Genomic DNA, 53,176 nt, shown 5'->3' on the forward strand with positions numbered 1-53,176 from the left:
CCGTTGGGCGCGGTGATCACCCGGCGCGAGATCGCCGAGGCGCTGGAGAACGAAGGCTATTTCTTCTCGTCCGCCGGAGGCAGCCCGGTGAGCTGTCAGATCGGCATGGCGGTGCTGGACGTCCTCGAAGAAGAGGGACTGTGGGAAAACGCCCAGGTGGTCGGCGGGCATTTCAAGGCCCGTCTGCAAGCGCTGGTCGAGAAATACCCGCTGGCAGGCGCGGTGCACGGTTCCGGCTTCTACCTGGGGCTGGAACTGGTGCGCGACCGCGAGACCCTGGAGCCGGCCACCGAGGAAACCATGCGCCTGTGCGACCGGCTGCGGGAGCTGGGGATCTTCATGCAGCCCACCGGCGACGACCTGAACATCCTCAAGATCAAGCCGCCGATGGTCACCTCGCGCCAGAGCGTGGACTTCTTCGTCGACATGCTGGCGAAGGTGTTCGACGAGGGATTGTGAGTTCCCGTGCCCTGTAGGAGCGAGCCTGCTCGCGATAGCGGACGATCATTCAAGCGCGATGTTGATCGATCCGCCGCCATCGCGAGCAGGCTCGCTCCTACAGGGTTTCAATCCGATTAATATCGATGAAATTTCATAGCCTTAAGTTTCACAGCATTCATTTGGCTTTTAATGCCGATTTTTATCGGTTATAAAGTCGCCAATGCTCCGGCGTAGGTCCGGTGCCCGTGTTTTCTCCCGAAGGTTTCCCGGAGTCCAGACCACCATGACCACACTGAAAAGCACACCCCGCGCCGACGGTTTCCACATGCCGGCCGAATGGGCGCCGCAAACCCAGACCTGGATGATCTGGCCGGAGCGTCCGGACAACTGGCGCCTGGGCGGCAAGCCCGCGCAGGCCGCGCACGCGGCGGTGGCCAAGGCCATCGCCCGTTTCGAGCCGGTGACCGTGGCGGTGTCCGCCGGCCAGTACGAGAACGCCCGCGCCCGCCTCGACGTGCCGAACATCCGCCTGGTCGAGATGTCCAGCGATGACGCCTGGGTGCGCGACAGCGGCCCGACCTTCGTCATCAACGGCAGCGGCGAAGTGCGCGGCGTGAACTGGGACTTCAACGCCTGGGGCGGCTTCGACGGCGGCCTGTACTCGCCGTGGAACCGTGATTCCCAGGTCGGCGGCAAGATCCTCGAGATCGAGCGCAGCCCGCGCTACCGCACCGAAGGCTTCGTCCTGGAGGGCGGTTCGATCCACGTCGACGGCGAAGGCACCGTGATCACCACCGAAGAGTGCCTGCTCAACCGCAACCGCAACCCCCACCTGGGCCGCGAAGAGATCGAAGCGGTGCTCAGCGCCCACCTGTCGGTGGACAAAGTCATCTGGTTGCCGGACGGCCTGTACAACGACGAGACCGACGGCCATGTGGACAACTTCTGCTGCTACGTGCGCCCGGGCGAAGTGCTGCTGGCCTGGACCGACGATCCGCAGGACCCTAACTACCCGCGCTGCCAGGCGGCGATGAAAGTGCTGCAGAGCAGCACCGACGCCAAGGGCCGCCCGTTCACGGTGCACAAGATGCCGATTCCGGGGCCGCTGTACGCGACCGAAGAGGAATGCGCCGGCGTCGATCCGGTGGACGGCACCCAGGAGCGCAACCCGAGCGTACGCCTGGCCGGTTCCTACGTGAACTTCCTGATCGTCAACGGCGGCATCATCGCGCCGAGCTTCGACGACCCGATGGACGGGCCGGCCAAAGAGATCCTGCAGAACCTGTTCCCGCAGCACGAAGTGGTGATGGTGCCGGGCCGCGAACTGTTACTGGGAGGCGGTAACATTCACTGCCTTACCCAGCAGCAGCCTGCCCCGCACAAAGAGTGAGTGCGGATGTAACAGCTTGAGTTGATTGGAGAATCGCTCAAGCCCGAATCCGGCCTCGTCGCCCAAAGAGAAACCCGCAGCCCGTCAGGACCGCGGGTTTCTTTATGGCCGCCGGTCGGCGATTCTCCGAATTTGGCATAGCTCTTGTATCGCTCATGGCGCACTAGGGAGGGGGGAGAACTTCAACGGTTCTGTCATAAACCTTGGATAACTTAGCCGCTCACGAACGGGGAGAGAGCGCTGAAATGAACGCCGAAGTGAACGTAATCAGCGAGCGGACGTTGCATCCCATGGCTGTAAACACTGAGTCGCTCCAGATTGTCGCGCACTGGTTGAAGTCCAATGGAACGCGTCAGATCAGGGAACCTGATCCGCGCCGGATGATGATCGAGCGTTACCCCGCTGGCCTGTTCAGCGAGGCGGAACTGGAAGCGTTGTGGGATGTGATGGAAGGATAAAGAAGAACGACTAAGGACAGGTGAAAGCGCTGCCGGGAGGGCGGCGCTTTTTTTTGCCTGCGGGAAGGGCGGGGTTCCCCGGGGTGTCTGTGCCGACGCCATCGCCAGCAGGCTGGCTCCCACATTGTTCAGCGGTGACCATGGATTTTGCGGTCACCCCGCAACCCTGTGGGAGCCAGCCTGCTGGCGATGGCGGCGGGTCAGCCGGAAATGCCCCGAAGGGCACACCGGCGACCCGATGCTCAGAAGCTGTACGTGCCGGTGACCACCAGGCTGCGCGGCGCGCCCGGCTGGATCTGGAACGCACTGGTGGCCGACGAGTAGTACTCGCGGTCGGTGATGTTGTTCAGCGCGGCGCGCACGTCCCAGTCCTTGTGGCGGTAGCCGGCCAGGGCGTCCCAGCGGCCGTAGCCCGGCAGCACCGTGGTGTTGGCGTTGTCGGCGTAGCGCTGGCCGACCAGGGTCAGGCCGGTTTCGGCGTACCAGCCCAGCTCCGGTTTCCAGGTCAGGAACAGGCTGCCGTTGCGCTTGGCCACGTTGTTCACGCGGTTGCCTTCCAGGCCGTTGTTGTCCTTCTCGATGGTCGCGTCCTGCACGCCGACGCCGCCGCGCACGTACCAGTTGCCGGTGATCTTGCCGGTGCCGGTCAGCTCGATCCCGCGCGAGCGCTGCAGGCCGCTGAGCACGGTCAGGGTCGGGTCGTTCGGGTCGGTGGTGCGGCGGTTGTAGAGCTCAAGCTCGTAGACCGCCAGGGTGGTGCTCAGGCGGTCGTCGAGCCAGTCGCTCTTGACCCCGATTTCCTTCTGCTTGGTCAGCTCCGGGCTCAGGTCGTTGCCGTTGCCCGACGCGCCCGGCGTGATGCCGATCAGGCCGCCGCCGACCGGCGAGAAGGTCTTGGTCCACGAGGCGTAGAACGAGTGGTTCTGCAAAGGCGTCCAGACCACGCCGAAACGCGGGCTGGTGCTGTGGCTGTCGCGGTCTTCGGAAATGTTGCGCAGCTTGTTGGTGGACTCGATGTCGAAGGTGTCGTAGCGCAGGCCGGCCAGCAGTTGCCATTGATCGTTCAGGCGCAACTGATCCTGCACGTACACGGCGCGGCTTTCGACTTCGGTGTGGCTGCTGCTCGAGACCTGCATGCGCCCGGTGTGGCGCAGGTCGCGGTCAGGGTTGTACAGGTCCAGGCCCGGCACCGGCGAACTGCCGCGTCCGGAAGTGGCGGCGTTGTACAGCGTCGGGTCGCGGCGCTGGCTGCCGGTCTCGAGCCCGGTGAGCAGGCGGTGCTCGAGGCCGAAGGTTTCGAAGCCGCCCTCCAGCTCAAGGTTGTTGTAGATGTTGCGGGTGGTCAGGTCCTGCTGCCAGTGCTGGCGAGTGACCTTGTTGGTCTTCTTGTCGAAGCCGGTGAGGTAGGTGTTGTCGAAGTCGCTGTCGAGCTTGAACACGCCGAGGGTGTGGCGCAGTTGCCAGTCGTCGCTCAGTTCGTAGCTCAGGCGTGAGCGCAAGGATTGCGTCTTGTCGTCGATGAAGTCGTGGTCGTTGCCGTAGGTGGTGTCCCGGCCGACGTCCGCCGGGCGCCCGTTGATGCCCGGGATGCCGCGGTCGGGGGTGCGGTTGTAGCGGCTGTATTCGTACTGCACCAGCCAGTTCAGATCCGGCGTGAGTTGCCAGCTCATCGACGGGGCGAACAGCTGGCGGTTGCCGCTGACGCCGTCGCGGAAGCTGTTTTCGTCCATGTTGCCCATGTTCAGGCGCAGGCTGATGTTTTCGCTCGGGTCGGTGCTGAGGTCGGCGTACAGGCTGCGCAGATCCTCGCTGCCGCCCTGGGCCTCGATGGCCGAGCGGCGGCCGGCTTCCGGCGCCTTGCTCACCCGGTTGACGATCCCGCCCTGGCTGCCGCGGCCGTAGAGCACGGCGGCCGGGCCCTTGAGCACTTCGACGCGTTCGATGTTGTGCAGGTCGCGCTTGTACTGGCTGTCGTCGCGGATGCCGTCCAGGTAGAAGTCGTTGCTGGCGTCGAAGCCGCGGATGCGCAGGCTGTCGAACCGGGTGTCGCCGCCGTTGCTGACGTTGGGGATGCCGCTCAGGGCGTCGCCCAGGTCGTTGGTGCCGTAGTCGGCGACGTTGGCGGTCTTGACCGAGTCGATCGCCTGGGGCACGTAGCGCACGGGCGTGGCGGTGCGGGTGGCGGTGCTGCTGACTTTCACGCGCGGGTCGTCGACTTGCGATTCGGCGCTGATCGACGTGGCGGGCAATTCGGTCGCGCAGTAGGCGAAACCGGAGGACAGGACGGCGGAAAGCCCGAGGGTGACGGGCGTGAGACGGAACGGGGCAGGCATTGAAAAGCGCATCCGAAAGGGTGGAGGAATCTGAGTGCGTGAATGGTAATGCTTTGCATTTGCCTCCGTTAATGATTCGTTAATAAGTTCCTTTGATTGATTGTTTCAATTTATTTCGGGATTGATACAAACCCGTTCCGCCCGCCATTCGACCGATTCAGGCAACAGACTGAACGCGATTCCGGCGTTTTTCGACAACCGCTGGAGTACTAATCTGCCGCCATCGATTTTTCCCACCTTTGACGCCGGAGTTTCCGATGATCCTTCACTACATTTACGACCCGCTCTGTGGCTGGTGCTACGGCGCCGAACCCCTGGTCCAGGCCGCGCAGCAGGTGCTGCCGGTGGTGGCCCACGGCGGCGGCATGATGACCGGCGCCAATCGCCAGAATGTTTCGCCGCAGCTGCGCAATTACGTCATGCCCCACGACCGGCGCATCGCCGAGTACACCGGCCAGCCGTTCGGCGAGGCGTATTTCGAGGGGCTGCTACGCGATCACACGGCGGTCTTCGACTCCGCCCCGCCGATCGCCGCGGTGATGGCTGCCGAACAATTGGACGGACGCGGCCTGACGTTGCTCGGCCGCCTGCAGACCGCCCATTACGTGGAAGGCCGGCGGATCGCCGATGACGCCGTGCTGATGGAGCTGGCGGCTGAGCTGGGTTACGACCCGGCCGCTTTCCGGGCGGCTTTCGCGTCCGCCGATACCGCGCGCCATATAAAGGAAAGCCGCGCACTGCTGGCGACGCTGCACGGCAACGGCTTCCCGACCTTCGCACTGGAGCAGGACGGGCAGTTCACCCTGTTCGATATCGGCCCGTGGGTGGGCAAGCCGCAGGCCTTCGCCCAATGGCTGGGCGAGTGCCTGCCGAGTGCTGCACCTGCGCAGGCCTTGCCGGTCTGCGGGCTCGACGGCTGCGCTTGAGCGCATCAGGGAATCCCTGATCGCTGTCATTTCCGTGCACGCCGCTATCACAAAAATTACGTTTTTTAGACGATTTTTGCCTATTTACAGACGATTCTTGAAATTGACACATTGTTCAGGGCGCGGCTACGATTCGGCCCAACGCCTGTGGCCAACCGCCATGACTCAAGAACAATAAGAAGGCCCGCTACGGCTTTGCCGTGGGCGGGCCTTTTTGTTCCGGGATGAAAAAAGAGTGCGATAGCGCCGTTTCAGCCGTTCGACACAGCGCGTTTCAACCCGTAATAAGGAAAACAAAATGTTGAACAAGCGGATCAGTCTGATCGCATTGGGGATGTTGAGCGCCACTTCGGCCATGGCTAACGACCAGGCCGAGTCCAAGGGTTTTGTTGAAGACAGCAGCCTCAAAGTGCTGCTGCGCAATGCCTACATCAACCGTGACTACAAAGACGGCAACAAAGACAAGGCCGAATGGGGCCAAGCGGCCATCGGCACGTTCTCGTCCGGCTTCACCCAAGGCACCATCGGTGTGGGTGTGGACGCCTTCGGTCTGTACGCGCTGCGTCTGGACGGCGGCAAGGGCCGCAGCGGCGCCGGCGGCATCGACTTCTTCAAGCAAGGCGACAGCGGCAACGCGGCCGACGACCTGTCCAAGGGCGGCGCGGCGGTGAAATTCCGTCTGTCCAACACCGTGCTGACCTACGGTGACCAGATGCCGGCCCTGCCGGTGCTGAACTACGACAACTCGCGCCTGCTGCCGGAAAGCTATACCGGCACCCTGATCACCTCCAAGGAGATCAAAGGCCTGGAACTGAACGCCGGCCGTTTCACCGCCGAATCGCGCAAGAGCGCCGAAGGCCGTGACAGCGGCGGCCTGAAGTCGATCAACGTGTTGGGCGGCAGCTACCAGTTCACCGAGCGCTTCAAGGGTGCGCTGTACGCTTCCGACGTCGAAGACGTGCTGAAGAAGCAGTACATCAACGCCAACTACGTGCTGCCGATCGACAAGGATCAGTCCCTGACCTTCGACTTCAACGGCTACCGCACCAAGCTGGACGACTCCTACGTCCGCGAAAGCGGCGCGACCGGCGACGACAACAAGATCTGGAGCCTGGCGGCGACCTTTGCCACCGGCCCGCACTCGTTCACCGTGGCGCACCAGCGCTCCACCGGCGACAGCAACCTGGGCTACGCCTACGGCGGCTACCAGAAAGGCCAAGGCCGCGTCGGCGACGGCGGCAACACCATCTACCTGGCCAACTCCTACTGGTCGGACTTCAACGCTGAAGACGAACGCAGCTGGCAGCTGGGCTACGGCCTGGACTTCGGCGCCTTCGGCGTGCCGGGCCTGAGCTACAACTTCGCGTACGTGCGTGGCGACAACATCACCACCTCCACCAGCGAAGGCGGCACCGAGCGCGAAATCTTCAACCAGTTCAAGTACGTGGTGCAGAGCGGTCCGGCCAAGGACCTCAGCGTGAAACTGCGCAGCTCGATCCTGCGCGTGTCGCAGAAGTCCAGCGAGTACAACGTCAGCGGCAACGAAGTGCGTGTGTTCGTGGATTACCCGATCAACATCTTCTGATGATCGCTTAAGCTGCAGACATGGAAAAAACCCCGATCGGTTCGGGGTTTTTTTTCGGCCCGTTTTTGATGAAAAAGGCGAAAAAGACGCTTTTCGACCCCTTCAAACTGCATTTGAAGGTGCTTCAAAAGCCGTTTCAAACAGGGCTTCAAATGCCTGAAATTCTTTCTCATGGACGCAAATTCTCCACCCTCTAGATTAGGGCGTTCAATGCAACGGAGAATTTGGTAATGATCGTTTTGAACAGAGAAGTGGGCGAATCGCTACGGCGCGACAAGTATGTCAACGTCCAGGGTGGTGACTTCAATCTCTACGGTCATTTCGCCGACTTCGTCAGACTGACCAAAAGTTGGGAAAACATGGAACCTGACAGTTATTACGGTCAGGCCGACGCCGGCATGCGCTACCGTCGCTACAGCGACTTCGAATACAACCCCAAGACCCGTGAACTGCGTCAGCTGGAACACCGCGCGTATGTGCAGTCCAAGGCCAACAACAGTTACGTGGGCGGCGTGGTGCGGCACTTCCAGGACTTCTCCGATGAAGTCATCACTTCGCCTGTGATGCGCAGCCTGATCGACACCGATTTCGAGGTGTACAAGAACGTGCTGCCGGAAGAGCTGCACGAGGAAATCTGGCAGTGCCAGATCCACCAGATCCGCATCGAGATCAAGCCCGGCAAGCAACTGGAGATCACGCCGGAAGGCATCCACTGCGACGGCTACCCGTTCAGCGGCGTGCACTTCTGGGGCCGCAACAACGTCGATGGCGCCGAAAGCCGTCTGTACGACATCCATGAGCATCAACTGGCGTCGACCACCTACCAGGAAATCCTCGACACCACGTACTTCCTCGACCGCGACATGCGCCACTACGTGACACCGGCGCGCAACACCCATTCGAGCGCCATGGCTTACCGGCAGATTCTGGCGATTTCCTTCTCGCGGCCCGGGACCGCTTTCGACATTGTTCGCTAATCAGATCACCCCAATCGACGGCGTCGAATGCTCGACGCCGGTGGTGCTGCGACGCGCCACCGCCAAGGATGCGCAGCGCATGGAGCGCTTCTTCCGCCAGTTCGACGAAGTGTCCTTCTGCGAGTGGCAGGACGCCAAGTGCCTGCGCGGCGTGCTGATCCAGAAGACCACCACGGCGTACCTGGCCTTCGACGTCGAAGGCGAGATCGTCGGCGCGGTGCTCGGCGGCATGCTCGGCAGCCGCGGCACCATCAACCACCTGGCGGTCAGCCTGCGCTACCGCAGCCAAGGCGTCGGCCAGCGGCTGGTGGAGGCGGCGTCGTCCGACATGAAGCGTGTCGGCGTGCTGCGGATGTTTCTGTTCGTCGACGATGCTAACCTCGCGGGCAAGCGTTTTTGGACGGCCCAGGGTTTTTGCGAACCTCACGGCGAACGGACTTACGAGAGGGATCTATGAATGAAACGTCCGGCAGTGCGCCGCTGATGGCCGACCGTCAGCCGTCGCGCACGTTCGCCGAAGCCAGCCCGGTGGTGGCCGGCTACTTCACGGTGTCGTTCGTGTTCGGGCTGATGGCGGTCAACGCCGGGCTGCCGCTGTGGCTGCCGGTAGCGATGTGCCTGTTCGTGTATGCCGGTGCTTCGCAATTCGCGGCGCTGGCGCTGATCAGCAGCGGGGCGTCGCTGACCACCATCGTGCTGACCACTTTCCTGATCAACGCGCGGCACATGCTGATGTCGGTGTACATGGCCAAGGCCCTGCGCGCGCTGGGCCTGAGCCGCATGGAGCGCTGGTGCTACGCCGGCGGGCTGACCGACGAATCGTTCGCCTTCCACAGCGTGAAGCTGGGCAACGGCGCACCGGTGAACGTGCGTTACCTGATCGGCTTCAACCTGTTCTGCCACACCTCGTGGGTGCTCGGCGGATTGCTCGGGGCGGTCTGCGCTCAGTACGCGGCGCACCTGATCAAGTACCAGCTCGACTACGCCCTGACCGCGATGATGCTCTACGTGCTGGTCTCGCTGTGCAACACCCGGAAAAAACTCGTCGCCGCCCTGGCCGCGGTGCTGTGCATGGGCGCACTGAGCCTGGTGGGCACTTCGCCGTTCAACGTTTTCATCGCCACGTTTGTGGGTTGCGGGGTGGGTGTATGCCTGACCAAACGTTCCTGATGCTGGTGGTGGCGCTGATGATGGCCGTGACCTTCCTGCCGCGGGCGCTGCCGCTGCAGGTCAACACCGAGCACTGGCCGCCCTTCGTGGCGCGTGCGCTGGAGTACCTGCCGGTGGCGATCGTCGCTGCGATCAGCCTGACTCCCTTGTTGATCAAGGATCAGCGCATACAGCTCGACCGCCCGGAATTCTATGCCGCGATTCCGACGTTGTTATGTGCGTATTTCAGCAAAAACCTCTTTCTCAGTGTGGCGGTTGGGACGGCTGCGTACATTGCGCTCGGCTCGTTCATGTAGCGGCAGATCGACCACCTCGTTCAGCGCCTGGCCGGACAGGTTCGGGTTGTTCACCGCCAGGCGCACTTCGAGGAAATCCTCGAACCCGGGGAAAATCGTCAGGCCGTTCTTCTGCGCGGCCTCGCGCGAGACCATGCCGACGCCGTCCATCTGGGTGATCAGCGACAGGGTCAGGGTTTCGCTGCATGAATAGACCATGCGCTGGCCGTTCTCGTGATTGCCCAGCCCCGCGTCGAGAAAACGCAAGAAGCTGTGGGAATACGGACAATCTTCTGCGGGACGCACCTGAAACTTGTTGCCCAACAACGTCAGCGGATCGTTCTCCTGCCCGCAATGGGCGCCGACCACCTGCACCTGCACGTCCGGCAGGACAAGGCTCGGCAGGCCCGGCCGCTGCGGGCCGATCAGCACCGCCAGGTCGAAGTCCTCGTTCTTCAGCTTGCTGAGGTTTTCCATTGACTCGGCGTAGCTGAATTCCATCTGGTAATCGGGAAACACCTCGATCAGGCGTCCGATCATCCGCCGGTTGAAGTCCGGCGCCAGCGTGTTGTTCAACGCCACCTTCAGGGTGCGCTGGCCCGGCGCCTTCAGCGTTTCAACCTTCTCTTCCATCTGGCGCGTGGCGATCAGCACCCGGTCCATGTAAGGCGTGAGCTCGGTGCCCTGGGGCGTCAGCGTCAGCCCTTTGTTGGATCGGCGAAACAAGCGGAAACCGAACTGTTCTTCGACCTTGTTCAACTGCGCGGCCAACGCCTGCACGGTCAGGCACGAATGCTCGGCTGCGGCCGACAACGAGCCGGTCTGCACGATGCGCATGAGGTTGCGTAAGGTTCTGCTATCCATGGGTAATGCCCTCTGATGTGGGCTGGGTATTGTTGTGTACGTTTCCGCCGGTCCGGCGCCATCTGCCGGCTATATTCCTGTACCTGAGCATAGTTGTCGCGCAATTAGTAGCGAATTGATGCCCCCGCCGATGGCTGGAGGCTGACAGAGGATCGGGGTTTTTGATGACGTGGGGGTGATTGGGGTCAAAAAAGTACCCGAATCAGTCATGGGAGAGTGGTTATTCTGAGAGAAGGGGATGAGAGGAGAGATTCTCCTTTACTTGCGATCATTACGGAAAATTCCTATGGAAAGCTGCAATTGCGCTGATGGCGTCGGTCTCTGTCAGCACCTCTAATAGGTTCCGTTCGTATCAGTAAATAGCAGATACAGGTGATTGCCTTGGATGTTCAGTTGAGATTCGCCGATTCGCGAAGCGGTATCGATAAGGATTTGGAGGCAGAAGCCAGCAAGGTTTTGGACGCTCACGGGCTTACCCTCGCAGATGCAGTTCGTTTGTTTCTCATTAAAGTCGTTACGACTCAGAACCTACCGTTCGAAACGCGAAAACCTTCCCCGAAAGCCGCCCGGGCCATACGGGAAGCTAGAGAGATAGGTCGACGTTTCGACTCCATGGATGAAGGGCAAAGAAAGCAGGGCCGACGAAAACGCACCAAGTAGCGGCATGAAGAAGGCTTGGCGGTTTGCGCCGAATTGATTACACCACCTCACAAATGAAGTACCCCATCCCTACTTTTTCCCCTCCCGCCGCACGCCTAAATTGAGCTCCAACACCTGACCCCATCCCGAGGCCAGGTCACTGGGAGAGTCGTCATGCCATTCGTCAGCGTCCGCATCACCCGCGACGGCGTCACCGCCGAACAGAAGGCCCAGGTGATCGCCGAAATCACGGAAACCCTGGAACGCGTCCTCAATAAACGCCCGGATCTGACCCACATCGTGATCGAGGAAGTCGACACCGATAACTGGGGCTACGCCGGCATCACCACCACCGAGTACCGCCGACAGCTGGCGGAGCGGGGCCAGTCATGACCCCGACCGTGACCATCGATTTCGTCTCCGACGTGGTGTGCCCCTGGTGCGCCCTCGGGGCGACGGCGCTGGAGCAGGCCATCGCCAACCTGGCCGGCGAAGTCTCGGTGGAGCTGACCTACAAGCCCTTCGAACTGAACCCGGACATGCCCGCCGAAGGCGAACCGGCAGAGCAGCACCTGATGCGCAAGTACGGGCGCAGCGCCGCCGACATCGTCGCCGGCAAACGGATGCAGATCGAACGCGGTCAGGCCATCGGCTTCGAGTTCGACCTGGAGAAGCGCACGCACTTCTACAACACCTTCGATGCCCATCGCCTGCTGCTGTGGGCAGCGCAGGAAGGGCGGCAGATCGCGCTGAAGAAGATCCTGCTGCGCGCCTACTTCCGCGACGGCGCCAACCCGAGCGACCGGCCGACCCTGGTGCAACTGGCCGCCGAAGCGGGACTGGATGCGGCCCGGGCCCGCAAGGTGCTGGCCAACGACGAGTTCGCCAGCGAAGTGCGCCAGCTCGAAACGTTCTACCGGCAACACGGCATCAACTCGGTGCCGGCGCTGATTCTGAACGGCACGCACTTGGTGTCCGGTTCGCAATCGGTCGAGTACTACGAACAGATGCTTAAACAACTGGCCAAGGCCTGATTGAACACCGTCTTTATCATTGAGGAATCCATCATGAGCAGCTCGAAAAAAACCGTCGTCATCACCGGTGCATCCCAAGGTCTGGGCGAAGGCATGGTCAAGGCCTTCCGCGAACTGGGCTACAACATCGTCGCCACCTCGCGCTCGATCAAACCGTCGAACGACCCGCAGATCCTGACCATCGCCGGCGACATCGGCGACCCCGCCACCGCCCAGCGCGTGATCAGCGAAGGCGTGGCCCGCTTCGGCCGCATCGACACCTTGGTCAATAACGCCGGCATCTTCGTCGCCAAACCGTTCACCGCCTACACCCCGGAAGACTACGCGGCGGTGCTGTCGGTCAACCTCAACGGCTTCTTCTACATCACCCAACTGGCCATCGCCGAAATGGAAAAACAGGGCAAGGGCCACGTGGTCAACATCACCACCAGCCTCGTCGACCACGCCATCGACGGCGTCCCTTCGGTTCTCGCCTCACTGACCAAGGGTGGCCTCAACGCCGCGACCAAATCCCTGGCCATCGAATACGCCAAACGCGGGATCCGCGTAAACGCCGTCTCCCCAGGCATCATCAAGACCCCGATGCACGGCGAAGAAACCCACGCGGCGCTGGGCAACCTGCACCCGGTCGGGCACATGGGCGAAATCGAGGACATCGCGCAGGCGGTGGTCTACCTCGACAACGCAGGCTTCGTGACCGGCGAGATTCTGCATGTGGATGGCGGGCAGAGCGCCGGGCACTGAGTGCGGTTGAAACACAAAGCCCTCGCAGAGATGCGAGGGCTTTTTTATGGACGCGGTTCAGGGTTTTGGCTTGGGCGAATCCAGGACTTTCACCGCGTCATCGATCAACGCCTTGCTCAATTCCTGCAAATACTGCGAAGCGCAGGTGCGCAGGTCAGGATCACGCGCGGCGGAGGTGTCGGCGATCAGCAATCGGGATATGTGGAGAAGCTGCGAGGCGTGGGAGAGGGCGGTAGTGACCGGGACGCCGGCGTTGGTGCGGAACAGCGCGTGGTTCGAGTGGAAGGAAAAGTGGGTGAGGCCGAGGGTTTTCAGGTCTTGAGAGTGGGTCATTGGGCTTCACCTACCGTTCGCTGGGCGGTGGAGAGCGATGACCGGTGTGTGGAGCTTGGACGGATTGATGGCATTCATTTGTGAAACTCCCTGTATCAAATGAGGGCTGCCTATTTCGTTCTCAGGCGAAAAGGGTGGCAGCTATGCGCAGGCTGAGAAACCGGAGATACAGGAACCCGGCAGACCCCGAAGGTCTCCCACGCACAGCCGCCATTGCACGGAAATACGGGCACAAAAAAGCGCCGGCAAACGTGGGTTGGGGGCGCTGGTGCGCCTGTATCTTACGCGGGTTCTCAGGCCCGGTCGCTGGATGGGTGGCGACGGGGTTGACGGTAGCTTGGGGGAGGGGGGAGTGCAATCGTGGCTAAATGGTGGTGGGGTGATGGCTTGGGGGATAGACCTGTAAGGTTGGGGCGCGGAGTAATTGAAGGAGGGGGCCGGGAATGACGGGTGAATTGGAGCGGTTTCAGCAAGACCTGTTGGATTCTGTGCGTGAGATGAAGGCGGCGAGGGATGCACGTATTGCCGAAGTGCCACTCCACTATGGCCGCCGAAGAACAGGCGAGGGTGGGCGTATCGCAGAGTACGTTTGCCAAAACGATCGGGTTGAGTTTGCGGACATTACAAGATGAGGAGCAAGATCGCAGGCAACCGACAGGTGCCGCACTGGCCTTTCTGCATGTAAGCGTTATGGAATCAGCAGCCAACCTAAGCTAAAGAAGGCCAGAATTTTTTCGAGTGGTTTTTGGCAGGGTGAAAAGTTACTTTGCTTTTGGGTTTTATAGATTATATAGAAAGTACTTATATTTAATCTCTATTGTGGTTATGGATGGTTTCCTAAAGTGACCGCGGGCGGAACCGACTTTTCGATCGATGTTCGTCTAGAGCCAAGTAGTTGTAAGGAAGCAGAGTTTTTTCCTGGACGTAACTGGCTGGGCTTCAGTCGAGCGAAGCCTCAGCCAAAATGCTAATGTCTTTATAGCGCCTTATTTTTCTCTATTCGCAAAACACTTCGGTAACTAGGGTGGATCTCCCAGTCAAGATTGTCATCAAGATTAGCTTTGGTGGTTAGTAAAGTAGGTCGATCTTCAAATCGAATAAATCCTAAACCCGTCACGTCCTGATCATCGCGTGCGGTGATGAATCCTATTCTGTACAAAAAGTTTGCGACGCCAATGACACCGCCCTCAGCATGGACACCATCGATATTAGGAAAGCCACGAGGAGTTATTACTTTATCGGCTAGATGGTCAAGCAGCTCTTTTGTGCTGTACCGTTTTCTACCACCACTGAAACATTCAATTAGGTCTTCAAGCTTGGAACACTGATGTCGATGCTCTTTGTAAAGGTCGGCAACCCTCAATTGCCCATATGGTCTCAACACTGAGTGTATATGTCCGATTGATATTTTGTCGGCGTTTTTGTTGAAGGCATCATTTCCAGCAAGCTTACAAAGCTGTGCAGCCCAGCGAGGTCGTCCAGCGGAAAGAATATGTATCGGTCGAAATGCTTCTAAGTGGCGACCAGACCATGTAAACGGTTCGTTGAAAACTAGTTTTCTTATTTTGCTTCCTTCGCTTTTGGAATCTAACGAGCTAAATCTTTGATCGTCCCCGTAATAGCGCATGAAAAAGCTAAGAATTTTATTTTCAAGTATCCTGCCGGTGTCAGTAGTACTCCACTTTAGATCGAGCATGTACTGTTCACATTTATCAAGTGCTTCATCATGCTGAGCAAGGATGGACCATACATCGGTTCTTACAGATGCTCTTATACATAGACCTTTAACGTTATTTATGATGTTTCTGCAAGCGCTAAAAAATGTACTCACCTTGAGTCTTTCGTGCTCGGTGTTTACGAATGTGGCATCAATATCATCAATAGATAACCAAACAGTCACATCTTTGTTTTCAAGAACTCTAGTTAAAACTTGTTCCGAGTTTCCAATTGGAGGCCTGGTTCGATCAATCTCTAAGCCAGCTCCTTTAACTTTAAGTCTGTCAAACAGTGCTGATATAAGATTTCTGTTTCTGAATCCGGCAATTTCTGAACTTTCAATCAGAAGCATTGCGTCATCGGTAAAGCCTACGCGAAGCGTAGCACCAAGCTCTAGGTTTACCCGAGTACAAATTCGCTGTTGCCAGCCATATATCATTTCAGAGGAAGAGGCCCCAGGAGTGTCTTGGAGAGCGAATAGATCTGATGCTTTTACGCTAATCACTAACTCTTCAGGATTGTTTTTTTGTCGCCTATAAAGGGTCTGCTTCAACAGAGTGGATTTACCCATTCCCTTTCTTGAACGCACAAAAGCTAGTCGCTTTTGAGGTGCATAGAATTTCTCAAACTCTTGTTTATCTAAAAAGTAGCTATCAAGAATTTCTTCATCTTCATCCTCGCCCGCTTCATTCCCAAAAAGCTCTGGATCTGCAAGGTCTCTGCGCATTTCCTATCCTTAGTTCGCTGTAGGCACTATGGCATCAATAGCACATCGCCACGATCTGCGGCTACTGAAATTGAACGCAGGGAAGGTGATAGAGCAGTTCTCTATTCGATAGGTTTTAAGCGGGCTTGAGCGGGTTGGGGCTCAGAGAGTCAACACAACAACCATCCACAACAGAAAAATTTTCCAACCCCCAAAAACAACAAAGCCCCTGCATCTCTGCAGGGGCTTCACTGTGTATGGTGCCGGCACCAGGAATCGAACCCGGGACCTACTGATTACAAGTCAGTTGCTCTACCAACTGAGCTATACCGGCGTGTGGGCGACGATTATAGCGGTTGGGCGGGTTCTGTAAACCCCTGAATTCTGACTATTTTTGCGCGGGCGGCGGATCAGGCTCGGCGCAGGAGGTTGCGCAGTTTTTGTACAGTGCGCCAGGTGCGGCTGCTCTGCAGGGCGTGCAGTTGGGCTTCGGCGTGTTCGGCGCGTTGCAGGGCGGTTTCCAGGTCGGTGTTGAGCGGGTGGGCCAGTTTGTGGCCCTTGCAGAGGCGGAAGCCGTCGAGGTTGCAGGGCGGGAGGTCGAAGGCGGGTTTGAGGTTCAGGTGTTCGTTGGCCAGGAAGTAGCAGTTGAGGCCGTCGAACAGCACGTTCTGGTAGCCCGCGCCGGTCACCAGGTGTTCCCAAGTGTGGTCGCGTTCCCATGGGGTTTCGATGAGGATGATCATCGGGCGGAAGCGGGTGAAGTCCATGCCGCGCAGGACGGTTTCTTCGTGGCCTTCGACGTCGATTTTCAGGAAGTGGATCGGCCGGTCGGCGGCGTGTTCTTCGCAGATCGACGTCAGGGTGCGGGCGTTGACGGTGAGTGTCCGCACGTTCATGCCGAGGTCTTTGCGCGCCTGGGCGACGGCGGGGTCGGCGGTGGAGAGGCCGGTGTCGGGGATGCTGTAGAAGGTCAGTTCGCCCGGCTGGTCGGTGGCCACGCATTGCAGGTTGATGTCTCGCGGGCGGTGTTGGCGCAGGGCGTCGTAGAAGTCCTGCACCGGCTCGATGTTGATGCCTTGCCAGCCGTGGTCGTAGAAGGATTTGGTGACGGAATTCTGGATCGGGTCATTGGCGCCGACGTCGATGTAGAAGCCGGTTTCGCAATGCTTGAGGGCCCGCCACAGGCGAACGTCTTCGAAATTCTCGGCGTAGGAAATGAACGTCAAAGTCGATTCCTTTCTGTCAGGTTTTTCTTATTGGTCTGTGCGCCACCGGAACGGAGTGACCTTGTATAGCAAGGGTGCCCGGCCGGTGCAATTGCCTGTTCCGGGCGTCCGGGATTCGGCGTTTATGTCCTTTTGATTGGGGGCTTATGCACAACGCGGCAGAGAGGGCGTGCGTTCAGGCGGGTTTTGTGGACGGGTTCTCATTTGGGTCGCAAATCCCTGTTTTACAGGTTTTTTATTCATGTGAACAAAAAATGACCAGTGCTGTTTCGCCCCTGAAACAGGCGTGGATATTGGATCCACGGCCAATTCATCAACAGAGTTATCCACAGGCTGTGTAGCTTCAGGAGCGTTCGGCCAGCAGCAGGAAGTTGCGGGGCGTGAGCGGGGTGTCGCAGAAGGTGCCGAGGCGCACGGCGTAACCCTGCTCGCTGAGGAAAAGTGCTCGGTCCAGGTTCAGCCAAAGCTCCAGCGGCCGTCGGAACAGTCCGCGCAGCAGTTCCAGGTTGCGAACTTCGGCCAACCGCTGCCATCCCGCCGCTTCCAGGGCCGGCCAGTCCGGCTCGCCGCTTGTGGATAACTCTTTGAGCGCTGCGAGGTCGCGGCAGTAGTCGGCGAAGGGTTTGTCCAGCCAGGCGCTGGGCAGGGACGGGGTGGGCAGGTATTCATCGACGCCACGCAGCTGCCGTTGCCACAGGTCGAACCCCAGGCGACGGGCCATGGAGGTGTCGCGCTGACGGCGGACGCGTGCGCCGGCGGTGACGGTTTCGCTCATGGGCAGCGCCAGGTCTTCCAGCGACAGTTGCAGGATGGATCGCAGACCCGGCGAGGACAACGCCTGATACTCGGTCAGACGGATCCGGTTGTAGCAGCACGGCGCAATGGCTATGTGTTTGCAGCCGGCGGCGCTGGCCAGTTGCATCAGCCGCACATGCAGATCGCCGCAGGCGTGCAGGGCCACCGGGGTGTGGCGGGCGTCGAGGACGGTTGCGGCGTCGGCGGCCAGAACGTCCTGTTCGACGTGCAAGGCGTGCAGATGATGACGCTGGCTCAGTGCCTGACCGCTGGCGACCAACAACGGATCAAATTCCACGCAGGTGAGTTGCTGCTCGGCCCCCAGCAAGCGCCGCCCCAAATGCCCTTTGCCGGAACACCAGTCCAGCCAATGCACGGGCCTGGAGGCGAACGACAAGCGACTGGCGAACGCCTCGATCTGCTGCCACTTGCGCCCCGGCACATCGACGTTGAGCCGATGGCCCGCCGCCTCCAGCGCATGCCCCGGCAATTCGCCCACCGCGCTCAACTCATGCGACAGCGCGGCCAGGGAGGCGAACGGCTCCGGCGCATTCAGCAGATCGGCAGGGTGGTTGTGGGCGTTTTCCGCATCTTCCAGCGACCGGCCGCGTAGCCAGGTGGCCAGTTCCGGGTGGGAGGTTTCCCAAGGAAGGTGCAGATGGGTGAACGGGCGGGGTTTCCACAGCGCCTGATGGGCGGTGAGAAAGGCATCCAGTGCCGTGAACCGGGCGAGGAGGGCCTCGCCCGTCAGCACGTGGGCAGCGTCAGCGCCCTTGGCAGGCATCGACGCGCAGCCAGCGTTCCAGCAGCTTGAAGCCGCGGACCAGCACGTAGGCCATGACCAGGTAGAACACGCCGGCGGCGAAGAAGATCTCCACCGGCAGGTAGGTGCGGGCGATGATCGTGCGGGCCATGCCGGTCAGTTCCAGCAGGGTCACGGTGCTGGCCAGGGCGCTGGCCTTGAGCATCAGGATCACTTCGTTGCTGTAGGCCGGCAGGCCGATGCGCGCGGCGCGCGGCAGGATGATGTAGAACAGCGCCTTGGGCTTGGACATGCCCAGGGCCCGCGCCGCTTCGATCTCGCCCGGCGGGATCGCCTGGATCGCGCCGCGCAGGATCTCCGCGATGTACGCGGCGGTGTGCAGGGTCATGGTGGCGGTGGCGCACCAGAACGGATCGCGCAGGTACGGCCACATCGAGCTGTTGCGGATCACGTCGAACTGCGCCAGGCCGTAGTAGACCAGGAACAGCTGAACCAGAAGCGGCGTGCCGCGGAAAAAGAAGATGTAGGCGTAGGGCAAAGCGCGCACGTACCACAGCTTCGACGAGCGGGCGATGCCCAGCGGAATCGCCAGCAGCAGCCCGGCGATCACGGCGATGGCCACCAGCTCCAGGGTCAGGGTCGCGCCCTGGGCCAGTTTCGGCAGCCACTTGATGATGACGTCCCAGTTCATTGAGCGCTCCTCGCGAAGCCGCGTGCGGCGCGTTTTTCCAGGAAATGCATGCCGATCATCGCCAGCACCGTCAGGCCCAGGTACATGAACGCGGCCACCATGTAGAAGGTGAACGGCTGTTTGGAGACGGTCACGCCGATCTGCGCGTGACGCATGATTTCTTCCAGGCCGATCACCGACACCAGCGCGGTGTCCTTCATCAGGATCATGAACAGGTTGCCCAGGCCCGGCAGGGCGATGCGCCACATCTGCGGCATGATCAGCTTGGTGAAGATCCGCCATTTCGACAGGCCCAGGGCCACGCCGGCCTCACGGTGGCCCTTGGGGATGGCGAGGATCGCGCCGCGGAACACTTCCGTGGCGTAGGCGCCGAAGCACAGGCCCAGGGCGATGACGCCGGCGGCGAAGGCGCTGAGTTCAAGCTCCGGATTGCCGAAGTATTCGCCCAGGGCGCGCATGGCGTTGACGGTGCCGAAGTAGATCAGCAGCACCCAGAGCAGTTCCGGGACGCCGCGCACCAGGGTCGAGTAGGTGCTGCCCAGCCATTGCAGGGGCTTGTACGGGGACGTCTTGGCCAAGGCGCCGAGCAGGCCGAGCACCAGCCCCAGGCACAGGGCCGAGAGCGCCAGTTTGACGGTCATCAGCGCACCAGCGGCAAGCGCCGGGCCGAATCCGTAGAGGTCGATAATCATGGAATTCTTTTCAAATCGCGGCAGGCAAGGCCGGGGACCGGCGCCGCTCGCAGGCGGCGCCGATCCGGCCGGTCAGGATCAGTAGATGCTGAACGGGAAGTACTTGTCGTTGATCTTCTTGTAGGTGCCGTCAGCGACGATTTCCTTCAGCGCGGCGTTCAGCTTCTCGCGGATCGGATCGTTCTTGCGCACGGCGATGCCGATCTTGTCGCTTTCTTCCACTGGGTCGCCCTTGAATTCATAGGCCTTGCCGGCGTCGCTCTTGAGCCACTCGTAGTTGACGTACTTGTCGGCGAGGATGCCGTCCAGGCGACCGGAGGTCAGGTCCAGGTAGGCGTTTTCCTGGGTGTCGTACAGCTTGACCTCGACGCCCGGCATGTTGTCTTCCATGAAGGTGCCGGCCAAGGTCGCGCGCTGGGCGCCGATCACTTTGCCTTTGAGGGAGTCCTTGTCGGTCTTGAACTCTTTGTCCTTCGGCGCGATGAACTGCAGCTTGTTGGAGTAGTACGGATCGGTGAAGTCCACTGCCTGCTTGCGTTCGTCGGTGATCGACATCGACGAGATCAGGAAGTCGAACTTCTTGGCGTTCAGGGCCGGGATGATGCCGTCCCAGTCGGAGGTGACCACGCTGCACTCGACCTTCATCTTGGCGCAGAGGGCGTCGCCGATGTCCTTGTCGAAGCCGACCACGTTACCGCTGGCGTCCTTGTTGTTGAACGGCGGGTAAGCCGCCTCGATGCCCATCTTCAGGGTCTCGGCCATGGCACCGGCGCTGAAGGCCAGGGTGACGGCGGCGGCCAGGAAGACCTTTTTGTAGTTCTGCATGCGGGTAGCTCCGTTAGCGGTTGCTGGACATGAATTGTTTGCAGCGCGCCGAAAGCGGGTTCTCGAACACCTGCTGCGGCGATCCTTGCTCCTCTACCAGGCCCTGGTGGAGGAACACCACTTCGCTGGAGACCTGACGGGCGAAGCCCATCTCATGGGTGACGAGCAGCATGGTGCGGCCTTCCTCGGCCAGTGCGCGGATGACATTAAGTACTTCCTGGACCATTTCCGGGTCAAGGGCGGAGGTGGGCTCGTCGAACAGGATCACCTTGGGCTGCATCGCCAGCGTGCGGGCGATGGCCGCGCGCTGTTGCTGGCCGCCGGACAGCTGCGCAGGGTAGGCGTGGCGCTTGTCGGCGATGCCGACCTTGGCCAGCAGGGCTTCGGCCACTTCGATGGCTTCGGCCTTGCTCTGGCCGAGCACGCGGCGCGGGGCTTCGATGATGTTGTCGAGCACGCTCATGTGCGGCCACAGATTAAAGTTTTGAAACACAAAACCAATCTCGGAGCGCAGGCGGTTGATCTGCTTGCCGTCGGCGGCAACCAGTTCGCCGTTCTTGGCGGGCTTGAGCTTGAGTTCTTCCCCGGCGACCAGGATCTGGCCCTGGTGCGGGTTTTCCAACAGGTTGATGCAGCGCAGGAACGTGGACTTGCCGGAACCGGAAGAACCCAGGATCGAGATCACGTCGCCGTCACGGGCGGTCAGCGAGATGCCTTTGAGCACCTCAAGCTGTCCGTAGCGTTTGTGCAAGTTGCGGATTTCAAGCGCGGGCGTGGCCTCAGCCATGTGCGTTCCTCATATGTGTTGCGCTCCAGCTGTCTGTGGCCTTCCTGGCGAGGCGGCCAAGCTAGCATAGCGTTTCAATGGCAGCCAACAGCGCTTCGGGCGGTAAACGGATGGCGTGTGGCAGGTTGTCGCATCGGCACAGCAGACTGTCGCCCCATCAACAACCGAACGGGTGTTTGAACGCGGATTCCCGTGGGTGTCGCGTAAAAAAAGGCGCGATGTTGCCACCTTTGGCGGGGTGTTGGAAGCGCTAACCGGCCGAACGTTGCGGATTCGCCCTTTTATTGTGCAACACACACTTTTTCAGTGTGTTTCTGGTGCGCCCGATCGTTTGAAAAGTGAGTCGCAGGGTAACGCTCTGGCGAAAGGCCAGTCATCTCAAGGGGTTGCGATGACTGTCCGGTCAGCCTGGAAACCGCAGGCCAGAAGCTTTTGAAACATTTTGGCGCAATATTTGCGTGCAGAATCTGGAACGGCCCGTTGGATTCTTTTTACGAGAAGGAACGCCAGACGGGACGGACTGAATCGCTTTCCTCGCAAAGGTAGTTTCAATGAGCAGTACCCATAGCTCCAATGGCCTCGAACAGGGGCTCAAACCGCGTCATGTGACCATGCTGTCGATCGCCGGTGTGATCGGTGCAGGTCTGTTTGTCGGCTCCGGCCACGCCATCGCCGCCGCCGGTCCCGCCGTGCTGCTGGCCTACGCCGCCGCCGGCCTGCTGGTTGTGCTGGTGATGCGCATGCTCGGCGAAATGGCTGTGGCCTCGCCGGACACCGGTTCGTTCTCGACCTACGCCGACCGCGCCATCGGCCATTGGGCCGGTTTCACCATCGGCTGGCTGTACTGGTGGTTCTGGGTACTGGTGATCCCGCTGGAAGCCAACGCCGCCGCCACCATCTTGCACGCGTGGTTCCCGGGCGTCGGGATCTGGGCGTTCGCGCTGATCATCACCTTCCTGCTGACCGTGACCAACCTGTTCAGCGTGAAGAACTACGGTGAGTTCGAATTCTGGTTCGCCCTGCTCAAAGTGGTGGCGATCATCGGTTTCATCATTGTCGGCATCATGGCCATCTTCGGCTTCCTGCCGAACAGCCAGGTCAGCGGCGTGTCGCACATCTTCGACACCCAGGGCTTCCTGCCCAACGGCATGGGCGCGGTGCTGGGCGCCATCCTGACCACCATGTTCTCCTTCATGGGCACCGAGATCGTGACCATCGCGGCCGCGGAATCGAAGAACCCGGGCAAGCAGATCTCCAAGGCCACCAACTCGGTGATCTGGCGGATCGGCCTGTTCTACCTCGTGTCGATCTTCATCGTCGTGGCCCTGGTGCCGTGGAACGACCCGTCGCTGGCCAACCTGGGCTCCTACCAGACCGTGCTTGAGCGCATGGGCATCCCGAACGCGAAGATGATCGTCGACATCGTGGTGCTGGTCGCCGTGACCAGCTGCCTGAACTCGGCGCTGTACACCTCTTCGCGCATGCTGTTCTCCCTGGGCAAGCGCGGCGACGCCCCGGCCATGGCCACCCGCACCAACAACAGCGGCACGCCTTACTGGGCGGTGATGCTGTCCACCGGCGCGGCGTTCCTGTGCACCTTCGCCAACTACGTGGCCCCGGCTGCGGTGTTCGAGTTCCTGCTGGCCAGCTCCGGCGCCATCGCGCTGCTGGTGTACCTGGTGATCGCGTTCTCGCAACTGCGCATGCGCAAGCAGCGCATGGCGCGCGGCGAGAAGATCTCCTTCAGCATGTGGCTGTTCCCGGGCCTGACCTACGCGGTGATCGCCTTCATCATCGCGGCCCTGACCATCATGCTGTTCCAGGACGCCCACCGCGTGGAAATCCTCGCGACCGGCTTGCTGAGCCTGCTGGTGGTCGCCGCCGGCCTGCTGGTGGCCCGCCGCCGCAAGCTGGAGAAGGGCGGTGCGGCCGTCCTGAGCTGATCCGCAGCGCCTGATGCAAAAACGGCCGCCCGTCAGTGATGACGGGCGGCCGTTTTCGTTGGCGGGCGTTGAGTCAGCGAGGATTGACCCAGTCTTCCACGCGTAACCCCGGAACACGCTCAAACTCCCGGACGTTGTTGGTGATCACGATGTAACCCCGCGAGCGCGCATGCCCTGCAATCATGTGGTCGTAGGGGCCGATCGGCGTGCCTGCCTTGGCCAATTCGGATCGGATCATGCCGGTGTGGGCGGCGGCTTCGTCATCAAAGGGCAAGACCTCAAGGCGGGCGGCAAAGCCTTCGATGACCGCGAGATTCCTTTCTGGCGCTGCGGATTTTTCTGCGCCGTAAATCAGCTCCATCAAGGTGACCGTGCTGATGCACAGTTGGCCGTGGTGACGGGTGAAGGCCTCGCGCACGATCTGTGGTTTGTTTTTGATCGTGAAGATGCAGATGTTTGTATCGAGCATGAACTTGATCATCAGAACGATTCACGCTCCTGGTCGGCGGGTTGTCCGCGGTCGGTCATGAAGTCCGCGGTCACGTCGTCCCCGTCAAACCAACTGTCCCAGCTTTCGCCGGCAGGCGTGATGATGCGTGTCCTGCCGATGGCGACAACGTCCACCCGTTTGACGTCCACAGGCATCGCGACAGCCTTGGGAAGGCGAACGGCCTGGCTTCTGTTGTTCATGAAGATTGTTGTCTGCTCCATGATGTTCTCCTGTTCTTTGCGCATCTGTGGCTTCAAAGGATAGAGGCGGGAAGGGATATGTCAACGGGATATGCTTATGCTCCGACCAAGGGATGCGCCAACGAAAACGGCCGCCCGTCAGTGATGACGGGCGGCCGTTTTCGTTGCGGGCGAGGGATTATTCGCTCTTTTCTTCCTGCGCTTGCTGCGACTGCCCGTAGGCGTCCAGCGCAATGCCGAAGTCGGTGATGAACTGCGGCTCGCTCAGCCAGGCCTGGGCGGCCTCGATGTCCATGCCGTCGGCCCACATGCGGTAGTCGATCAGCATGTCGGCGGCCAGGTGGGTGGCGGCCATGCCTTCGTCGTCGGCGTTTTCCATGTCCAGCAGTTCAGGGTGGTCGACGATGATGAACGCCAGCTCCCTGAGCAGCGTCAGCAGCATGTCGTTGCGGCTGACGGCTTCGGCTTCGCGCATTTTGCTGAACATCGCCAGGGTGTATTCCGGGATCGGCTCGGCCAGGTGGCCGAGGTCGTCGTCCTGGGCCAGCGGTTTGCGGCCGACCATGCGGATCTGCTTGGCTTTGGCCTTGGCGCGTTTGGCGCGTTTCTGTTGCTTGTTCAGGGATGCCATGGGAACTCAGTCTTTCTGTTGGGATTGCGCGGCGATCGCGTCGGACGCCGCCACATAGTCGGCCTGGAAGGCCGGGGATTCGATCCACGCCAGGGCGCCGGCCTCGTCGGTCTCGGTGGCCCACTGGCGGTACTCGAGCAGGGCCGCGAGGATGAAGTCCATCGCACCTTCCTCGCCTTCCTGCTCGTACACGATCTCCAGCAGCGGGTCTTCGAGGAACGCCGTGCACATGGCCTGCTGGCTGATCTTTTCGGCGTCGATCATTTTCTTGAACAGTTCGGTCAGGTCCACCGACTCGAAGTCGATGCGGTCGTCGTTCGGATCCAGCTCGACCGGCGCCTCGGCGCGCTTGGTGCGGTTCTGCTTGGCCTTGGCTTTGGCCCGGGAGGCGCGTTTCTGCTGCTTGTTGGCGGAGGCCATGGGTGTGTTCCGTGATGCGTTAAAGGGGTTGGCTGCGCGGTATCTGCCGCCCCGGCGTGCCGGGGGCCAGTGCGCCGCTCTGCAGCCAGGTCAGGGCGATGGGCCATAGTGTGGCTTGGTATGCGCTGCGAAAAAAGGCGAAATGTCCGACTTCCTGTTCGCCGATGTCCTGCGGCTCGATGCGCAGGTGGGTCTTTTCGGCCTGGCTGAAGTAGCCGAGCAGGCGTTCCGTGGCCGGCACCGTGCCGTAGGGATCGTCGCCGATGCTGATTGCCAGCGCCTTCGCGCGTACGTCGGCGAAGGGCAGCCGGCCGTTTTCCGCCAGCAGCCTGCGGCCGCTCGGGCGCCCTTCGTAGCGGGGCGTGGGCGTGCTCCAGTCGCGCACCACGCCAGCGGGGGTGTCTTCCAGCCAGCCGAGGCGCTTGCCGGGGAAATAGCCGCAGAACAGCGTCAGCAGCGGCATCAGCACGTGCCATTTGCCGAGCATCCTCAAGCGGTGCGCCGGCGCGTAATCGCGCCAGTAGGCGAACTGCGCGCCGACGGTGACCAATCGTCGGATCGCCTGCCCGGAGGCGCCCAAGCCTGCCGCGCAGCCGCCGAAGCTGTGGCCGACCACGTCGATGGGCTGGCCGGGAAACTCCCGTTGCGCCCGCTTGAGCATCGCTTCGAAATCCAGCGCGCCCCAATCCGTCCAGGAGGCTTCCAGGCCCTTCATGACGGACGGCCGCGATTCGCCGATGCCCCGGTAGTCGTAGGTCATCACATCGAAGCCGTTGGCGAACAGGTAGGCGGCGAAGCGCGAGTAGTGACGGCAGCGCACCGAGGTGGCGGCGTTGATGATCACCACCGGACGCCGCGCATCGGGCAGCGCGTGGCGCCAGGTGAAGCCGCCCAAGGGATAGCCGTCGGCGGCGGGCTCATGGAACGGCACGCTTTCCTTGTCGGGCGTTTGGGCACGTGTCGGCGATGCGCTGGGTAGGGTCATGGCGGTCGTGACTGGCGTTGAAGGGGCGAGCATGAACGTTAGCCGGAAGGTTTTGCAATGCGTCCGAACCGGTGGCCGGCAACGTCGTAGTCCGTTTAGTACCCGACCCAACTCCCAAACAATCTAAAACCCGACCCGCCCCGCAAAATCTAAAGAGATGTAACGAAGGGGTTCTGAACGAACCCGGGAGTCGCATCATGAAACGCGTGATTGCATGCATGCTGCCCGTCGCCGCCGTGGTTGCGCTGTTGTTTCCGGTGATGGTGCAGGCCACCAGCCTGGAGCCGATCGACAGCGCCGGCGTGCAAGTCCAGCAACAGCAGCAGAACGGCATCAACTACCTGTCCGGCGGGATCGGCCTGGACGAATCGCGGGCCATTCAGCAGTCCGCCGGCTACAACCTGCACATGACCTTCGCCGTCGGCGTGCAGAACCTGTACACCTCGGATGTCGATGTGGTCATCCAGAAAGCGACCGGGCAACCGGTGCTCAGCCTCAACCAGATCGGGCCGCTGCTCTACGCGCAGTTGCCTCCGGGCAAATACACCGTGGTCGCCACCCGCAATGGCGAAGTGCGGCGCGACATGGCTGACATCGGCAACGGGCCTGCACGCAATCTGGTGTTCCACTGGAACTGGGAGCCGACCCAATAGCGGCGTTCTGCGGGGCGGGAGTTTGCGCACCGATGCGGATAAAATCCCGCCCCTCCTGTTTTTGTGGATGCAAGGATGTCGGTTTTGAAAGGGATGTTGCGTGTGGGTTTGATGGCGGGTCTGGTGGTGTTGCAGACCGCGTGCGGCACCATGATCGGGCGGGTCAGTACAGGCATGTCCGACGTGGATTACTACAAGGGCGTCGACGGGGATCTGCAACTGCTCGGCGTGACCGGCAATGACGGCAAGCCGGCGGCGATCATTTGCTACTTCATGATCGTCTGTCCGCTGGTCACCGTCGTATCGATGCCGGTGGACGCTGCGCTGGACACCGTCCTGCTTCCCGTGGATTACGTGAACACCCTGTAGGGTCATCGCCTGGTGCGCTTGCTCCGCGCACCGCGCGGGCGCGTCTTGCGCCGTATCCAAAGCCCGAACGACACGATGCCCAGCAGCATCAACGTGAAGAAGCCTTGCCACACGATCTCGAACCAGTACCTGCCGGGCTGCGACGCCAAGGTGTAGGTCTGGCGCGGGCCGGTGCGGTTCATCGTGGTGACCGAGCCGCTGATGAGGTTATCGGCGATCAGGTAGAGGGACGCGCCGATGGCGAAGGCCAGCATCACGCCGACGAGTACGGTCAGCCAGAACGAGACCCGGCTTTCGCGGTAGGGCGGCGGATGGGGCAGGGGGATGCGGGTGCGTTTCTGGTTCATCGGGCAGGCAACCCTCTTCCGTAAGGGGCGGCCAAAGTACCGCGATTGATGCGGCTTAAACCAGCCTTCAGCAAATCACGGGCATAAAAAAACCCTGAATCTTTCGATTCAGGGTTTTCGGTATGTGGTGCCCAGAGACGGAATCGAACCGCCGACACGGGGATTTTCAATCCCCTGCTCTACCGACTGAGCTATCTGGGCAACGGGGCGCATTAAACGGGTTTTTCAGGGGGGCGTCAAGCAAGTTTTCAAAAAAATTTTAAATTATTCCGTCGCTTACGTTCCGGCCCCCGTTGCGGCGGGTTATTCGGCAGGCGGAACGTAACCTTCGGCCTGGGCGTATTCCTCGCCGGAGAAGTACTTGTCCATTTCACCCTGGATGAATTTGCGGTCGTCGGCGTTCATCATGTTCAGGCGCTTTTCGTTGATCAGCAGGGTCTGGTGCTTCTGCCAGTCGGCCCAGGCCTTGGCCGAGACGTGCTCGAAGATGTCCTGGCCCTTGGGGCCCGGGTACGGAGGACGCTCCAGGCCTTCGAGCTGTTCTTTGTATTTGCGGCACATTACGGTACGGGTCATGGCGACACTCCTGCATTCAATACGGCGGCCGCGCGTTCGAGCAAGGTCTTGACCGGGGCGGCGAGGCCCAGGCGCGGCGGGGTGGCGAGGTTATACCAGAGCCAGTCGGCCTCGGCCACGTGATGGCCGGTCTCTTGGACCTGCACCAGCCAGGGTTCGATGGACAGCTGAAAGTGGCTGAAGGTGTGGACGAGGCCGGGCAGCGCCTGCTGTTCGCCGAGCGCCAGCGAATGCTGGTCGGCCAGGTGCTGCAGGTCGTCGAGGCCGTCGAGCTCCGGCAGGCTCCACAGGCCGCCCCACAGCCCGGTGGACGGACGGCGGTAAAGCAGAATCGCGCCCTCGCCGTTGCTCAGCATCGGCATCAGCGTGCGCTTCTGCGGGATCGCCTTGCGCGGCTTGGGGATCGGGTAGCGGGTCTCAAGGCCCAGCATGTGCGCTTCGCAGCCTTTCTCCAGCGGACACAGCAGGCAGCTCGGCTTGCTGCGGGTGCACAGGGTGGCGCCCAGGTCCATCATCGCCTGGGTGTAGGCGTTGACCCGATCCTGGGGCGTGAAGCGCTCGGCGGCGGCCCACAGCTGTTTGGCCACCTTCGGCTCGCCCGGATAGCCTTCCTGGGCGGTGAAGCGCGCCAGCACCCGTTTGACGTTGCCGTCGAGGATCGGCGCGCGCAGGCCCATGCTGATGCTGGCGATCGCCCCGGCGGTGGACAGGCCGATGCCCGGCAGCTCCGTGAGCTTCTCCACATCCCGCGGGAATTCGCCGCCGTATTGGCTGACGACGATCTTCGCGGTCTTCTGCAGGTTGCGGGCGCGGGTGTAGTAGCCCAGGCCCGTCCACAGGTGCAGCACTTCGTCCTCCGGCGCCTCGGCCAGCGCCTGCACCGTGGGCAGCGCGGCCATGAAGCGGTCGAAGTAGTTGAGCACGGTGCTGACCTGGGTCTGCTGCAGCATGATTTCCGACACCCATACCCGGTACGGGTTGATGCCCTGCTGCCAAGGCAGGTCGTGGCGGCCGTGGCGGTCGTACCAGTCCAGCACCGCCGTTGAAAACTGCTCCGCTCTCATCGCTTGAACAGCCCCTTCAATGCGTTCTTCAGTTCAGGGCTGACCTTGTCGCCCAGTTTTTCGTCGATCTTCTCGCTGATCCGGTCGCCGGCCAGTTTGCTGGCGACCTGGCCCAGCCGTTCGTTGTCCACCCGGCAAGCCTTGGCGCCCAGCTCCAGCGGCCCGCGGCAACGCAGCGGCCATTCGACGCCGACGAACTTCTCGCCGACCTGGCAGGCCGGATCCGGCATGGCGCTGGTGTCGCCCTCGACGATGATGCCCACGCGGTAGTCCATGCCCAGCACCCGCAGATCCACGTCGCCGTCACCGTTGACGGTCATGCCGGGGATACGCACCTTCAGGTCCGGGTTGCTGGCCAGACCGTTACGGAAGGTCAGGTTGCCCTTGAGCTCCTGGAACGGGGTGTCCTTGCCCCGCGGCTCGCCGCTGAGGGTCTTGCGGTTGAGGGTGGCGATGCCCTTGCACAGTTGCTGTTCCAGGTTGGCGTTGAGCAGCACGCCGTTGTTGATCACGAACCCGGCGTTGCCGTTGAGGGTCTCGACCAGCGCCTGCTGACTGTTGCCGCTGGCGGTGAAATTGCCGGTGAGGTTGACCAGCCCTTTGACCGGCGGGTTCTTGCCCTGGCTTTCGAGGATCTTCTCCACCGGGACGCGGTTGATCCGGGTCTGCAGGTTCAGCACCGGCGCGCTCGGGCGCACGTCGAGGGTGCCCTTGGCTTCGAAGTCGCCGTTGAACAGCTCGCCGCGCAGGTTCTCCAGGGTGAGCAGGCCGCCCTGGCCGGTGGCCTTGAGCGCGGCGTTCTGGATCGGCAGCTTGTCCAGGGTCAGTTGGCCGAAGGTCAGGTCGGCGTCCACGTCGAGCTTGCCCAGGCGCTCAACCGGGAACAGGCGCTCGGTGCTCCAGGCGCTCTTGCTCGGTTTTTCCGGCAGCGGCGTGGAGCCGGCGCCGGCCATGGCGTCGGCCTCGGTGCTGGCGACTTCGGCCTGGCGCACTTGGGCGGCGCTGCTGGCCTGGGCGGACTTGGGCGGCAGGTAGCGGTCGACGTTGAATGTGTCGGCCTTGAGGATCGCCCGCAGCGATTGCTTGGCGAAATCCTCGACGGCGATGCGGCCGCTGAAGCTGCTGTCGTCGAGCTTCAGGTTGATGTTGTCGAACGCCGCGCTGGTCGGCGTGGCCGAGACGCGGCTGACCAGCTCGACCTTGCTCAGGCTGCCTTCGGCCATGGCCGGCAGGGTTTGGCCGATGCTGTCGACGAACTTCGCCAGGTCGAACTGGGCGATGGAGATGCCGCCGCTGATCTGCGGCGTCTTGTCGAGGTCGTTGGCTTTGAGCTCGCCCAAGGCGCGCAACTGGTTCACGGAGATCTTGATGCCGGTCCATTCGGCGACGTTCGCGGCCTTGTCCAGCAGCATCTGGCCTTGGGCGGCGAAGGTGACGGTCTTGCCCTGCAGCGGGTCGCCGGCCAGCTCACCGCTCAGCTTCAGGTCTTCGAACTTGTAGCGTTGCAGCGCGCGCTCGAAGCGCAGTTCGCCGTTGAGTTCGGTGCGCACGCGCAGCACCGGCTGGTTGGTGCCGAGGAACGCGGTGGCCTTCACCGGAATGTTGGTCGAATCGTGCACTGCGCCGGTGCTCAACTGGATGCTTTCGGCGCTGAACTGCTTGCCGGTCTGCTCGTCGTTGTATTCGACGCGGGCGTTGTTGACGGTGAGGCTGTCGATGTCGAGGCGGATCGGCTGCGCCGGCTTTTCCGGCTGGGCCGGCGCTTCGGCGGCGGTCGTGCCTGGCGCAGGCGGCGGGGTGCTGCCGGCGGGCGCCGGCACCTTACCGATGTCTTCCCAGTTGCCGTGGCCGGTCTTGTCGCGGCTCAGGCGCAGGTTCAGGCCTTCGACGCGCACGTCGCTCATCTGCACCTCGCGGCGCAGCAGCGGCAGCACGCGCACGGACAGGCCGAGCATCTGCAGGTCGGCGAACGGTTCGGCAGGCTTGGCCAGGGTCGCGACGCTGGCCTCGTGCAGTTCCAGGCCGAGCCACGGGAACAGGCTCCAGCCGATGTCGCCGTTGAGCGTCAGCTCGATGTGGGCCTTGTCGCGGGCAATCTGGCGGATTTCGTCCTTGTAGTCGTTGGGATCGAAGAAGTGGGTCAGGGCAAAGCCTGCCGCCACGATGATCAGCAACAGACCCAGAAGCACCAGACCCAGGATTTTGCCGAACGCTTTCATGGGCGAGTCCTTGTGTTAGTCGAATTCGTAATTTAGCCGGGGAGTATAGCGCCGCATGCCCTCCGGCTGGTGTGGCTTCACGCGGGCAGCACGTCCAGCGGCAGGTGCAGCTTGGCCGCCAGCGCCTGGGCCTCGAGATGGCCGGCCGGGGCCTGCAGGCGCAATTGGGCCCCCGCTTGCGACGCCATTTTCCGCGCTTCGTTCACCAACCGCTCGGCAACGCCACGACGGCGGGTGACTTTTCTGACGCACAAATGGGACAAGTACCAGACGCTGCCCTGGGGTCGCAGACGTGCCGCGCCCAGCAGGCGGTCATTGAAGCGCCCGGCGATGAGCGTGCCGTCGGCCAGGGCCTCTTCGGTCAATTGCAAAGCCCCGGAAAACGGCGCGAACAGCCACGGCGGCGCATCGCGGTAGATCTTCTCTAAATCCTCCCGATCGCGGGAATCGGCGGCGTTCAGCGCTTGGACAATGATCGGCATGGGGTTTTCCTGAGTGATACGAGATCAGATGACGTGAAAAAGGTGATGTCAGTTTGGTTTTTCTGTCACCTGCAAATGGTAACCTTCGCCCGTTCGTCCGTCCTTCTGCGACTTAACGTCGCGCCATCAAGGAGCTTCACCCCAAAACAACGGTCATGCCTGCGTGCATCAAGGCCGAGGGTGAGCAGTGGCTGGCGAACCATTCTAATAATTGGGGGATACACAATGAGCACGAGCATCACGGCGGACGGCCTTCGCGCCGCCGAGCCCGCGTTCCTGTCCAAGGAACGCATCATCGCCAAGCCCGGCTTCAACCGCTGGCTGGTTCCACCGGCCGCGCTGGCCATCCACCTGTGCATCGGCATGGCCTACGGTTTCTCGGTGTTCTGGCTGCCGCTGTCCAAGGCGCTGGGCATCACCGCGCCGGTGGCCTGCGCACCGGACATGAGCTTCATCGCACAGGTCTTCTCTTCGCAATGCGACTGGCCGATCTCCATGCTCGGCTGGATCTACACCCTGTTCTTCATCTTCCTCGGCTGCTCGGCGGCGATCTGGGGCGGCTGGCTCGAACACGCAGGCCCCCGCAAGGCCGGCGTGGTGTCGGCGCTGTGCTGGTGCGGCGGTCTGCTGATCTCTGCGCTGGGCATCTACACCCACCAGATCTGGCTGATGTGGATCGGTTCGGGCGTGATCGGCGGCATCGGTCTGGGCCTGGGCTACATCTCGCCCGTCTCGACCCTGATCAAGTGGTTCCCGGACAAGCGCGGCATGGCCACCGGCATGGCGATCATGGGCTTCGGCGGCGGCGCGATGGTCGGCGCTCCTCTGGCGACCGCGCTGATGAGCCACTTCGCTTCGCCGCAAGGCGTGGGCGTCTGGCAGAGCTTCGTGGCGATGGCCGCGATCTACTTCGTGTTCATGATCGGCGGTGCCCTGGCCTACCGCGTTCCGCCGACCGGCTGGAAGCCTGAAGGCTGGACCGCGCCGGCGAAGAAAGCGTCGAACGCGATGATCACCCACCGTCACGTGCACGTGAACGTGGCCTGGAAAACCCCGCAGTTCCGCCTGGTGTGGCTGGTGCTGTGCCTGAACGTCTCCGCCGGCATCGGCATCCTCGGCATGGCTTCGCCGCTGCTGCAGGAAGTGTTCGGCGGCAAGCTTTTGGGCAACGACCTGCCGTTCGGCCAGCTCGACGCTTCGCAACTGGCTTCGATCGCCGCGATCGCCGCCGGCTTCACCGGGCTGCTGAGCCTGTTCAACATCGGCGGCCGGTTCTTCTGGGCCTCGTTCTCGGACTACCTGGGCCGCAAGAACACCTATTTCGTGTTCTTCGCCCTGGGCTTTGCCCTGTACGCGCTGATCCCGAACCTCGGCCACCTGGGCAACGTCGCGCTGTTCGTGGCGGCGTTCTGCATCATCCTGTCGATGTACGGCGGCGGCTTCGCCACCGTTCCGGCCTACCTGGCCGACCTGTTCGGCACGCAGATGGTCGGCGCGATCCACGGTCGCCTGTTGACCGCCTGGGCCGCTGCCGGCGTGCTCGGCCCGGTGCTGGTGAACTATCTGCGCGAGTACCAGCTGAGCATCGGCGTCGAGCGCGCCGCCGCCTACGACATTACCCTGTACATCCTCGCAGGCCTGCTGGTGCTGGGTTTCCTGTGCAACCTGCTGGTGCGTCCGGTGGCCGACAAGTACTTCATGACCGACGCCGAACTGGCCGCCGAACAGGCGCTGGGCCACGACAAGGGCGCCGACGCCACCACCGTGCTTGAGTGGAAAGCCGCGCCGGGCAGCAAGCCGCTGGCGATCGCCGCGTGGCTGGCGGTGGGCATTCCGCTGGCGTGGGGCGTGTGGGTGACCCTGCAGAAGACGGCGGTGCTGTTCCACTAAGCGCCGTATCCACCGGGCGGGCGCGGGCTCTTGTGACGAAGAGTCCGCGTCCGCTTCGGCCGCAGACCGTTTGGGGCCGCTGCGCACCCCGGCGGGAGCAAGCTCCCTCGCCACGCCGACCTGTCCCGCATCCGCAATGGCTTGTATGGACATGTCTACCCGCGACAGCCGGGCGTCCTGTCCGTCAGTCATCTCACCTCCTGTGTTTCTGTTTCCCGCCCGCGCCCCTATAATGGCTGCCTTTTTCGCCCAATGATTTTGCGGAGCTGGTGATGGCCGAACGTAAGGCGTCTGTCGAGCGCGACACTCTGGAAACCCAGATCAAAGCCTCGATCAACCTTGATGGCACCGGAAAGGCCCGATTCGATATCGGCGTGCCTTTTCTTGAGCACATGCTGGATCAGATCGCCCGTCACGGGTTGATCGACCTCGACATCGAGTGCAAGGGCGACCTGCATATCGACGACCACCACACCGTCGAAGACGTCGGCATCACCCTCGGCCAGGCGTTCACCCAGGCCATCGGCGACAAGAAAGGCATCCGCCGCTACGGCCACGCCTACGTGCCGCTCGACGAAGCGCTGTCGCGCGTGGTGATCGACTTCTCCGGCCGTCCGGGCCTGCAGATGCACGTGCCGTACACCCGCGCCACCGTCGGCGGCTTCGACGTCGACCTGTTCCAGGAATTCTTCCAGGGCTTCGTCAACCACGCCAACGTCACCCTGCACATCGACAACCTGCGCGGGCACAACACCCACCACCAGATCGAGACCGTGTTCAAGGCCTTCGGCCGCGCGCTGCGCATGGCCGTGGAACTGGACGACCGCATGGCCGGGCAGATGCCATCGACCAAGGGCGTGCTGTAATGCAGACAGTGGCGGTTATCGATTACGGCATGGGCAACCTGCACTCGGTGGCCAAGGCCCTCGAGCACGTCGGCGCCGGCAAGGTGCTGATCACCAGCGACGCGGACGTGATCCGCGAAGCCGACCGGGTGGTGTTTCCCGGCGTCGGCGCGATCCGCGACTGCATGGCGGAGATCCGTCGCCTGGGGTTCGATTCGCTGGTGCGCGAGGTCAGCCAGGACCGTCCGTTCCTCGGCATCTGCGTCGGCATGCAGGCCTTGCTCGACACGAGCGAAGAGAACGACGGCGTCGACTGCATCGGCCTGTTCCCGGGCGCGGTGAAGTTCTTCGGCAAGGACCTGCATGAGGACGGCGAGCACCTGAAGGTGCCGCACATGGGCTGGAACGAAGTGAAGCAGTCGGTGGACCACCCGCTGTGGCACAACATTCCGGACCTGGCGCGGTTCTACTTCGTGCACAGCTACTACATCGCCGCCGGCAACGCGCGGCAGGTGGTGGGCAGCGGCCATTACGGCGTCGATTTCGCGGCGGCGCTGGCCGAAGGCTCGCGCTTCGCCGTGCAGTTCCACCCCGAGAAGAGCCATACCCACGGCCTGCAATTGCTGCAGAACTTCGCGGCGTGGGACGGTCGCTGGTAAATGGCCGTCAAGAAGAAACCGCCGATCCTCACCCTCACGCCCGAACAGGAGAGTGAGGCCAGCCGCAAGATCCAGCGGTTCATGGAGGACCGTTTCGAACTGGACCTGGGTTCGTTCGAGGCGGCGGAGATTCTTGACCTGTTTACCCGTGAAATCGCACCGCACTATTACAACAGGGCGATCTTCGATGTGCAGACCCACCTCAAGGAGCGGTTTGAAAGCATCGAAAGCGACCTGTGGGCGCTCGAGAAAAACTGATTCCCGAGCCAAGCTGAACATTCAAATCTGAAGGTTTGCCAGATGCTGATTATTCCCGCTATCGATCTTAAAGACGGTGCCTGCGTACGTCTGCGCCAGGGCCGCATGGAAGATTCCACGGTGTTCTCCGATGACCCGGTGAGCATGGCTGCCAAGTGGGTGGAGGGCGGCTGCCGCCGTCTGCATCTGGTCGACCTGAACGGCGCCTTCGAAGGCCAGCCGGTCAACGGCGAAGTGGTCACCGCCATCGCCAAACGCTACCCGAACCTGCCGATCCAGATCGGCGGCGGCATCCGCTCCCTGGAAACCATCGAGCACTACGTCAAGGCCGGCGTGAGCTACGTGATCATCGGCACCAAGGCCGTGAAGGAGCCTGAGTTCGTCGCCGAGGCCTGCCGTGCGTTTCCGGGCAAGGTGATCGTCGGCCTCGACGCCAAGGACGGCTTCGTCGCCACCGACGGCTGGGCCGAAGTCAGCAGCGTGCAGGTGATCGACCTGGCCAAGCGTTTCGAAGCCGACGGCGTGTCCGCCATCGTCTACACCGACATCGCCAAAGACGGCATGATGCAGGGCTGCAACGTGCCGTTCACCGCCGCCTTGGCAGCAGCCACGAAGATCCCGGTGATCGCCTCCGGCGGCATCCACAACCTGGGTGACATCAAGTCGCTGCTCGACGCGAAAGCGCCGGGCATCATCGGCGCCATCACCGGCCGGGCGATCTACGAAGGCACCCTCGACGTCGCAGAGGCCCAGGCCTTCTGCGATTCGTACAAAGGCTGAGGACTGACCATGGCGCTGGCCAAACGCATCATCCCTTGCCTGGACGTGGACAACGGCCGGGTGGTCAAGGGCGTGAAGTTCGAAAACATCCGTGACGCCGGCGACCCGGTGGAGATCGCCCGCCGCTACGACGAGCAGGGCGCGGACGAGATCACCTTCCTCGACATCACCGCCAGCGTCGACGGCCGTGACACCACGCTGCACACCGTCGAGCGCATGGCCAGCCAGGTGTTCATCCCGCTGACCGTGGGCGGCGGCGTGCGCACCGTGCAGGACATCCGCAACCTGCTCAACGCCGGCGCCGACAAGGTGTCGATCAACACCGCGGCGGTGTTCAACCCGGAATTCGTCGGCGAAGCGGCCGAGCACTTCGGCTCGCAGTGCATCGTCGTCGCCATCGACGCCAAGAAGGTGTCCGGCCCGGGCGAGGCCCCGCGCTGGGAGATCTTCACCCACGGCGGCCGCAAGCCGACCGGCCTCGACGCGGTCGAGTGGGCGAAGAAGATGGAAGGCCTGGGGGCCGGCGAGATCCTGCTGACCAGCATGGACCAGGACGGCATGAAGAACGGCTTCGACCTGGGCGTGACCCGTGCCATCAGCGATGCCCTGAACATCCCGGTGATCGCCTCCGGCGGCGTCGGCAACCTGCAGCACCTGGCCGACGGCATCCTCGAAGGCCACGCCAGCGCGGTGCTGGCGGCGAGCATCTTCCACTTCGGCGAATACACCGTGCAGGAAGCCAAGGCCTACATGGCCCATCGCGGCATCGTGATGCGCTAAGCCGTACAGGCCAGTGGACAGCATGGCGTGCTCAGGGCACTCTTGAACACGCCATGGATTCCGGTAGCCCGACATGATCAAACGCCTGCTTCTCGTCCTCGCCAGCGCTTCGGTGTTGCTGTTCAACACGGCCCGGGCCGAGGACAGTCCCGACACCGGTCTGGTGCTCCTCACCGAAAACTTCCCGCCGTACAACATGGCGAAGAACGGCAAGAACTTCGCCCAGGACGAGAACATCGACGGCATCGCCACGGACATCGTGCGCGAGATGTTCAAGCGGGCCGGCCTCACCTACAGCCTGACCCTGCGCTTCCCCTGGGAGCGGGTCTACAAGCTGGCGCTGGAGAATCCCGGTTACGGTGCGTTCGTGATGGCGCGGCTGCCTGACCGCGAACGGCTGTTCAAATGGGTCGGCCCCATCGGCCCGGACGACTGGATCATGCTGGCCCGGGCTGACAGCAAGATCACCCTCGAAACCCTGAACGACGCGCGCAAGTACAAGATCGGCGCCTACAAAGGCGATGCGATCGCGGAGACCCTGACCAAGCAAGGCCTGAAGCCGACCGTGGTGCTGCGCGATCAGGACAACGCGAAGAAACTGGTGAACGGCCAGATCGACCTGTGGGCCACCGGCGACCCTGCCGGGCGCTACCTGGCCCGCCAGGACGGCGTGACCGGCCTCAAGACCGTGCTGCGCTTCAACAGCGCCCAGCTGTACCTGGCGCTGAACAAGGAAGTGCCGGACGAAACGGTCGCCCGGCTCCAGGCCGCCCTGGATCAGATGCGCAAGGACGGCGTGGTCGACGAGATCATGGGACGGTATCTGTAACGTCCGTCACGTCCGTAACATCTGCCGGCGAGGGCTGTTCGGTGGCCGGCTTGTCCGCCGGAGCAGGAGCCGGCGCAGGAACCGGCGACGGGATCGGAGGGCAGACGAACACCGTCTCTTGCGGCGAGTGTTCGCAGAGGTGCAAGCGGTTGCCATCGGTGTAGCTGACGGTGTCGGTCACCGGCGTGCCGTCTTCGCGCAGCAGCGTGAAGTTGCTCTGCACCAGGTAGACCGCGATGGATTTCTGCCCGGCGGCGAGCGTGATGACATCAAGGGGACGGTCATTGGGCCACTCGTTCGCTTGCGCGCCGCACTGGACGAAGTCTTCGTCCAGCCTCGCCGAAAACCGCAAAGGTGCCGGCTCCGCCGTCGGCCATTGGCGGCCGAACTCAACCGTCGTCAGTTCCGCGAATGCCCGCAGGTGCTCGGCCCTTTGCGCGCGGGGCGCGGTCCATCTGAACGTCCTGCCTTGGCTTTCCGTGTTGTGGCCATAGCCGATGAGCATGTACTGATCCGTCCTTTCCAGTCGGTAGCTGGGCGAGCGGCGCAGCTGTTCGAGGGGCGACAGCAAGGGATCCTTGACCGTGAACCAGGGCAGCCTGGCCGTGTGGGTGAGCTTGGCCGGCTCCACCGGCGGGGCCGGCGGCTCTCCGGTCAGTTGGGGCGCTGTCGGCTGGGGGCTGACCTGAAGCGGAACCGGCAGGCGCAACGAATAGGCCACGCTGCCCAGCTCCGGCCGGTCGTAGCTGCCGTCGGCGGCAAAGGTGCCGGGCGCCAGGTGGATCTCCCCGGACGGGGCATGGGGCGGCGTGATGCGCCAGGCGCTGAATTTGTGCCTGGAGCCGCTGCCCTTGTCGTTCCAGATCAGCTCGTCGACCCGCGATGCGATCACCAGGTCGGCCCGCACGCAGCGGACGGCGTTGAGCGAAGGCTTTTCGTGATCGTTGGTGCACACCGATCCCAGCGCGACGTAGCCTTGCGCAGGAATCGGGCGCCACAGCGCGCCGTCTATCTTCGATTTCGTGCCCTTGTCGTTCCAGATCAGCTCGTAGTCCACAGGCTGGCTCAGTGCGTTGGCTTGAGCCGGATCCTTGGTGTGCGCATCCGCTTCGCAGACCACGGCCACTACGCGTTTGCCGTTGATGTTGTCGAAGTCAGTGGCGACCACATCGCCCAGCGGAAAATAGCCGGGCAGCAGGTCCGGGGCCGGCGCAGGGCGCCAGAAGGCGGCGGGTTTGGCCCGTGAGCCCCGGGTGTCCCAGACCCGGTAGAACTCGGTCGCGAAGTTGATCAGCAGGTTGTCGAATCGCAGGGGTTGCATTGGCCGGGTCGGCAATGCGGTGTCTTCGTGTGTGTTCATGAAAGGTCCTGATGGTGAAAGGCGACCCAAGGGGGCCGCGGCCTGTTGCAGGCTTCACTATCGGGAATCGCGGGGGACGTCTGGCGGTAGCCGGGTATCGCGCGGGCAAGACGGTTCAGCGGTAGACGCCGTCCTTGCCGTGGGCCGCCGTGGCGCGGTTGCCGCGCACGCTGATCATCTGGCGGATGTCGATCCACTCGATGCCCTGGGCTTTGAGCTTGGGCAGTTCGCGCTCCAGCACGGCCAGGGTCTGGGGATACGGATGGCCGATCATCACCGCCGAGCCCTGTTTGCGCGCCAGGCTGATCGCCGTCTGCAACTGGGTGAAGATGGCGGCCTCGGTGCGTTCGTCATCGAGGAACACATCCCGCGAGACGCTGGCCAGGCCGATCTTCTGCGCCTGCTGCGCCGCCACGGTCTGGGCGCTGGTGCGGCTGTCGACGAAGAACTTGTGGCGGCGCTGCAATTCCTCCATCAGCCACGCCATGGCCGCCGGCTGCGCGGTCATGCGGCTGCCCATGTGGTTGTTGATGCCGGCGGTGTAGGGCACCTGCCGGAAGGCGGCGTCGAGGCGCCGGGCCAGTTCTTCGACAGGCAGTTCGGGGTGCCAGGCGAACGGCCCGGTGGCCGGATCCATGGGCATGTGCAGGATCACGGTCTTGCCGGCGCGGTGGGCTTCGCGGGCGAATTCGGTGGCGTGCGGGGTGTCCGGCATGATCGCCGCCGTCACGGGGCCGGGCAGGGCGAGGACGCGGCGATCCCGGGGCAGGCTCTGCCCCAGGTCGTCGATGATCAGGCTCAGGTAGGCCTTGTGGGGCACCGGTCCGGCAGACTCCGCGTGAGCGGCGCCCGCCAGGCAGCACAACAGGACGAGGATGAAGCGCAGACCCATCCTCAACGGCCGGAGGTGATGCTCAGCCCTTTGAGCAGGCTCAGGGCCTGGGCCAACTGGTAATCGTCATCCTGCGGCATCGCCTTGGCCTTGCCGCCGGAACCGCTCGGACGGTCGGCGCCGCCGTTGCCGTTGCCCAGGTGGCCCTGCAGGTCGGCTTCCTTGAAGTAGTCGCCGTCGGCCTCGTTGGTGATCTTGGCCTTGCGCACTTCGATGTCCGGCACGATGCCCTGGGCCTGGATCGAGCGGCCGTTGGGGGTGAAGTACAGCGCGGTGGTGATCTTCAGCGCCCGGTCGTTGTTCAGCGGCAGCACGGTCTGCACCGAGCCCTTGCCGAAACTGGTGGTGCCCATGACCACGGCGCGCTTCTGGTCCTGCAGGGCGCCGGCGACGATCTCCGAGGCCGAGGCGCTGCCGCCGTTGATCAGCACCACCATCGGCACCGCTTCGCTTTCGTCCTTGCCGGTGGCGGAGAAGCGCAGCTCGGAGTTGGCGATCCGGCCCTTGGTGTAGACGATCAGGCCCTTGGTGATGAAGTGGTCGACCACTTCCACCGCCGCTTGCAGCACGCCGCCCGGGTTGTTGCGCAGGTCGAGGACGATGCCGTTGAGCTTCTTGCCGTTGTCCTTGCGCAGCTTGGCCAGGGCCTTGGAGACTTCCTCGCCGGTCTTGACCTGGAACTGGGTGATGCGGATCAGGCCGTAGCCGGATTCGAGCAGCTGCGCCTTGACGCTCTTGACCTGGATGACCGCGCGGGCCAGGGTCACGTCGAACGGCGTGCCGCCGTCGCGCACCAGGGTCAGGGTGATCTTCTGGCCGATCTTGCCGCGCATCTTGTCCACGGCTTCGGTCATGCTCTGGCCGCGGGTCGGCTGGCCGTTGATCTTGACGATGAAGTCGCCGGCCTGGATGCCGGCCTTGGACGCCGGGGTGTCGTCGATCGGCGACACGACCTTGATGAAGCCGTCTTCGGCGCCGACCTCGATGCCCAGGCCGCCGAATTCGCCGCTGGTGCTTTCCTGCAGTTCGGCGAAGTCTTCAGGCCCCAGGTAGGCGGAGTGCGGGTCGAGGTTGCTGAGCATGCCCTTGATCGCGTTCTCCAGCAGGGTCTTGTCGTCCACCGGCTCGACATAGGCGGCCTTGATCCGGTCCATGACCTCGGCGAAGGTGCGCAGCTCCTCCAGCGGCAGCGGTGCCTTGGCGGTGGCGGCGGTGCCTGCCGGAGCGACGGCCGGGGCCGGCTGGGCGGCGAACGCCAGGGGCGCGCCGATCACCAGGGCGATCGTCAGGGCCAGCGAGGTAAGGCGGGACAGATGCAGCATGTCGAACGGACTCCTGAATTAGGCGGCGCGCTTATCCTTGCGCGCGGCACCATTGCGCCGGATCACTGGGGTGACCCTGCTGACGAATTGCGAAATACAGCGCCGGCGTGTCCTGGCCGCCACTGTTGCCCACAGTGGAGATGGACTCGCCGGCCTTGACCACATCGCCCGCCGACTTGAGCAGCGTCTGGTTGTGGCCGTAAAGGCTCAGAAAACCGTTGCCGTGATCGAGGATCACCAGCAGGCCCGCGCCCCGCAGCCAGTCGGCGAACACCACGCGTCCGCCGTGCACGGCATGCACCTGGCTGCCGGCGGAGGCGCTGATCATCACGCCGTCCCACTTGGTGCGGGCGTCGTCGCCGCGGGTTTCGCCGAAGCGCGCCAACAGTCGACCATCGACCGGCCACGGAAGTTTTCCCCGGGTGGCGGCAAACGGGCCGCCGAAGGTTTCGCCGCTGCTGGAGACCAGCGCGCCGGGCGTCGGCCGGGCCGGCTTGCGCGGGGCATCGCTGTCGTCCGCCGCTGCCTGGGCCTCACGCAACCGCTTTTTTTCGGCTTCCTGCTGGGCGATCAGCGCTTTCTGCCGCGCTTCTTCTGCCTCTCGGGCCTGGCGGGCCAGGGTTTCCTCAATGGTTTTAAGGACTTTAGACAGGTCTGCCTGATCCTGCTCGCGGGCCGCGAGCTTCTGATCCCGGGCCTTCACGTCGTCGTTGAGCTTGGCCAGGACCTGCTGGCGTTCCTTGCGCACCTTGTCGAGCTCGTCGCGCCGGGTGTCCAGGTCGCTCTTCTGCACCAGCAGCTGCGCTTGCTGCAGGCCGATGTCCTTTTCGACGTTGGCCAGCTGGCGCAGGGTTTCGTTGAAATTCTTCAGCTGCTCCAGGCGGGCCTGGCTCAGGTAGTCGTAATAGGTGAGGGTGCGGGCGAACTTCTCGGGGTTCTGCTGGTTGAGCAGCAGCTTGAGGTACTCCTGACGGCCGTTCTGGTAGGCCGCCCGGGCCTGGATGGCGATCAGTCGCTGCTGTTCAGTGCGCGCGCTCTGGAGTTTTTTTTTCTCCGCATCGAGCCGTTGCAGCTCGGATTCGCTTTTCTTCAGCTCTTTCTGCAGGGCGTCGACTTCTTTTTCGAGCTTGCCCATCTCGGTCTCGGTGCCCTTGAGCTCTTTCTGCACGCCGGACTTCTCTTCCTGGAGCTTGCCCAGCATTTTCTTCAGCTCGGCGATGTCCTGACGCGTGGCGTCCAACTGCTGTTGGGTTTGCGCGCGCTCGTCAGCGAAGGCCGGTTGGAGCAGGCAGGTCAGAGCGAGGGCGATCAGGAGGCGAAGCATAGGGGCGGGCGGCACCAGGGAAAGGGACGGCCTAGTATGCCCGCCCGACGCTGCAAAAAAAACGCCCAAATGGGGTTGTGTGATAACTGGAGCGGGCGTCCGGGCCGAATCCATTTCGAAAACTCCATGAACGGCTGTGGGAGCGGGCCGGCCCGCGATGGCGTCCGATCATTCAACATAGCTGTTGGCTGTCAGGTCGCCATTGCGGGCCAGCGCGCTCCCACAGGGTCTTGCGGTGTTCCGTGGCCGGGGTCAGACCAGGATCGAGGTGCCGGTCATTTCCGCCGGCTTCTCCAGGTTCAGCAGCTTGAGCATGGTCGGCGCCACGTCCGCCAGCACGCCGCCTTCGCGCACCTTGAGGTCACGCTTGCCGACATAGATGAACGGCACCGGCTCGGTGGTGTGGGCGGTGTGGGCCTGGCCGGTGGATTCGTCGGCCATCTGCTCGACGTTGCCGTGGTCGGCGGTGATCAGCGCCTCGCCGCCGACCTTCTCCAGGGCGTCGACGATGCGGCCGACGCAGGTGTCCAGGCATTCCACGGCCTTGACCGCCGCCTCGAACACGCCGCTGTGGCCGACCATGTCGCCGTTGGCGTAGTTGACCACGATCACGTCGTAGCGCTGCTGCTCGATGGCCTCGACGATGCGGTCGGTGACCTCCGGCGCGCTCATCTCAGGCTGCAGGTCGTAGGTGGCGACCTTCGGCGACGGGATCAGGATGCGTTCTTCGCCGGGGAACGGCTCTTCGCGGCCGCCGGAGAAGAAGAACGTCACGTGGGCGTACTTCTCGGTTTCGGCGATGCGCAGTTGGGTCTTGCCGTTTTTCGCCAGGTAGTCGCCCAGCACGTTGTCCAGGCTGCCGGGGGCGAAGGCCGACGGCGCAGGGATGCTGGCGGCGTATTGGGTCAACATCACGTAGCCGGCCAGTTTCGGCTGGCGGGCGCGGTCGAATTCCTTGAAGCCGTCTTCGACGAACACCCGGGACAGCTCGCGGGCGCGGTCGGCGCGGAAGTTCATGAACACCACAGCGTCGCCGTCCTCGACCTTCACCGGCTCGCCGATGGTGGTGGCCTTGACGAACTCGTCGCTCTCGCCGCGCTCGTAGGCGGCCTGCAGGCCTTCCTGGGCGGTGGCGGCGTGGAATTCGGCCTGGCCGTCGACGATCAGGTTGTAGGCGGCGGCCACGCGATCCCAGCGGTTGTCGCGGTCCATCGCGTAGTAGCGGCCGACGAGGCTGGCGATGCGGCCCTTGCCGAGGGCCTGGAAGGTCGCGTCGAGCAGTTCGATGGACGACTGGGCGCTCTTGGGCGGGGTGTCGCGGCCGTCGAGGAAGGCGTGCAGGTAGATCTTTTCGGCGCCGCGCTTGAAGGCAAGCTCAGCCATCGCCACCAGGTGGTCCTGATGGCTGTGCACGCCGCCGTCGGACAGCAGGCCCATGAAGTGCACGGCCTTGCCGGCGGCCACGGCCTTGTCCACGGCGGCGCAGATGACCGGGTTCTCGAAGAACTCGCCGTCGCGGATCGCCTTGGTCACACGGGTGAAGTCCTGGTACACCACGCGGCCGGCGCCCAGATTCATATGGCCGACTTCGGAGTTGCCCATCTGGCCGTCCGGCAGGCCGACGTCCATGCCGCTGCCCGAGATCAAGCCGTTCGGCACCGTGGCCCACAGGCGATCCAGCACAGGCTTCCTGGCCGCGTAGACGGCGTTGGACTCGGGGCTGTCGCTGTGACCGAAGCCGTCGAGAATCATCAGGACCAAAGGTTTGGGCGTGGTAGTCATGGAATCCACTCTGGCGAAAGTTAGAGGAAGCGATGAAAAAGGGAGTAGGAGTTTAAAGCCAAGTTCCGCCGGCGTCACCGCCGGACGGGGTTTGGCCCACCATACCGGCTGTGTATACTGGCCGACATTTTAATGCCCTGGAACCTCCTTCGATGGTTGCTCACCTGATTGAATTTGCCACTAACCACTACATTCTTGTCGGTATCTTCGTCGTACTGCTGGCATTGCTGATCGCCCACACGATGCAGGGCGGCGGCAAGAGCCTGAGCACCGGCGAGCTGACCGCGCTGGTCAACAAGGAAGCGGGCGTGGTGGTGGATATCCGTCCGAGCAAGGAATACGCCGCCGGCCACATCGTCGGTGCCGTGAACATCCCCCAGGACAAGCTGGCCGCCCGCGTCGGCGAGCTGGAGAAGCACAAGGCCAAGACCATCATCCTGGTCGATGCCCTGGGCCAGACCGCCGGCACCCACGCCCGCGAACTGATGAAGGCCGGCTTCACCGCCGCCAAGCTGTCCGGCGGCATCTCCAGCTGGAAAGGCGACAACCTGCCGCTGGTGAAGTGACATGAGCGACGTCGTCGTCTATTCCAGCGATTACTGCCCCTACTGCTCGCGGGCCAAGCATTTGCTGGCGAGCAAAGGCGTGGCCTTCGATGAGATCAAGGTGGATGGCAAACCGCAGGTGCGCGCCGAGATGGCCCAGAAGGCGGGGCGCACGTCCGTGCCGCAGATCTGGATCGGCGGCAAGCACGTCGGCGGTTGCGACGATTTGTACGCCCTGGAGCGCGCCGGCAAGCTCGACGCGCTGCTCAAGGCCTGAACTGCTGCACGCTTCGCCGAAACAAGAACCCTAAAAGACCCGAGATCAGAAAGGATCTGAGATGACTGACCAACAGAACACTGCAGCCAGCGAAGAAGAAACCGCACCGCAATTCTCCCTGCAGCGCATCTATGTGCGCGACCTGTCCTTCGAGGCCCCGAAAAGCCCGGCGATCTTCCGCCAGCAGTGGGACCCGAGCGTCGCGCTGGATCTGAACACCCGCCAGAAGGCCCTGGAAGGCGACTTCTACGAAGTCGTGCTGACCCTGTCGGTGACCGTGAAGAACGGTGAGGAAGTGGCGTTCATCGCCGAAGTGCAGCAGGCCGGCATCTTCCTGATCAAGAACCTGGATGCGGGTTCGATGAGCCACACCCTGGGCGCGTTCTGCCCGAACATCCTGTTCCCGTACGCCCGCGAAGCCCTGGACAGCCTGGTGACCCGCGGTTCGTTCCCGGCCCTGATGCTGGCTCCGGTGAACTTCGACGCCCTGTACGCGCAGGAAGTGCAGCGCATGCAGGAAGCCGGCGAGGCTCCGACCGTTCAGTAAGCGGTCACGCAACATCCCTGTGGGAGCGGGCTTGCCTGCGAACGCGGTCTGTCAGAGGACATCGATGTCGCCTGACACGGCGCATTCGCGGGCAAGCCCGCTCCCACAATCGTTTTGAGGTGGACACAGAGGCTGTGTTCAGCCGAGCCCCTGTGGGAGCCAGCCTGCTGGAGATGGCGTCAGTGTCAGTTGAAGCCGTTCTGCCGCCACGCTTCGTAGACGGCCACCGCCACGGTGTTGGACAGGTTCAGGCTGCGGCAGCCTTCGCGCATCGGCAGGCGCAGGCGATGGCCGGCGGGCAGCGCGTCCAGCACTTCCGGCGGCAGGCCCCGGCTTTCCGGGCCGAACAGGAACGCGTCGCCCGGGGCGAACGCCACGTCGTGAAACGGCTGCGATCCCTTGGTGGTGAATGCGAACAGGCGGGGCTGGCCCAGGCTTTCCAGGCAACTGGCCAGGTCGGCATGGCGCTGCAGGGTGGCATACTCGTGGTAGTCGAGACCGGCGCGGCGCAGGCGCTTGTCGTCCATCTCGAAGCCCAGCGGTTCGATCAGATGCAGGTGGCAGCCGCTGTTGGCGCACAGCCTGATAACGTTGCCGGTGTTCGGCGGAATTTCCGGTTGGAAAAGGATGACGTGAAACATGCACGGCTCCGAAGGTAAAGATGACGCGCATTCTACGCCGCAAGCGGATCCGCGTTCGAAACTATTCCCGCGGGTGATGGGGTCGCTGGCGATCTTCGGCGTGATGGTCGGCCTGATGATCGGTCGCCTGACCACGCCTGACCCCAGCGTGCTGCAGCAGGTGGACGTGATCGACGGCGGTCTGGTGGTGTGGTTCAACAACGAGCCGAAACTGCACGGCGAAGTCGTCGATGGTTCGCTGGCGCTGCTGTTCGGCGCCGAGGGCAAACCGCAGAAGGGGCAACTCAAGCTCAACGGCAAGGACGTGAACTGGCGAACGCGCCTGAGCGACGGCGGCCTGCTGCTGACCTTGGTGGCGGCCCGGCCGCTGCAGGGCGACTGGGCCGCCAGCGAGGTCGATGACCGCTGGCGGCTGGAGATCCACTTGCGAGAGCAATAAAAGAGGGAATCCCCGGCCTGCCTGTACCAAGGTTCCCGAAAGGGGCGGGCCGGTCGCAAGGGCGACGGGCCCGGCGTAAAGAAGGAACCCCTGACCTGCCTGTATCAAGGGCCCCAAAGCGGCAGGATCCGACGCATGGGCGGTGCGGATCCGGATTAAAGAGGGGAATCCCCGGCCTGCCTGTACCAAGGTCCCCGAAACCGGGTGGGTGAATCGAATCACCTGAGAGGGTTATTGCAGGGCGCGTGCCAGGTTTTCTTCTCTTGAAACAAAATTATTGCGACAGAAGCTGAAAGCCCCGGAATCCGGGGCTTTTGCGTGTTCGGGGATGGAATTCCGGAGGTTGCCCGGTGCAAAGGCAAGCGGCTGGCCCTGCGCGGTTGCGGGTCGGGGTGCATCGTTGCGGTGCACGCCGGGCTGAAAAGCATCGCGGGCAGTCTCGCTCCACAGGCGCATGCATTTCACCTGTGGGAGCGAGCCTGCCCGCGATTGGATTGATCGTGCAGCGAAGATCGTGAGGCTCGATCAGCCCTCATCCCCCTCGTCTTCATCCCCGCCGTCGACCTTCATCCCCAGCTCCTTGATCTTGCGCGTCAGGGTGTTGCGCCCCCAGCCCAGCAGGACGGCGGCATCGCGGCGGCGGCCGGCGGTGTGCTTGAGCGCGGTCTCGATCATGATCCGCTCGAACGCCGGCACGGCGCTGTCGAGCAGGCTCGACTGGCCCCGGGCCAGGGCCTGGTCCGCCCACTGGCGCAGGGCCTGCTCCCAGTTGGTCACCGGCGCCGAGTCCTGCGGCAGGCTCAGCAGTTCCGGCGGCAAGTCGCTGATGTGCACCTCGCGTCCGGAGGCCATCACGGTGATCCAGCGGCAGGTGTTCTCCAGTTGGCGCACGTTACCCGGCCACGGCAGGTTCTTGAGGTATTCCTCGGTTTCGTTCTTGAGCAGCTTCGGCTCCACCGCCAGTTCCTGCGCGGCGCGGCTGAGGAAGTGCCGGGCCAGGGTCGGGATGTCTTCGCGACGGTCCGACAGGCGCGGAATGTGGATGCGGATCACGTTGAGGCGGTGGAACAGGTCTTCGCGGAACTTGCCGGCGTGCACCAGGGTTTCCAGGTTCTGGTGGGTCGCGGCGATGATCCGCACGTCGACCTTGACCGGCACGTGGCCGCCGACGCGGTAGAACTCGCCGTCGGCCAGCACCCGCAGCAGGCGCGTCTGGGTGTCGGCCGGCATGTCACCGATCTCGTCGAGGAACAGCGTGCCGCCGTCGGCCTGCTCGAAGCGCCCGCGGCGCAGGTTGGCCGCGCCGGTGAACGCGCCTTTCTCGTGGCCGAACAGTTCGGATTCCATCAGGTCCTTGGGGATCGCCGCCATGTTCAGGGCGATGAACGGCGCGGTCGCGCGCGGGCTGTGGCGGTGCAGCGCGTGGGCCACCAGCTCCTTGCCGGTGCCGGATTCGCCGTTGATCAGCACGGTGATGTTGGAGTGGCTCAGGCGGCCGATGGCGCGGAACACCTCCTGCATCGCCGGCGCTTCGCCGATGATCTCCGGGGTGCGGGCCAGCGACGGCGCCGCTTCCAGGCCTTGCTGCTCCTGGGCGTGCTGGTTGGCGCGCTTGACCAGCGACACCGCTTCATCGACGTCGAACGGCTTGGGCAGGTATTCGAACGCGCCGCCCTGATAGGAGGCGACGGCGCTGTCCAGGTCCGAGTGGGCGGTCATGATGATGACCGGCAGGCGCGGGTGCTGCTCGCGGATCCGCGCCAGCAGGTCCAGGCCGCTGGCGCCGGGCATGCGGATGTCGGAAATGATCACGTCCGGCTGCTGGCGGGCCAGGCGGCTCATCACGCCGTCGGCGCTGTCGAAGCTCTGGGTGGTCATGCCTTCCTGTTGCAGGGCTTTTTCGAGGACCCAGCGGATAGAACGGTCGTCATCGACGATCCACACGGTTTCACTACGGCTCATGTCGATGTGGCTCCTTGTTCCAGTGGCAGAAAGATCGAGAACGTGGTGTGGCCGGGGTGGCTGTCGCACTCGATCAGGCCCTGGTGCTGGCTGATGATGTTCTGGGTGATGGCCAGGCCCAGCCCGGTGCCGTCCGGGCGGCCGCTGACCATGGGAAAGAAAAGGGTTTCCTGGAGTTCCGCCGGGATGCCGGGGCCGTTGTCGATGATCTCGATCTTGGTCACCAGGCGGTGGCGCACGTGGCCGATGGTGAACTGGCGCATGGTGCGGGTGCGCAGGGTGATGCGGCCCAGGCGCAGTTCGTTCTGGCTGCCGATGGCCTGCATGGCGTTGCGCACGATGTTCAGCACGGCCTGGATCATCTGTTCGCGGTCGATCAGGACGTCGGGAATGCTCGGGTCGTAGTCGCGCACCAGCGTGATGCAGCCCTGGCTTTCGGCCTCGACCAGCTGGCTGACCCGCTCCAGCACTTCGTGGACGTTGCACAGCGCCAGCGACGGCAGCTTGTTGGAGCCGAGCATGCGGTCCACCAGATTGCGCAGGCGGTCGGCCTCTTCGATGATCACGTTGGTGTAGTCGCGCAGGCTGTCTTCCGGCAGTTCGCGGGCCAGCAACTGGGCGGCGCCGCGGATGCCGCCGAGGGGGTTCTTGATCTCGTGGGCCAGGCCGCGCACCAGCATCTTGCTGGTTTCCTGCTTGGACAGCTGGGCCTCTTCCTTGGTGATCCGCAGCAGGCGGTCGCGAGGATGGACCTCCAGCAACAGCAGGGTCGTGCCGTTGCTCAGGATCGGCGTCACCGCGTAGTCCACCGTCAGGGTCTGGCCGGTGAGGGCGGTGAGCATCGCTTCGCGCTTGGTGAACGGATGCGCCTGCTCCACCGCCTGGCGCAGCGAGTTGAGCGCCTCGGTGGACTCGGTGAACAGCTCGCTGATGAACTGGCCATGGCTGCGCTGGCCGCTGGTGGCCAGCAGCATCTCCGCCGCCGGGTTCATGTACTCGAGGCGCAGTTCGTCGTCGAGCAGCAGCGTGGCGGTGGTCAGGTTGTCGAGCAACAAGCGATGCAGTGCGTCACTGATGGTCATGAGGACCTCTTTTGGAGCATGGCGCGCGCAGGGATAAAGCGCTGATGCGGGGAAAATGCAAAAACCAAACCAAGGCTCCGAAAAGAAGCGTCCGACGCCTGAAACGGGCGTTTGACGCTCGCTTGCGTGGCATTCCCTGCGCGTTGACGGGAAGAATCGAACCAAAATGGGTTGGAATGTGAGTAAGGTGCAGACTGTTGCACCAATATAGTGCGCAATGCGCGAGGGCGTTAGAAGAACCGCAGGAAAGGGTTTTTCGGTTCGGGGGGCTTGTCCTTGAGCGGGCACTCGGGGCGCACGCCGTAGTCGTCCTTCGCGCAGGGTTTGACCTGGCGCTTCTGCGCCAGGGATATCCGCTGCATGTGGAACGGCTGGTTGGCGGTGCGCTCGACGGTGCGTCCCTGGCCGTCGAGGATTTCCACCGACAGGTTGTGGCTGCCGCGGTCGATGTCGCTCAGCGGGAACACCGGACTGGGGCCGGGTTCGCCGGTGGCCTGGCCGTCCAGCAGCAGGCGGTAGCGGTGGCCCGGTTGCAGGCCGGGCTCGCTGGTGACGCTGACGATCAGCTCGCCGGCGCTGCTGCGGATGGTCGCGTCCGGTTCGGGGATCAGCACCCGCAGCATGTCGTAGCGGAACGCCGGCGGCTCCGGCGCCGGGTTTTTCGGACCGCTGGATGGGGTGCCGACGGATGTGGCCGGCATGCGGTTGCTGGTGGTCAATTGAACCCGCTTGGCGTTGCCCCGCGGCTGATCGGTGTAGACGCGGTTGCCCTGGGCATCGGTGTAGGTGAACACCTCGGCCGATGCGCCGAACGCGATCAGCGTCAGGCAGAGGGCGAGCAGCGGGCGGATCATGGCTTGTGCACCCGCTGCACGGTGAAGGTCACCGGCGGGCTCTGCTGGATCACCGACTGGCCGTCGATCACCTGCACCGCGAGGCGGTGCTCGCCCCGATCCACGTTCACCAACTGCAGGGTCGGCAGGTTGCTGGGCTGGCCGTAGGGTTCGTCATCGAGCAGCAGCCGCAACTGGTGCGGCGGCCTCAGGCGCGGCTTGATCAGCACGCCGACGGTGAAGGTGCCGTTGTTGGCGCGCAGGGCCTCTTCGTTGGGCAGGCCGGTCAGCTCCAGGGTTTCATACGCGCTGCGGGCGGGTTCGCGCGTGGCCGCATCCGCGGGCGGTGCGGCGGGCGGTTGGGCTCCGACCTGGTTGAGCGGCGGCAGCTCCACCGGCTGCGACGGCACGTCCTGCGGGGAATGGTCGCTGTAGACCGTGTGGCCGTTGGTGTCGGTGTACTTGTAGATCTGCGCGGCGGCGGGCAGGGCGATCAGCAGCAGGAGACAAAGGAAGGTACGACCCATGGCATCGACCGGATTCGAAAGCGATGGGGTGCAGCATAGGCCAGTCGCGGCGGTTGGCCCAATCCGGGACATGTCCTGGCGCAATTCCCTGTGGGAGCGAGCCTGCTGGAGGGTGTCGTCGGGGCAACAAAAAAGGCCTCCCGAAGGAGGCCTCTCTTGTGTCGCGCCGCGCGGGGCGGCGCCACCGGATCAGCAGCTGTAGTACAGCTCATATTCCAGTGGGTGCACGAAGGTGCGGACCTTGATTTCCTCTTCGGACTTCAGCGCGATGTAGGCGTCGATGAAGTCGTCGGAGAACACGCCGCCCTTGGTCAGGAACGCGCGGCCCTTGTCCAGCTCTTCCAGGGCTTCCTTCAGGCTGCCGCACACCTGCGGGATCTCTTTCGCCTCTTCAGGCGGCAGGTCGTACAGGTTCTTGTCGGCGGCGTCGCCTGGGTGGATCTTGTTCTGGATACCGTCGAGGCCAGCCATCAGCAGCGCTGCGAAGGCCAGGTACGGGTTGGCGGCCGGATCCGGGAAACGGGCTTCGATACGACGGCCGCGAGGGCTGTTGACGTAAGGAATGCGGATCGAGGCGGAACGGTTGCGGGCCGAGTAGGCCAGCATCACCGGGGCTTCGAAGCCTGGCACCAGACGCTTGTAGGAGTTGGTGGCCGGGTTGGTGAAGCCGTTCAGGGCCTTACCGTGCTTGATGATGCCGCCGATGAAGTACAGGGCGGTGTCGGACAGGCCGGCATAGCCTTCGCCGGCGAAGGTGTTCTTGCCGTCTTTGGCGATGGACATGTGCACGTGCATGCCCGAGCCGTTGTCGCCGTACAGCGGCTTCGGCATGAAGGTCGCGGTGCGGCCGTAGGCGTCGGCAACGTTGTGCACGACGTATTTCAGGGTCTGAACTTCGTCAGCTTTTTTCACCAGGGTGTTGAACTTGACACCGATTTCGTTCTGGCCGGCGGTCGCCACTTCGTGGTGGTGGACTTCGACGGTCTGGCCCATTTCTTCCAGGGCGTTGCACATTGCGGTGCGGATTTCGTGGTCGTGGTCGAACGGCGGAACCGGGAAGTAGCCGCCCTTGATGCCTGGACGGTGGCCTTTGTTGCCGCCTTCCACGTCCTGGTCGGACATCCACGAGCCTTGCTCGGAGTAGATCTTGAACATCGAGCCGGAGATGTCGGACTTGAACTTCACTTCGTCGAAGATGAAGAACTCGGGCTCTGGACCTGCGAACACGGTGTCGCCGATGCCGGTGGACTTCAGGTATTCCTCGGCGCGGCGGGCGATGGCGCGCGGGTCGCGGTCGTAGCCCTGCATGGTCGAAGGTTCGATGATGTCGCACACCAGGATCAGGGTCGGCTCTTCGGTGAACGGATCCAGGACGGCGGTTTCGTCGTCCGGCATCAGGATCATGTCGGAGGCTTCGATGCCTTTCCAGCCAGCGATGGAGGAACCGTCGAACATCTTGCCGACTTCGAAGAAGTCATCTTCCAGCGCATCGCGAGCCGGCATGGTCACGTGGTGCTGAGTGCCTTTGGTGTCCGTGAAGCGCAGATCAATCCACTTGACGTCATGATCTTTGATGAGTTGAACCGACTTCGACATAGTGTCCTCCGGGTGGCTTAGGGCGGTAATGGATGCCCTTCTGTATTGGTGATGCCGGCGCGAATACTCTGCCAAGGCAACCTGCCTCACAAGGGAGCAAATTGCATGCCAGTGCCCCAGCATGGGTTTTTTGCCCCAAATTCACGCTTATAAAGGTGCAGGGCGCCGAAACGGCGAAAATCCCGCCCTCTAATGTAGCGTTGGAATCCGAAAACGACCCGTTTTGGTGCACGCAAAACCTTCTGCACATTAACTGG

60 protein-coding genes, 2 tRNA genes and 1 pseudogene (1 of these 63 running past the window's edge) are annotated in these 53,176 nt (G+C 62.9%); 29 read left to right on the plus strand and 34 right to left on the minus strand.

Features of this window, described 5'->3' with window-relative positions:
- From CAG41_RS15110 to CAG41_RS15120, 3 genes are all read left to right on the plus strand, one after another.
- Positions 1-459, plus strand: the final stretch of a protein-coding gene (locus CAG41_RS15110) for an aminotransferase (RefSeq protein ID WP_085707160.1). The gene continues 2,454 nt to the left of window position 1, outside the view; only the last 459 of its 2,913 coding nucleotides appear in the window; its start codon lies off the left edge, out of view; the stop codon is at positions 457-459.
- A gap of 265 nt (positions 460-724) precedes the next feature.
- The gene (gene aguA / locus CAG41_RS15115) at positions 725-1,831 is read left to right on the plus strand and encodes an agmatine deiminase (protein ID WP_085581916.1); all 1,107 of its coding nucleotides are present in this window, start codon (positions 725-727) and stop codon (positions 1,829-1,831) included.
- Between the two features lie 245 nt (positions 1,832-2,076).
- Complete coding sequence (locus CAG41_RS15120) at positions 2,077-2,289, plus strand: hypothetical protein (RefSeq protein ID WP_085581914.1); 213 nt, start codon at positions 2,077-2,079, stop codon at positions 2,287-2,289.
- Positions 2,290-2,531: 242 nt separating this feature from the next.
- On the opposite strand, the gene CAG41_RS15125 is transcribed toward CAG41_RS15120, so the two are convergent.
- Positions 2,532-4,622: a TonB-dependent siderophore receptor gene (locus CAG41_RS15125; protein WP_085707161.1), complete on the minus strand. Its 2,091-nt coding sequence runs from the start codon at positions 4,620-4,622 to the stop codon at positions 2,532-2,534.
- A gap of 257 nt (positions 4,623-4,879) precedes the next feature.
- On the opposite strand from CAG41_RS15125, the gene CAG41_RS15130 reads away from it, so the two are divergent.
- The 7 genes from CAG41_RS15130 to CAG41_RS15155 all read left to right on the plus strand — a co-directional run bounded on the left by CAG41_RS15130 (position 4,880) and on the right by CAG41_RS15155 (position 9,576).
- On the plus strand, positions 4,880-5,548 hold the full coding sequence (locus CAG41_RS15130; protein WP_085707162.1) for a DsbA family protein: 669 nt from the start codon (positions 4,880-4,882) through the stop codon (positions 5,546-5,548).
- Between the two features lie 298 nt (positions 5,549-5,846).
- Complete coding sequence (locus tag CAG41_RS15135) at positions 5,847-7,133, plus strand: OprD family porin (protein WP_085631926.1); 1,287 nt, start codon at positions 5,847-5,849, stop codon at positions 7,131-7,133.
- Between the two features lie 20 nt (positions 7,134-7,153).
- Positions 7,154-7,330: a hypothetical protein gene (locus CAG41_RS28590; RefSeq protein ID WP_170930285.1), complete on the plus strand. Its 177-nt coding sequence runs from the start codon at positions 7,154-7,156 to the stop codon at positions 7,328-7,330.
- Positions 7,331-7,363: 33 nt separating this feature from the next.
- Positions 7,364-8,110: a 2OG-Fe dioxygenase family protein gene (locus CAG41_RS15140; RefSeq protein WP_085581906.1), complete on the plus strand. Its 747-nt coding sequence runs from the start codon at positions 7,364-7,366 to the stop codon at positions 8,108-8,110.
- Positions 8,111-8,189: 79 nt separating this feature from the next.
- A complete protein-coding gene (locus CAG41_RS15145) occupies positions 8,190-8,567 on the plus strand; it encodes a GNAT family N-acetyltransferase (protein ID WP_085582221.1) in 378 nt (125 codons plus the stop codon).
- Positions 8,564-9,280 carry an AzlC family ABC transporter permease gene (locus CAG41_RS15150; protein WP_085581903.1) on the plus strand — a complete coding sequence of 239 codons (717 nt, stop codon included), beginning with the start codon at positions 8,564-8,566 and terminating at the stop codon, positions 9,278-9,280. Before CAG41_RS15145 ends, CAG41_RS15150 begins: the two co-directional genes overlap by 4 nt.
- A complete protein-coding gene (locus CAG41_RS15155) occupies positions 9,259-9,576 on the plus strand; it encodes an AzlD domain-containing protein (RefSeq protein ID WP_085581901.1) in 318 nt (105 codons plus the stop codon). Before CAG41_RS15150 ends, CAG41_RS15155 begins: the two co-directional genes overlap by 22 nt.
- Here CAG41_RS15155 and CAG41_RS15160 read toward each other — a convergent pair.
- The gene (locus CAG41_RS15160) at positions 9,493-10,419 is read right to left on the minus strand and encodes a LysR family transcriptional regulator (protein ID WP_085639420.1); all 927 of its coding nucleotides are present in this window, start codon (positions 10,417-10,419) and stop codon (positions 9,493-9,495) included. The genes CAG41_RS15155 and CAG41_RS15160 overlap by 84 nt on opposite strands.
- A 372-nt stretch (positions 10,420-10,791) precedes the next feature.
- On the opposite strand from CAG41_RS15160, the gene CAG41_RS15165 reads away from it, so the two are divergent.
- The 4 genes from CAG41_RS15165 to CAG41_RS15180 all read left to right on the plus strand — a co-directional run bounded on the left by CAG41_RS15165 (position 10,792) and on the right by CAG41_RS15180 (position 12,836).
- The gene (locus tag CAG41_RS15165) at positions 10,792-11,079 is read left to right on the plus strand and encodes a type II toxin-antitoxin system RelB/DinJ family antitoxin (protein WP_256575722.1); all 288 of its coding nucleotides are present in this window, start codon (positions 10,792-10,794) and stop codon (positions 11,077-11,079) included.
- Between the two features lie 153 nt (positions 11,080-11,232).
- Complete coding sequence (locus tag CAG41_RS15170) at positions 11,233-11,451, plus strand: 4-oxalocrotonate tautomerase family protein (protein WP_085581897.1); 219 nt, start codon at positions 11,233-11,235, stop codon at positions 11,449-11,451.
- Positions 11,448-12,092 carry a DsbA family oxidoreductase gene (locus CAG41_RS15175; protein WP_085707163.1) on the plus strand — a complete coding sequence of 215 codons (645 nt, stop codon included), beginning with the start codon at positions 11,448-11,450 and terminating at the stop codon, positions 12,090-12,092. The genes CAG41_RS15170 and CAG41_RS15175 overlap by 4 nt, the downstream gene beginning before the upstream one ends.
- 33 nt (positions 12,093-12,125) lie before the next feature.
- Entirely contained in the window at positions 12,126-12,836 is a 711-nt protein-coding gene (locus tag CAG41_RS15180) for an SDR family NAD(P)-dependent oxidoreductase (protein WP_085707164.1), read from the plus strand.
- 57 nt (positions 12,837-12,893) lie between these two features.
- Here CAG41_RS15180 and CAG41_RS15185 read toward each other — a convergent pair whose 3' ends face one another.
- Positions 12,894-13,169, minus strand: coding sequence for a DUF3077 domain-containing protein (locus CAG41_RS15185; RefSeq protein ID WP_085707165.1), 276 nt, complete (start codon positions 13,167-13,169; stop codon positions 12,894-12,896).
- Between the two features lie 443 nt (positions 13,170-13,612).
- Here CAG41_RS15185 and CAG41_RS28835 point away from each other — a divergent pair.
- Positions 13,613-13,886 (plus strand): annotated as a pseudogene (locus tag CAG41_RS28835) (helix-turn-helix domain-containing protein).
- Between the two features lie 259 nt (positions 13,887-14,145).
- Here the strand turns inward: CAG41_RS28835 and CAG41_RS28335 are convergent.
- The 8 genes from CAG41_RS28335 to CAG41_RS15225 form a co-directional block, all read right to left on the minus strand.
- Entirely contained in the window at positions 14,146-15,612 is a 1,467-nt protein-coding gene (locus CAG41_RS28335) for a P-loop ATPase, Sll1717 family (RefSeq protein WP_139834972.1), read from the minus strand.
- A 237-nt stretch (positions 15,613-15,849) separates the two neighbouring features.
- A tRNA-Thr gene (locus CAG41_RS15195) sits at positions 15,850-15,925 on the minus strand.
- 76 nt (positions 15,926-16,001) lie between these two features.
- Positions 16,002-16,817, minus strand: a complete 816-nt coding sequence (locus CAG41_RS15200) for an FkbM family methyltransferase (protein WP_085707166.1) — start codon at positions 16,815-16,817, stop codon at positions 16,002-16,004.
- Positions 16,818-17,160: 343 nt separating this feature from the next.
- On the minus strand, positions 17,161-18,396 hold the full coding sequence (locus CAG41_RS15205) for a methyltransferase (protein WP_085707167.1): 1,236 nt from the start codon (positions 18,394-18,396) through the stop codon (positions 17,161-17,163).
- Complete coding sequence (locus tag CAG41_RS15210; RefSeq protein WP_085581876.1) at positions 18,377-19,066, minus strand: ABC transporter permease; 690 nt, start codon at positions 19,064-19,066, stop codon at positions 18,377-18,379. Before CAG41_RS15210 ends, CAG41_RS15205 begins: the two co-directional genes overlap by 20 nt.
- Positions 19,063-19,758, minus strand: a complete 696-nt coding sequence (locus tag CAG41_RS15215) for an ABC transporter permease (protein ID WP_085581874.1) — start codon at positions 19,756-19,758, stop codon at positions 19,063-19,065. The genes CAG41_RS15210 and CAG41_RS15215 overlap by 4 nt, the downstream gene beginning before the upstream one ends.
- A gap of 78 nt (positions 19,759-19,836) precedes the next feature.
- Entirely contained in the window at positions 19,837-20,583 is a 747-nt protein-coding gene (locus tag CAG41_RS15220; RefSeq protein WP_085581872.1) for an ABC transporter substrate-binding protein, read from the minus strand.
- Positions 20,584-20,596: 13 nt separating this feature from the next.
- Positions 20,597-21,370, minus strand: coding sequence for an ABC transporter ATP-binding protein (locus CAG41_RS15225; protein ID WP_007939465.1), 774 nt, complete (start codon positions 21,368-21,370; stop codon positions 20,597-20,599).
- 551 nt (positions 21,371-21,921) lie between these two features.
- Between CAG41_RS15225 and gabP the strand changes: the two genes are divergently transcribed.
- Positions 21,922-23,313, plus strand: a complete 1,392-nt coding sequence (gabP, locus tag CAG41_RS15230; protein WP_085657133.1) for a GABA permease — start codon at positions 21,922-21,924, stop codon at positions 23,311-23,313.
- A gap of 73 nt (positions 23,314-23,386) precedes the next feature.
- On the opposite strand, the gene vapC is transcribed toward gabP, so the two are convergent.
- The 5 genes from vapC to CAG41_RS15255 all read right to left on the minus strand — a co-directional run bounded on the left by vapC (position 23,387) and on the right by CAG41_RS15255 (position 26,039).
- Positions 23,387-23,794 carry a tRNA(fMet)-specific endonuclease VapC gene (vapC, locus tag CAG41_RS15235; protein WP_085631961.1) on the minus strand — a complete coding sequence of 136 codons (408 nt, stop codon included), beginning with the start codon at positions 23,792-23,794 and terminating at the stop codon, positions 23,387-23,389.
- On the minus strand, positions 23,794-24,024 hold the full coding sequence (gene vapB, locus CAG41_RS15240) for a type II toxin-antitoxin system VapB family antitoxin (RefSeq protein WP_085582217.1): 231 nt from the start codon (positions 24,022-24,024) through the stop codon (positions 23,794-23,796). The genes vapC and vapB overlap by 1 nt, the downstream gene beginning before the upstream one ends.
- A gap of 157 nt (positions 24,025-24,181) precedes the next feature.
- Positions 24,182-24,634: a hypothetical protein gene (locus CAG41_RS15245; RefSeq protein WP_085581866.1), complete on the minus strand. Its 453-nt coding sequence runs from the start codon at positions 24,632-24,634 to the stop codon at positions 24,182-24,184.
- 6 nt (positions 24,635-24,640) lie between these two features.
- A complete protein-coding gene (locus tag CAG41_RS15250; protein WP_085581864.1) occupies positions 24,641-25,054 on the minus strand; it encodes a hypothetical protein in 414 nt (137 codons plus the stop codon).
- Positions 25,055-25,073: 19 nt separating this feature from the next.
- Entirely contained in the window at positions 25,074-26,039 is a 966-nt protein-coding gene (locus CAG41_RS15255; protein ID WP_139834973.1) for an alpha/beta fold hydrolase, read from the minus strand.
- A gap of 197 nt (positions 26,040-26,236) precedes the next feature.
- Here CAG41_RS15255 and CAG41_RS15260 point away from each other — a divergent pair, with 197 nt between their 5' ends.
- Positions 26,237-26,692, plus strand: a complete 456-nt coding sequence (locus CAG41_RS15260; protein ID WP_085631967.1) for a hypothetical protein — start codon at positions 26,237-26,239, stop codon at positions 26,690-26,692.
- Positions 26,693-26,803: 111 nt separating this feature from the next.
- Entirely contained in the window at positions 26,804-27,061 is a 258-nt protein-coding gene (locus tag CAG41_RS15265) for a YceK/YidQ family lipoprotein (protein ID WP_256575723.1), read from the plus strand.
- 2 nt (positions 27,062-27,063) lie between these two features.
- On the opposite strand, the gene CAG41_RS15270 is transcribed toward CAG41_RS15265, so the two are convergent.
- The 6 genes from CAG41_RS15270 to CAG41_RS15295 form a co-directional block, all read right to left on the minus strand.
- Positions 27,064-27,408 (minus strand): hypothetical protein, encoded by a 345-nt coding sequence (locus CAG41_RS15270; protein ID WP_085631969.1) that lies wholly within the window; start codon positions 27,406-27,408, stop codon positions 27,064-27,066.
- Positions 27,409-27,533: 125 nt separating this feature from the next.
- Positions 27,534-27,609: transfer RNA gene (locus CAG41_RS15275), tRNA-Phe, on the minus strand.
- 102 nt (positions 27,610-27,711) lie between these two features.
- A complete protein-coding gene (locus CAG41_RS15280; protein ID WP_085581854.1) occupies positions 27,712-27,984 on the minus strand; it encodes an oxidative damage protection protein in 273 nt (90 codons plus the stop codon).
- Positions 27,981-29,048 (minus strand): A/G-specific adenine glycosylase, encoded by a 1,068-nt coding sequence (mutY, locus tag CAG41_RS15285; protein ID WP_085581852.1) that lies wholly within the window; start codon positions 29,046-29,048, stop codon positions 27,981-27,983. The genes CAG41_RS15280 and mutY overlap by 4 nt, the downstream gene beginning before the upstream one ends.
- A complete protein-coding gene (locus CAG41_RS15290) occupies positions 29,045-31,267 on the minus strand; it encodes an AsmA family protein (protein ID WP_085631975.1) in 2,223 nt (740 codons plus the stop codon). Before CAG41_RS15290 ends, mutY begins: the two co-directional genes overlap by 4 nt.
- Before the next feature lie 77 nt (positions 31,268-31,344).
- Positions 31,345-31,749, minus strand: a complete 405-nt coding sequence (locus tag CAG41_RS15295; protein ID WP_085581849.1) for an acetyl-CoA sensor PanZ family protein — start codon at positions 31,747-31,749, stop codon at positions 31,345-31,347.
- Between the two features lie 225 nt (positions 31,750-31,974).
- Between CAG41_RS15295 and CAG41_RS15300 the strand changes: the two genes are divergently transcribed.
- From CAG41_RS15300 to CAG41_RS15330, 7 genes are all read left to right on the plus strand, one after another.
- A complete protein-coding gene (locus tag CAG41_RS15300) occupies positions 31,975-33,639 on the plus strand; it encodes an OFA family MFS transporter (protein WP_085581848.1) in 1,665 nt (554 codons plus the stop codon).
- 272 nt (positions 33,640-33,911) lie between these two features.
- Positions 33,912-34,505, plus strand: a complete 594-nt coding sequence (hisB, locus tag CAG41_RS15305; protein WP_085581847.1) for an imidazoleglycerol-phosphate dehydratase HisB — start codon at positions 33,912-33,914, stop codon at positions 34,503-34,505.
- On the plus strand, positions 34,505-35,143 hold the full coding sequence (gene hisH, locus CAG41_RS15310; protein WP_085581846.1) for an imidazole glycerol phosphate synthase subunit HisH: 639 nt from the start codon (positions 34,505-34,507) through the stop codon (positions 35,141-35,143). Before hisB ends, hisH begins: the two co-directional genes overlap by 1 nt.
- Entirely contained in the window at positions 35,144-35,401 is a 258-nt protein-coding gene (locus CAG41_RS15315; protein WP_085581832.1) for a DUF2164 domain-containing protein, read from the plus strand.
- A 42-nt stretch (positions 35,402-35,443) separates the two neighbouring features.
- Complete coding sequence (gene hisA, locus CAG41_RS15320) at positions 35,444-36,181, plus strand: 1-(5-phosphoribosyl)-5-[(5-phosphoribosylamino)methylideneamino]imidazole-4-carboxamide isomerase (RefSeq protein WP_085581830.1); 738 nt, start codon at positions 35,444-35,446, stop codon at positions 36,179-36,181.
- A 9-nt stretch (positions 36,182-36,190) separates the two neighbouring features.
- A complete protein-coding gene (gene hisF, locus CAG41_RS15325) occupies positions 36,191-36,961 on the plus strand; it encodes an imidazole glycerol phosphate synthase subunit HisF (RefSeq protein WP_085581828.1) in 771 nt (256 codons plus the stop codon).
- A 73-nt stretch (positions 36,962-37,034) separates the two neighbouring features.
- On the plus strand, positions 37,035-37,790 hold the full coding sequence (locus CAG41_RS15330) for an ABC transporter substrate-binding protein (protein WP_085581826.1): 756 nt from the start codon (positions 37,035-37,037) through the stop codon (positions 37,788-37,790).
- Here the strand turns inward: CAG41_RS15330 and CAG41_RS15335 are convergent.
- The 5 genes from CAG41_RS15335 to gpmI form a co-directional block, all read right to left on the minus strand.
- Positions 37,771-39,150, minus strand: a complete 1,380-nt coding sequence (locus CAG41_RS15335; protein WP_085694888.1) for a Vps62-related protein — start codon at positions 39,148-39,150, stop codon at positions 37,771-37,773. The two genes, CAG41_RS15330 and CAG41_RS15335, sit on opposite strands and share 20 nt — an antisense overlap.
- Before the next feature lie 115 nt (positions 39,151-39,265).
- The gene (locus CAG41_RS15340) at positions 39,266-40,042 is read right to left on the minus strand and encodes a divergent polysaccharide deacetylase family protein (protein WP_085581822.1); all 777 of its coding nucleotides are present in this window, start codon (positions 40,040-40,042) and stop codon (positions 39,266-39,268) included.
- Between the two features lie 2 nt (positions 40,043-40,044).
- A complete protein-coding gene (locus CAG41_RS15345; RefSeq protein WP_085581819.1) occupies positions 40,045-41,364 on the minus strand; it encodes a S41 family peptidase in 1,320 nt (439 codons plus the stop codon).
- A gap of 31 nt (positions 41,365-41,395) precedes the next feature.
- Entirely contained in the window at positions 41,396-42,688 is a 1,293-nt protein-coding gene (locus CAG41_RS15350; RefSeq protein WP_085581817.1) for a murein hydrolase activator EnvC, read from the minus strand.
- Positions 42,689-42,940: 252 nt separating this feature from the next.
- Entirely contained in the window at positions 42,941-44,470 is a 1,530-nt protein-coding gene (gene gpmI / locus CAG41_RS15355; RefSeq protein ID WP_085581815.1) for a 2,3-bisphosphoglycerate-independent phosphoglycerate mutase, read from the minus strand.
- A gap of 152 nt (positions 44,471-44,622) precedes the next feature.
- On the opposite strand from gpmI, the gene CAG41_RS15360 reads away from it, so the two are divergent.
- From CAG41_RS15360 to secB, 3 genes are all read left to right on the plus strand, one after another.
- Positions 44,623-45,036, plus strand: a complete 414-nt coding sequence (locus CAG41_RS15360; protein WP_085631986.1) for a rhodanese-like domain-containing protein — start codon at positions 44,623-44,625, stop codon at positions 45,034-45,036.
- 1 nt (position 45,037) lies between these two features.
- Complete coding sequence (gene grxC, locus CAG41_RS15365; protein ID WP_085581811.1) at positions 45,038-45,292, plus strand: glutaredoxin 3; 255 nt, start codon at positions 45,038-45,040, stop codon at positions 45,290-45,292.
- 61 nt (positions 45,293-45,353) lie between these two features.
- Entirely contained in the window at positions 45,354-45,839 is a 486-nt protein-coding gene (secB, locus tag CAG41_RS15370; protein WP_085581809.1) for a protein-export chaperone SecB, read from the plus strand.
- A gap of 185 nt (positions 45,840-46,024) precedes the next feature.
- Here the strand turns inward: secB and CAG41_RS15375 are convergent, their stop codons facing one another.
- Complete coding sequence (locus tag CAG41_RS15375; protein WP_085581807.1) at positions 46,025-46,480, minus strand: tRNA (cytidine(34)-2'-O)-methyltransferase; 456 nt, start codon at positions 46,478-46,480, stop codon at positions 46,025-46,027.
- On the opposite strand from CAG41_RS15375, the gene CAG41_RS15380 reads away from it, so the two are divergent.
- Positions 46,479-46,919 (plus strand): hypothetical protein, encoded by a 441-nt coding sequence (locus CAG41_RS15380; RefSeq protein WP_085581805.1) that lies wholly within the window; start codon positions 46,479-46,481, stop codon positions 46,917-46,919. The genes CAG41_RS15375 and CAG41_RS15380 overlap by 2 nt on opposite strands.
- A 231-nt stretch (positions 46,920-47,150) precedes the next feature.
- On the opposite strand, the gene CAG41_RS28595 is transcribed toward CAG41_RS15380, so the two are convergent.
- From CAG41_RS28595 to glnA, 6 genes are all read right to left on the minus strand, one after another.
- Entirely contained in the window at positions 47,151-47,375 is a 225-nt protein-coding gene (locus tag CAG41_RS28595; protein ID WP_170930286.1) for a hypothetical protein, read from the minus strand.
- Positions 47,376-47,444: 69 nt separating this feature from the next.
- Positions 47,445-48,881, minus strand: coding sequence for a nitrogen regulation protein NR(I) (gene ntrC / locus CAG41_RS15390; RefSeq protein ID WP_085581804.1), 1,437 nt, complete (start codon positions 48,879-48,881; stop codon positions 47,445-47,447).
- A complete protein-coding gene (glnL, locus tag CAG41_RS15395; protein WP_085581802.1) occupies positions 48,878-49,963 on the minus strand; it encodes a nitrogen regulation protein NR(II) in 1,086 nt (361 codons plus the stop codon). Before glnL ends, ntrC begins: the two co-directional genes overlap by 4 nt.
- Positions 49,964-50,193: 230 nt before the next feature.
- Positions 50,194-50,817 (minus strand): DUF4124 domain-containing protein, encoded by a 624-nt coding sequence (locus tag CAG41_RS15400; protein WP_085631988.1) that lies wholly within the window; start codon positions 50,815-50,817, stop codon positions 50,194-50,196.
- Positions 50,814-51,323 (minus strand): DUF4124 domain-containing protein, encoded by a 510-nt coding sequence (locus CAG41_RS15405; protein ID WP_085707169.1) that lies wholly within the window; start codon positions 51,321-51,323, stop codon positions 50,814-50,816. The genes CAG41_RS15400 and CAG41_RS15405 overlap by 4 nt, the downstream gene beginning before the upstream one ends.
- 189 nt (positions 51,324-51,512) lie before the next feature.
- Entirely contained in the window at positions 51,513-52,919 is a 1,407-nt protein-coding gene (gene glnA / locus CAG41_RS15410) for a glutamate--ammonia ligase (protein WP_085581796.1), read from the minus strand.
- Between the last annotated feature and the right edge of the window lie 257 nt (positions 52,920-53,176).

Origin of the sequence: Pseudomonas sp. B35(2017), from assembly GCF_002113645.1 — a bacterium.
GTDB lineage: Bacteria > Pseudomonadota > Gammaproteobacteria > Pseudomonadales > Pseudomonadaceae > Aquipseudomonas > Aquipseudomonas ekonensis.

Bases quoted from the DNA above. Each gene is read 5' to 3' on its own strand.
- aguA (WP_085581916.1), top strand. From the start codon at position 725: ATGACCACACTGAAAAGCACACCCCGCGCCGACGGTTTCCACATGCCG.
- CAG41_RS15120 (WP_085581914.1), top strand. From the start codon at position 2,077: ATGAACGCCGAAGTGAACGTAATCAGCGAGCGGACGTTGCATCCCATG.
- CAG41_RS15125 (WP_085707161.1), bottom strand. From the start codon at position 4,622: ATGCCTGCCCCGTTCCGTCTCACGCCCGTCACCCTCGGGCTTTCCGCC.
- CAG41_RS15130 (WP_085707162.1), top strand. From the start codon at position 4,880: ATGATCCTTCACTACATTTACGACCCGCTCTGTGGCTGGTGCTACGGC.
- CAG41_RS15135 (WP_085631926.1), top strand. From the start codon at position 5,847: ATGTTGAACAAGCGGATCAGTCTGATCGCATTGGGGATGTTGAGCGCC.
- CAG41_RS28590 (WP_170930285.1), top strand. From the start codon at position 7,154: ATGGAAAAAACCCCGATCGGTTCGGGGTTTTTTTTCGGCCCGTTTTTG.
- CAG41_RS15140 (WP_085581906.1), top strand. From the start codon at position 7,364: ATGATCGTTTTGAACAGAGAAGTGGGCGAATCGCTACGGCGCGACAAG.
- CAG41_RS15145 (WP_085582221.1), top strand. From the start codon at position 8,190: ATGGAGCGCTTCTTCCGCCAGTTCGACGAAGTGTCCTTCTGCGAGTGG.
- CAG41_RS15150 (WP_085581903.1), top strand. From the start codon at position 8,564: ATGAATGAAACGTCCGGCAGTGCGCCGCTGATGGCCGACCGTCAGCCG.
- CAG41_RS15155 (WP_085581901.1), top strand. From the start codon at position 9,259: ATGCCTGACCAAACGTTCCTGATGCTGGTGGTGGCGCTGATGATGGCC.
- CAG41_RS15160 (WP_085639420.1), bottom strand. From the start codon at position 10,419: ATGGATAGCAGAACCTTACGCAACCTCATGCGCATCGTGCAGACCGGC.
- CAG41_RS15170 (WP_085581897.1), top strand. From the start codon at position 11,233: ATGCCATTCGTCAGCGTCCGCATCACCCGCGACGGCGTCACCGCCGAA.
- CAG41_RS15175 (WP_085707163.1), top strand. From the start codon at position 11,448: ATGACCCCGACCGTGACCATCGATTTCGTCTCCGACGTGGTGTGCCCC.
- CAG41_RS15180 (WP_085707164.1), top strand. From the start codon at position 12,126: ATGAGCAGCTCGAAAAAAACCGTCGTCATCACCGGTGCATCCCAAGGT.
- CAG41_RS15185 (WP_085707165.1), bottom strand. From the start codon at position 13,169: ATGACCCACTCTCAAGACCTGAAAACCCTCGGCCTCACCCACTTTTCC.
- CAG41_RS28335 (WP_139834972.1), bottom strand. From the start codon at position 15,612: ATGCGCAGAGACCTTGCAGATCCAGAGCTTTTTGGGAATGAAGCGGGC.
- CAG41_RS15205 (WP_085707167.1), bottom strand. From the start codon at position 18,396: ATGCCTGCCAAGGGCGCTGACGCTGCCCACGTGCTGACGGGCGAGGCC.
- CAG41_RS15210 (WP_085581876.1), bottom strand. From the start codon at position 19,066: ATGAACTGGGACGTCATCATCAAGTGGCTGCCGAAACTGGCCCAGGGC.
- CAG41_RS15215 (WP_085581874.1), bottom strand. From the start codon at position 19,758: ATGATTATCGACCTCTACGGATTCGGCCCGGCGCTTGCCGCTGGTGCG.
- CAG41_RS15220 (WP_085581872.1), bottom strand. From the start codon at position 20,583: ATGCAGAACTACAAAAAGGTCTTCCTGGCCGCCGCCGTCACCCTGGCC.
- CAG41_RS15225 (WP_007939465.1), bottom strand. From the start codon at position 21,370: ATGGCTGAGGCCACGCCCGCGCTTGAAATCCGCAACTTGCACAAACGC.
- gabP (WP_085657133.1), top strand. From the start codon at position 21,922: ATGAGCAGTACCCATAGCTCCAATGGCCTCGAACAGGGGCTCAAACCG.
- vapC (WP_085631961.1), bottom strand. From the start codon at position 23,794: ATGATCAAGTTCATGCTCGATACAAACATCTGCATCTTCACGATCAAA.
- vapB (WP_085582217.1), bottom strand. From the start codon at position 24,024: ATGGAGCAGACAACAATCTTCATGAACAACAGAAGCCAGGCCGTTCGC.
- CAG41_RS15245 (WP_085581866.1), bottom strand. From the start codon at position 24,634: ATGGCATCCCTGAACAAGCAACAGAAACGCGCCAAACGCGCCAAGGCC.
- CAG41_RS15250 (WP_085581864.1), bottom strand. From the start codon at position 25,054: ATGGCCTCCGCCAACAAGCAGCAGAAACGCGCCTCCCGGGCCAAAGCC.
- CAG41_RS15255 (WP_139834973.1), bottom strand. From the start codon at position 26,039: ATGACCCTACCCAGCGCATCGCCGACACGTGCCCAAACGCCCGACAAG.
- CAG41_RS15260 (WP_085631967.1), top strand. From the start codon at position 26,237: ATGAAACGCGTGATTGCATGCATGCTGCCCGTCGCCGCCGTGGTTGCG.
- CAG41_RS15265 (WP_256575723.1), top strand. From the start codon at position 26,804: ATGGCGGGTCTGGTGGTGTTGCAGACCGCGTGCGGCACCATGATCGGG.
- CAG41_RS15270 (WP_085631969.1), bottom strand. From the start codon at position 27,408: ATGAACCAGAAACGCACCCGCATCCCCCTGCCCCATCCGCCGCCCTAC.
- CAG41_RS15280 (WP_085581854.1), bottom strand. From the start codon at position 27,984: ATGACCCGTACCGTAATGTGCCGCAAATACAAAGAACAGCTCGAAGGC.
- mutY (WP_085581852.1), bottom strand. From the start codon at position 29,048: ATGAGAGCGGAGCAGTTTTCAACGGCGGTGCTGGACTGGTACGACCGC.
- CAG41_RS15290 (WP_085631975.1), bottom strand. From the start codon at position 31,267: ATGAAAGCGTTCGGCAAAATCCTGGGTCTGGTGCTTCTGGGTCTGTTG.
- CAG41_RS15295 (WP_085581849.1), bottom strand. From the start codon at position 31,749: ATGCCGATCATTGTCCAAGCGCTGAACGCCGCCGATTCCCGCGATCGG.
- CAG41_RS15300 (WP_085581848.1), top strand. From the start codon at position 31,975: ATGAGCACGAGCATCACGGCGGACGGCCTTCGCGCCGCCGAGCCCGCG.
- hisB (WP_085581847.1), top strand. From the start codon at position 33,912: ATGGCCGAACGTAAGGCGTCTGTCGAGCGCGACACTCTGGAAACCCAG.
- hisH (WP_085581846.1), top strand. From the start codon at position 34,505: ATGCAGACAGTGGCGGTTATCGATTACGGCATGGGCAACCTGCACTCG.
- CAG41_RS15315 (WP_085581832.1), top strand. From the start codon at position 35,144: ATGGCCGTCAAGAAGAAACCGCCGATCCTCACCCTCACGCCCGAACAG.
- hisA (WP_085581830.1), top strand. From the start codon at position 35,444: ATGCTGATTATTCCCGCTATCGATCTTAAAGACGGTGCCTGCGTACGT.
- hisF (WP_085581828.1), top strand. From the start codon at position 36,191: ATGGCGCTGGCCAAACGCATCATCCCTTGCCTGGACGTGGACAACGGC.
- CAG41_RS15330 (WP_085581826.1), top strand. From the start codon at position 37,035: ATGATCAAACGCCTGCTTCTCGTCCTCGCCAGCGCTTCGGTGTTGCTG.
- CAG41_RS15335 (WP_085694888.1), bottom strand. From the start codon at position 39,150: ATGAACACACACGAAGACACCGCATTGCCGACCCGGCCAATGCAACCC.
- CAG41_RS15340 (WP_085581822.1), bottom strand. From the start codon at position 40,042: ATGGGTCTGCGCTTCATCCTCGTCCTGTTGTGCTGCCTGGCGGGCGCC.
- CAG41_RS15345 (WP_085581819.1), bottom strand. From the start codon at position 41,364: ATGCTGCATCTGTCCCGCCTTACCTCGCTGGCCCTGACGATCGCCCTG.
- CAG41_RS15350 (WP_085581817.1), bottom strand. From the start codon at position 42,688: ATGCTTCGCCTCCTGATCGCCCTCGCTCTGACCTGCCTGCTCCAACCG.
- gpmI (WP_085581815.1), bottom strand. From the start codon at position 44,470: ATGACTACCACGCCCAAACCTTTGGTCCTGATGATTCTCGACGGCTTC.
- CAG41_RS15360 (WP_085631986.1), top strand. From the start codon at position 44,623: ATGGTTGCTCACCTGATTGAATTTGCCACTAACCACTACATTCTTGTC.
- grxC (WP_085581811.1), top strand. From the start codon at position 45,038: ATGAGCGACGTCGTCGTCTATTCCAGCGATTACTGCCCCTACTGCTCG.
- secB (WP_085581809.1), top strand. From the start codon at position 45,354: ATGACTGACCAACAGAACACTGCAGCCAGCGAAGAAGAAACCGCACCG.
- CAG41_RS15380 (WP_085581805.1), top strand. From the start codon at position 46,479: ATGCACGGCTCCGAAGGTAAAGATGACGCGCATTCTACGCCGCAAGCG.
- CAG41_RS15375 (WP_085581807.1), bottom strand. From the start codon at position 46,480: ATGTTTCACGTCATCCTTTTCCAACCGGAAATTCCGCCGAACACCGGC.
- CAG41_RS28595 (WP_170930286.1), bottom strand. From the start codon at position 47,375: ATGCGCCTGTGGAGCGAGACTGCCCGCGATGCTTTTCAGCCCGGCGTG.
- ntrC (WP_085581804.1), bottom strand. From the start codon at position 48,881: ATGAGCCGTAGTGAAACCGTGTGGATCGTCGATGACGACCGTTCTATC.
- glnL (WP_085581802.1), bottom strand. From the start codon at position 49,963: ATGACCATCAGTGACGCACTGCATCGCTTGTTGCTCGACAACCTGACC.
- CAG41_RS15400 (WP_085631988.1), bottom strand. From the start codon at position 50,817: ATGATCCGCCCGCTGCTCGCCCTCTGCCTGACGCTGATCGCGTTCGGC.
- CAG41_RS15405 (WP_085707169.1), bottom strand. From the start codon at position 51,323: ATGGGTCGTACCTTCCTTTGTCTCCTGCTGCTGATCGCCCTGCCCGCC.
- glnA (WP_085581796.1), bottom strand. From the start codon at position 52,919: ATGTCGAAGTCGGTTCAACTCATCAAAGATCATGACGTCAAGTGGATT.